Genomic DNA, 57,671 nt, shown 5'->3' with positions numbered 1-57,671 from the left:
GCCAAAATCCGTCACCACGCCAATTGCCATGGCGGTCAGCGGCAGTATTGGCGGTATTCCAGCGATTAGCGCCGTGTGCGTCATTTTCGTTGGGATCCTCGGCGCGGTGTTCGGCCATACGCTGCTTAACGCCATGCGTATTCATACTAAAGCATCCCGCGGCCTGTCGATGGGTACCGCCTCGCACGCCCTCGGCACCGCGCGTTGCGCCGAACTGGACTACCAGGAAGGGGCGTTTAGCTCTCTGGCGCTGGTACTGTGCGGAATTATTACCTCGCTGGTCGCGCCTTTTCTGTTCCCGGTGATTGTCGCTGTTGTCGGATAAATGTGATTTAGATCACATTTATAAATGCAACAAGTTATCGTTGCATAAACAATGAGACCCATGTCACATATTGGTCCCGTGCGGGCCCGTACACTAGCTTCCCATTACATTGTTATGAGGCAACGCTATGCACTCTCGTTTTCAAGCTGCTTTGACTAATCTGGCGGCAGACCTGCAGGCGGCCATCGCCCCGATGCTCGCAGACCCGCACTTCCCGGCGCTGCTCGAAGCCGATCAGGTGGCGACGCTACAACAAGCAACTGGTTTGGATGAAGACGCGCTGGCCTTTGCGCTGCTGCCGCTTGCCGCCGCCTGTGCCCGCGCCGATCTTTCTCACTTTAACGTTGGCGCTATCGCCCGCGGCGTGAGCGGTCGCTGGTACTTCGGCGGCAACATGGAATTCCTCGGCGCCACCATGCAACAGACCGTCCACGCGGAACAGAGCGCCATCAGCCACGCCTGGCTACGGGGCGAAAAATCCCTGCGCGCCATTACCGTCAACTACACGCCTTGCGGCCACTGCCGCCAGTTTATGAATGAACTGAACAGCGGTCTGGCGCTGCGCATTCATCTGCCGGGTCGCGAAGCGCACTCCCTGCAGCACTATCTGCCGGACGCCTTTGGCCCGAAAGATCTGGAAATCAAAACTCTGTTGATGGATGAGCAGGATCACGGCTTCCCTCTCAGCGGCGATGCGCTCACGCAGGCGGCTATTCAGGCGGCGAACCGCTGCCACGCGCCGTACAGCGACTCCCCTTCCGGCGTGGCGCTGGAGCTGAAAGACGGCACCATCTTCTGCGGCAGCTACGCGGAAAACGCGGCGTTCAATCCGACGCTACCGCCGCTGCAGGGCGCGCTGAACCTGCTGAGCCTTAACGGTTACGACTATCCGGATATCCAGCGCGCGCTGCTGGCCGAGAAAGCCGATGCATCGCTTATCCAATGGGATGCGACCGTCGCAACCCTGAAAGCGTTGGGCTGTCAGAATATCGACCGCGTGCTGTTAGGTTAACTAGCCCGATAGTCTGAGCAGATTGCCGGATGCGCCTTTGGCTTCTCCGGCCTGGATTCGGTAATCTGCCATATTGCTGAAAATCCCCGCAATTAAACGATGGTTTCTTGCGCTTACCCGGCGGGTAAAGTAGCCTGAAGCTTCCCTCGTCCACCATTGAGTCAAGTTCATGTTAAAGCGTGTGTTATACAGCCTGTTAGTCCTGCTCGGCCTGCTGCTGTTGACCGTGCTGGGTCTTGACCGCTGGATGAGCTGGAAAACCGCGCCCTATATTTACGATGAGCTGCAGGATCTCCCCTACCGCCAGGTTGGCGTGGTGTTGGGTACTGCCAAATATTATCGCACCGGCGTGATCAATCAGTATTATCGTTACCGGATCCAGGGCGCGCTCAACGCCTACAATAGCGGTAAGGTTAATTATCTGCTGTTAAGTGGTGACAACGCCCTGCAAAGCTATAACGAACCGATGACCATGCGCCGCGATCTGATCAAAGCCGGCGTCGATCCGGCGGATATCGTGCTGGACTACGCCGGTTTCCGCACCCTCGATTCGATCGTGCGCACCCGCAAAGTGTTCGATACCAATGATTTTATTATTATCACCCAGCGCTTCCACTGCGAGCGTGCATTGTTTATCGCCCTGCATATGGGGATTCAGGCGCAGTGCTATGCGGTGCCTTCGCCGAAGGATATGTGGACCGTGCGTCTGCGCGAGTTTGGCGCCCGGTTTGGCGCGCTGGCGGATCTCTATATCTTCAAACGCGAACCACGTTTCCTCGGGCCGTTGATCCCCATCCCGGCGCAGCAGCATGAAGTTCCGGAGGATGCGCAATCCTACCCGGCGGTCACGCCCGAGCAGTTACTGGAGCTACAGAAAGAAAAATAGCCGCCGTCGTTTTATCGAATTTCAGGCATAAAAAACCCGCGCCAGGCGCGGGTTTTTTATACGTTCAATCTTATTTCTTACGCGCGTATTTCAGTGAATCCAGCGCCACGGCGAAGATGATAATCGCCCCTTTAATAATGTACTGCCAGTATGGATTGACGCCGATGTAGGTCAGACCATAGTTGATGACGGTAAAGATAATAACCCCGGTCACCACGCCGAAAACCGTACCCACGCCGCCGCTGAAGGAAACGCCCCCCACCACGCAGGCGGCAATCGCATCCAGTTCGTACATAAAGCCGAGGTTGTTGGTCGCCGAACCGATACGTCCGGCTTCCAGCAGCCCGCCGAAGGCGTAAAACACCCCGGACAGGGCATAAATCATCAGCAGGTTCAGCGCCACGTTAACACCGGAGACACGCGCCGCTTCCGGGTTGCCGCCGATTGCGAAGATGTTTTTACCGAAACGGGTTTTATTCCACAGGATCCACACGAAGAAGATAGCGATCAGCGCGTAGAAAGTAATGTACGACAGGCGGAATGAACCTAAAGCGACAAAGCCCTGGGCAAACTGCGAGAAGTGGCTGTCGAAACCGGAAATAGGCGACGCGCCGACAAAGTCGTAGTACAGGGAGTTGATACCGTAAACGATGATCATCGTACCCAGGGTAGTGATAAACGGCGTCACGTTGAGATAGGCAATGACGATACCGTTAATCAAGCCAATCACCGCGCCAATCGCGCAGACCAGCAGAATAACCAACGGGATCGGCATGGTCGCCATCTCCGGGAACACCTTGTTGGCGTTATCCACCGCCTGCAGCATGGTAGCCGCTACCACCGCCGCCAGACCCACCTGACGTCCGGCGGAAAGGTCGGTCCCCTGGGTGACAATCAGCCCGGCGACGCCGAGCGCGATGATAATACGTACCGAGGATTGCGTCAGGATGTTACTTAAGTTCAACAGACTTAAGAAGGTCGGGTCCTGGAAAATAATAATGGCCAGTAAGACCAAAAGGACAACGTAAATCCCACCCTCTTTCAGGTAAGTGAGGAAACTCTTTTTATTTAACGCACTCATGGAAAGCCCCTGATCTCAAAGGTGCAATGATGCAAGACGCAGAATTTCATTTTGCGTCGTGGTTTTGGTCTCAACAATTCCGGCAACCAGCCCGTTGCTCATAACCAGTATACGGTCGGTAATTCCCAGCAGCTCCGGCATTTCAGAAGAGATAATAATGATGCCTTTATCTTTTTTGGCCAGTTCGGCAATCAGCTGGTAAATTTCAAATTTCGCGCCGACGTCAATTCCGCGGGTCGGTTCATCAAGCATTAATATTTCCGGCTGGGTTAATAACCAACGGCCGATAATAACCTTCTGCTGATTCCCGCCGGAAAGTGAACCGATCTGCGTTTGATGGCCTGGGGTTTTAACCCGCATGGAATCGATAACCCATTGGGTATCGCTTTTCATCCGTGAATTGTCCAACAGGCCGACCTTGTTTTTATACTTCTTGATATTTGATATCAGCGAGTTAAAACCAATATCGAGATAAGCATAAATCCCCGTCGAACGACGCTCTTCGGTTACCAGCGCAAAGCCGTGGTTAATCGCTTCGTTAGCGCTATGGTTATTAATTTTTTTACCATGCAGGGTAATGGTGCCGCTGGCCTTTTCGCGGATGCCAAACAGCGTTTCAACGATATCGGTACGCTTCGCGCCTACCAGTCCGGCAATGCCGAGGATTTCGCCCTTATGCAGATCGAATGAGACATCGCGAATCGACGGCTGGCGCAGCGAGGTCAGGTTACGAACTTCAAGGATTACTTCGCCCGGTTTGTTTTGTTTATCCGGAAAACGCTGGTTCAGCGAACGGCCAACCATCATCGCAATGATCTTATCCATATCCAGCCCTTCCAGCGGCTGGGTGGCAATCCACTGACCATCGCGCAGGATAGTAATCTCATCGCAGAGCTGAAATATCTCCTCCATTTTATGGGAGATATAAACAATACCGCAGCCACGCTCTTTCAGCTTGCGGATTATTTTAAACAGGTGATTGACCTCTTTCTCGGTCAGCGATGAGGTAGGCTCATCCATAATGACGATTTTGGCGTCATAAGAGAATGCCTTCGCTATTTCAATCATCTGCATCTGAGATACCGATAAAGTTCCCACGCGAGCCCGCGGATCAATATCAATATCGAGCTCATCAAATATCGCTTTGGTATCGCGATACATTTTATCCTGATCGACAAACATGCCTTTGGTGGGGTAGCGTCCCAGCCACATGTTGTCCATGACCGAACGTTGAAGTACCAGGTTTAATTCCTGGTGCACCATAGAAATACCGTTTTCCAACGCTTCTTTCGCCGAATGGAAATCGATCTCTTTTCCCTGAAAAAGAATACTGCCGGAATCTTTTTGATAGATCCCAAATAAGCATTTTAATAATGTCGATTTACCCGCGCCATTCTCCCCCATTAATGCATGGATAGAGTGCGGACGAACCTTCAGGTTGACATTATCAAGAGCTTTAACGCCGGGGAAGGATTTGTTGATGTCGCTCATTTCCAACAAATATTCGCCCGACTGTACGCTATTATTGCTGACCATAGTTATACCTGGCTGCGTTCGTGACGATCTGCGACGATAAGTTATATCGCAGCAAAATCGGCTTCGGTATCAGGAATAATCGGGCGCGCTGAACGCGCCCGCAATGCATGTAAAACTTATTTACCGATAAACTGGCTGAGGTTGTCTTTATCGACGCCTACGTACGGTACGCGGACAATCTTATTCTCAATTTTCCAGTTGGTGCCAGCAGCGGGCTCTTTGCCGTCAGCCAGGTTCTTCGCCAGATCGAAAGTCGCTTTCGCCTGGTTATTGGCATCGTTCAGCACGGTACCGGCCATCGCGCCGGATTTCACCAGCGCCAGCGCTTCAGGCAGGGCATCGACGCCGAACACCGGAATGCTGCTCTTGTTATGCGCTTTCAGCGCTTCTACCGCGCCCATCGCCATCGCATCGTTGTTAGCGATGACCACTTCGATTTTGTTAGCGTTCGGGCCGGAGAGCCAGGCGTCCATTTTATCTTTCGCTTGCGCGGTATCCCACATGGCGGTATCTAACGCCAGTTGCTGAGTTTTAAGCCCTTTTTCATTCAGCTCTTTGATGACGTAGGAAGTACGCGCTTCGGCGTCCGGGTGGCCCGGCTCGCCTTTCAACAGGACAAACTGAATCTGACCATCTTTGTTCAGATCCCAGTTTGGGTTCGCTTTCCAGTGTTTGGCGATGAGATCGCCCTGGATAATCCCGGATTCTTTGGAGTCGGTACCTACATAGTAGGCTTTATCGTAGCTATCCAGCGCCTTGCGCGATGGCTCTTTGTTAAAGAACACCACCGGCACATTTTGCCCGCGCGCTTTGTCGATAACCGTACCCGCCGCCGCCGGGTCAACCAGGTTGATGGCCAGCGCCTTCACCCCCTTCGCCAGCAGCACGTCGATCTGATCGTTCTGTTTGGACTGATCGTTCTGCGAGTCATTCATCAGCAGTTTCACATCCGGCGCAGATTTGCCGTCTTTTTCGATAGCTTTACGCACGACGGACATGAAGTTGTCGTCATACTTGTAGATCGTAACGCCGATACGGGTATCCGCGGCATGCGCTGCGGCGCCGAAAAGCATGCCAGCCATGACGGCGGACAGAGCTAAGACCTTCTTATTCATGGAATCTCCGGTTTTATTATTTTGCATCGTTTTTTTTGGCGTGAAGATAGCTGGCGGGAGTTGTTACATTAGGGTTACCGCACAACGATATTCACAACGTTAATTCTGTCTTCCGTGTAGGGTAACGCTCCAGAAAAACGGCTTCATCAAGTGCCTAACCTATTGTTTAAGATGATGTTTAAACGCATCATCAGCACAGCCTGGTTCGGACTGGTCAACGCTGCCATCATAAACAGCGGAATGTTAATATACTGTGAATTTACTCACAGATTGAAAGCGGTTACATCGATTGATAGATTCAGTTAGTGATCGGCCCCACACTTTGCTTCTGCGTCACCGAATGGCGCCGCACCAGCGTAGGCATAAAACAGTGGCTGGCCTCACTATCGAGTTTTCCTGCCGCCCCTTGTAGCGCCAGTTCGGTAGCCAGTTTAGCCATCGACATAATGGGATAGCGCACCGTGGTCAGCTGCGGGTCGGTGTAACGGGAAATGGGAATGTCATCAAAACCAATCAGCGAGAGATGCTGCGGCACGGCAATGCCGTTATCCTTGAGGGTGGTGAGCGCGCCGGCAGCCATACTGTCGTTATAGGCAAACACCGCCGTCAGGCCTAAATTACGCCCCAGCAGTTCAACCATCGCCGCTTCGCCGCCCTGCATATCCGGCGAACCTGAGCCCACCCAGCTATCCGGCGCGATAATGCCCTGCTCCTGCAGCGCTTTACTCCACCCTTCACGGCGCAGTTCATCATCCTCAATGCCGTGATTGGAAGAGAGATAGCCAATCCGCTGATGGCCGTGATTGAGCAGCATTCGCGTAGCCATTAGCGCGCCGCTGACGTTATCGAGACCCACGCAGCGGTGCGCGAAACCCGGCACAATGCGGTTTATCAGCACCATGCCCGGAATATGCTGCATAAAGTCGCCAAGTTCGGCATCGCTTAACGCTTTCGAATGCACGATAAGCGCCGAACAGCGCTGGCGAATCAGCACCTCAATGGCGTTACGCTCTTTTTCAGCTTCATGGTAGCTGTTGCCGATTAGCACATATTTCTGATGCTGCTGCGCGACGGTATCCACCGCTTTCACCAGCGCGCCGAAAAAGGCGTCTGACACATCCATCACCACCACGCCAATGGTATCGCTAACCTGGGTCGCCAGCGCCTGGGCATTGGCATTCGGCCGATAGCCCAGTTGCGCGACCGCCTTCATCACTGCCTCCCGGGTATCCGGGCTCACCAGCGCGCTGTTATTCAGCACCCGCGAAACCGTTGCTACCGAAACCCCCGCCTGACGGGCGACATCACGAATGGTGATCATACATACCCGCCTTTATCGCATTGCAATACGTCACACCCACCTCCTGTGTTCAGCAAGGTGGCTATTCTGGCAGCGACGCGCGCCGCGCTACGTGAGTGAGGTCACACCGCTGGAAACGGTTACATCCATTTTGTTAATGATTGTGATCGAGATCGTTATACAGATGTATCTCTGGATGATGTCCCTGAGGCTCTCAGGGTTAACTGTCGCCATAGCCACTCAACGGGCCCCTGGCGGAAATGACGCAGCCAAAACTGCGAGAAGAGGAGATTAACGGCCCACACCGCCGGCACAAAGGCCAACAGCTGAAAACGGTCAAATTTCATAAACAGGCCGAGATGATAGAACAGCGTGGTGCAGATCAGGGTTTGCAGTAAATAGTTACTGAGCGCCATCCGCCCAACGCAGGCAATCGCCCCGACCAGACGAAAGCGGCATAATTGCGGCCAGAATCCCCACGCCAGCGCGGCATAGCCAATGGTTTGTAACGGCGCGCCAAGTTCACGCGGCGCCTGCAGCAGAAAACCACACCAGCGGTAGTCCCATTGCAAGTACCACTGCGCGGCGATGGCCGGCACATTTACCATCATTCCGGTAATAATCAGCACAGCCCCGACGCGGCGGTAGTGACTAAGGCTAAACTGCCCTTTCAACCAGCCGCAGCGCATCAGCGCCGCGCCCATTAGCATCATCCCCGCCAGCTGCCAGCCGTACTGCACGCCAAGCGCCACCAGGTTATCGGACAGCATATCCGCGCGATTGCTCACCGCCTCCATACCGCCTTTGAGCTTCCAGAACTGCTCATACTGCACATTCGCGGCATCGGGCACCCATGACCGACTGGCGCCGTTGCCGGAAATTAATCCCAACAATACCAGCACCGCAATACCGATGAGATAAAGCACTACGCCGGTATTAAATAGCGATTTAACGTGATGGGCATCGCGTACCATGCGCCAGGCAATTAGCCCCACCAACGCATAGGCCAGCAGAATATCGCCGTCCCAGAAAAAAAGACCGTGAATAAAACCAAGTAGGGCAAGCAGCGTTAGCCGCGACTGGATCCAGCGTTTACCGCGTACCAGCAGCATTTGCAATCCGGCGCCGAACAGCAGAGCAAACAGGGTGAGGAATTTTACCTGCGCAAACAGATCGAGGATTGCCCAGCTCCAGGCGTCGCTCGGCGAAATACTCCCGGCCCAGGCCGGATTAAGATAGGCCGCCTTCGGCAAGCCGAAGGCGGTGATATTCAGTAGCAGAATGCCGAGGATGGCGACGCCGCGAACGAAGTCCAGCGTGACGTTTCTCTCCATGCACCCTGCTCCGAATTAATTGTGGTGACGTACGGCGCGCAGGAACTCCTGGCGGGTATTCTGGCTGGATTTAAACAGACCGCCAAGCGAAGTGGTGGTCGTGGCGCTGGTCGCATCGCGGATGCCGCGCGCTTTCACGCAGTAATGCACCGCATCAATGGATACCGCGACGTTACTGGTACCGAGCAGAGTCTGCAGCGCGGTAAGGATCTGCTGCGTCAGGCGCTCCTGCACCTGTGGACGCTGGGCAAAGAACTGCACGATGCGGTTAATTTTCGACAGGCCGATTACCGAATCTTTCGGGATATAAGCAACGGTCGCTTTGCCGTCAATCGTCACAAAGTGATGTTCACAGGTACTGGTCAGCGTGATATCGCGAACCGTCACCATCTCGTCAACTTTCATTTTGTTTTCAATAACGGTGATTTTCGGGAATCTGGCGTAATCCAGACCGGAGAAAATCTCATCAACGTACATTTTTGCGATGCGATGCGGAGTCTCCATCAGGCTGTCGTCACTGAGATCAAGATTCAGCAGTTGCATAATCTCAGTCATGTGCCCGGCGATCAGACGCTTGCGCGTTTCATTATCAATTTCTTGTACTGGCGGACGCAGCGGCGTCTCCAGCCCACGAGCGACCAGCGCTTCATGAACGAGTATGGCTTCTTTACTCAATGATGACATTTAGGTTCTCCTGCAGGTGTGGCGCTCTTTGCTCTTCTGAGGGCAAAGTTTGCACTCATTGTGCGTGAGGTGGCGCACATAATCCAGTAGCCGTCACGATAATTATTGAAATTGGCGCAACCTTTCATTTTTACCGCTGCGGTTGGACGTTGTCGATGCGCCACGCCAGCGAGCCCCGCCGCTACCGCGCGCAATCATAAGTACTGTAGATGTTCAGAGATGTTCTTTATAACTCGTATTAATGATGCAATAGCTTTGCGCGACGGGAAAGTGAAAGTTACTCACCGGTTAATGAAATATCTGTATTATTAAGCATTACACATAGATACCCGAGGAGCCCTGGATGGAACTGCTTGAAGAACATCGCTGTTACGAGGGTCGGCAGCAGCGCTGGCGTCATCACTCCAGTACCCTGAACTGTGCGATGACGTTTAGCATTTTTTTACCGCCGACGACGGAAACCGCCCCACCGCCGGTGCTGTACTGGCTATCCGGTTTGACCTGCAATGACGAAAACTTCACCACTAAGGCCGGCGCTCAGCGGATAGCCGCCGAACTTGGTATCGCGCTGGTGATGCCCGACACCAGCCCGCGCGGCGATGACGTCGCCGATGATGCCGGTTACGATCTCGGTAAAGGCGCAGGTTTTTACCTCAACGCCACTCAGGCGCCGTGGGCGGCCCATTTTCGCATGTATGACTACCTGCGCGATGAGCTGCCGCAGTTGATTAACCGCCAGTTTCAGGTCGCCGACCGTTGCGCCATCAGCGGCCACTCGATGGGCGGCCACGGCGCGCTCATCATGGCGCTGAAAAACCCAGGGCGCTTTACCAGCGTCTCGGCCTTCGCGCCGATCGTCAACCCATGCAAAGTTCCGTGGGGACAAAAAGCGTTCAGCGCTTATCTGGGCGATGATGAAGCGACCTGGCCGGAGTGGGACAGCTGCGCGCTGATGCAGGCAAGCCAGGCCGGGGATGCCATTCCGACCTTAATTGACCAGGGTGACGCCGACCAGTTTCTCGGTACCCAGCTGCAGCCCGCGGTCCTTGCAGAGGTGGCGCGACAGAAACAGTGGCCGCTGAGCCTGCGTATCCAGCCCGGCTACGACCACAGCTACTATTTCATTGCCACCTTTATAGAAGATCATCTGCGCTTCCATGCGCAGTTCCTGCTGAAGTAGTTTCAGCCGCGACTCTCTGCGGGCGATTTACATCGCCCGGTTCATCGCTATCAGAAGCGGTAATCGACGGCCATAAAGTAGCGACGGCCATCTTCGGTATAGCTGTAATCGTCGCGGTTCAGATCTTTGTCGCCGACGTTGAGCACGCCGGAGCGCAGTTTCACGTTTTTACTGACCTGCCACGCGGCGCCGATATCGAACATGGTATAACCGCCTGGGGTTTTACCCGTCGCGCTTACCGCTCGCTGCTCGCCGGTATAGTTGGCCGTGACATAGAAAGACCAATCCTCCAGCGGTTTCCAGTCGAGTGTACCGTTAGCGGTATGGAACGGCAGCGTCTGTAGCGGTTTATTGCCGCCGTTGCTCAGATCGCGACCATCGTTATAGGTATAGTTGACCGTCAGTTTCCACTCTTCGCCAAACGGAACCTTCACTTCGGTCTCCACGCCTTTAATCCGCGCTTTGTTGACGTTGAAGTAGCGGAATACCGGCACGCGCTTACCGTTCACGGTCTTCCAGCCGACGAAGTTCGGGTAACCCGGCGCCTCGCTGGCGCTGGAGGTGCGCAGGATGTCGATCATATCGTCAACGTTGTTCTGGAAGGCGGTCACGCTGCCTTCAACACCTTCCAGCCAGCCCTCTTCACCGCTGTAATACAGACCAAGCTCAAAGCTTTCGCTGGTTTCCGGCTTCAGATTCGGGTTACCGATAATGCTGCAGCTACCGCGACAGGAGTTGGTGGTCCAGTCCGGGTTCAATTGCAGCAGCGACGGCGCTTTAAAGGCCGTAGCCCAACCGCCTTTCACGGTCACGGTATCGGTGGCGTTATAGACCAGGTACGCACGCGGGCTCCAGTGATCGCCGTAGGTTTGGTGATCGTCCATACGGATGCCGGTGGTCAGCGCCAGCGGTTCAAAGATCCGCCACTCATCTTCGAGGAACAGCGCGTACTGGCTGGCGGAAGTCGATTTGCCGCCGCTGCTCAGGTTTACCGGATCTTTGAGTTTATCGTGGCGCCATTCACCGCCGAGGGTGACGATCTGGTTGATCATACCCAGCGGCATCACATATTTACCATCGACCGCATTACTCTCAGAAGTAATAGTGCCCGCCTGCCCTGGATTTTTGTTATCCACTTTCTCGCCGTAGAATTTCACTTCGCTATTGCCGACATCCCAGCGCCCGTTATGGGTCAAAGAGTAGTTCTGACGTTCGAGGCGGTTTTTGTCGAGCGAGTCTGAATCGCGATCCTGGCGATCGAAACCGTAGCCGGCGGTAATGTCCTGGTTCTCCGTTGGCGTCCAGGCGAACTCAACGTTGCCGTCGCGGCTGGTAAAACCTTCAATGCGCGGCGTTTCGCCCGCGGCGTTACTGGAAGATTGTTGATCGTCTTTACTGCGTTTCGCCAGGCTGCCGTAGGCTTTCATGCCCAACACGCCGTCAATCAGCGGACCGCTGGTGAAGAACTGGCCGTTGTAAGTGTCACCGCGATCGCGGTGTTCCTGAATGGTGGCATCGCTGCTGAGGGTACCGGTCCATTTCTGGCCGATTTTTTTGGTAATGATGTTGACCACGCCGCCGAGCGCGTCGGAACCGTACAGGGAAGACATCGGGCCGCGCACTACTTCAATCCGCTCGATGGAGTCCACCGGGATCCAGTTAAGATCGAAATCGTTATGGCGGAAGACAGCATTACGCGAGTTCACCCGTTTGCCATCGATGAGAATCAGCGTATAGCTGCTACTCAGGCCGCGAATACTCACGCCCTTACGGTTATCCCCTTCGTTGGTGAGCTGAACGCCAGGCACATCGCGCAGCACGTCCTTCAGGTTCTGCACCGGCTTACGCTGCAAGTCCTGTTGGGTGATAACGCTGATACTGGCGGGGGCATCTTTGACGCTCTGTTCAGTCGCCGCGGCGGTGACAACCAGCGTTTCGTCATCATTTGCGGCCAGCGCCGGAAATGCCAATGCTACGACGGACGCGCACAGTCCCGCCCGGGCAAAAGGGTTTAACCTGAACATACCAAATCTCCATGAGGTCAACTACAAATCAAACAAAGGGTGCAGCTTGCACATCTTGTCGACACGCGGCTCTGGCGGCCGCGTGCAAATTTTTTACAGTCGATGTGGCTGGTCACCCCTTGCCTTTCGTTGTTGAGCGGCAAGATAGGGAGATTGGCTTCATCCTGAATTTTCCGAAATGATAAGGATAATGATTACAATTATCAATAAAATTATGAAGAAGTGTGTCCGTTTGTAAGCCTTGCAGGCATAAAAAAAGCCCTCTTTAAAAGAGGGCTTTATCGAAAGCGGTAAAGAGTGGAATTAGCCTTTAAAGCGTTCCGGGAACTTCATTTCGCTGTAGCGCACGAAGCGGGTACCTTTCACCAGCTTGTAACCAAACCAGATAACCAGGAATAGCGGAATGCCGATGTAGGTCGCCGCCACGCCGCCCCAATCAATGGTGTCCTTGAGGAAGGCTTCGTAGTTCTGGCCAAGGGTGATGATAAGGCACAGTACGAAAGCGAAGATCGGCTCCAGCGGGAAGAAGCCGGAACGGTACGGCAGGTTATTGATATCATTACCCTGCAACACGTAGCCACGACGGAAACGGTAGTGGCTGATCGCAATACCCAACCAGGCGATAAAGCCGGTCATCCCGGAGGTATTCAGCAGCCACAGATAAACCGTCTGGTTGCCGAACATCGAGGTCAGGAAGCACAGCGCCGCAATCACGGTAGTCGCATACAGCGCATTGCGCGGTACGCCGCCTCTCGACAGCTTCGAGAAAATGCGCGGCGCTTTGCCGTCGCACGCCAGGGTATACAACATACGCGTAGAGGCGTACATCCCGGAGTTACCCGCCGACAGCACCGCCGTCAGGATAACCGCGTTCATGATCGCCGCCGCAGAGAGCAGACCGGCGTGCTCGAATACCAGAGTGAACGGGCTAACGGAAATATCTTTAACGTCGTTACGCAGCAGGCTCGGATCGGTATACGGGATGATCAGGCTGATAATCAAAATCGCGAAGACATAGAACAGCAGGATACGCCAGAACACCTGACGCACCGCGCGCGGAATGTTCTTCTCCGGGTTTTCCGATTCGCCTGCGGCAATACCGATGAGCTCGGTGCCCTGGAAGGAGAAACCGACAATCATCGCCACGCCGATCATCGCCGCAAAGCCGCCGGCAAACGGCGCGTCATCAATGCCCCAGTTGCTCCAGCCCGCCGGCGTCGTGCCTTCGAAGATGCCAAAAATCATCATGATGCCGACGATGATAAAGATAATCACGGTGGCAACTTTAATCAGCGAGAACCAGTACTCCGCTTCGCCGAAGCCGCGTACCGAGATCCAGTTCAACAGGAACATGATACCAAGGAACAGCGCGCTCCAGATCCAGCCGGGGGTATCCGGGAACCAGTAGCTCATCACCAGCTGCGAGGCAACGAGGTCAACGGCGATAGTCACCGCCCAGTTGTACCAGTAGTTCCAGCCCAGCGCGAAGCCAAAGCCTTCTTCTACGTAGTTCTGACCGTAGGTGGCAAAGGAGCCTGAAACCGGCATAAACGCCGCCAGCTCGCCGAGACTCGTCATCAGGAAATATACCATCAGACCGATCAGAATGTAGGAAAGCAGCGCGCCGCCGGGGCCTGCCTGTGAAATTGTTGCGCCAGAGGCAACGAAAAGACCTGTACCGATGGAACCGCCAATAGCGATCATGGTCAAGTGGCGCGCTTTTAGCTCGCGGCGGAGCGTGGGCGCTTCTGTGGTTTTAGTTTCCGAAACCATGTGAAAATGCTATCCATCCAAAAAATGAGGCGCGATTGTAGCAGACGATCGTCCGTCCATCCGGTACAAATGCAAAGTTATAAGAGAGCTTCATGATCTGACACAAATTATTAGTAAAGCAGTAATCCTGCATTGGCGCATAAAAAAACAGACAAAAAATCGTAGCTTACGGCAAAATAACGCGAGGATTGTCACAATGCTGAAGGAGTCAGCTTATGGTTTCCCCCACTCGTCGCAGTCTGGCCCCCGATGCCTTTCTGCTGCTGGCGATTTTCTGCCTGTATCTATTCGTTATTGGCCTGTACACCAGTATCACGGTGCTGGAACACTGGTTGCGGCTGCCGAATTACCTGACCGATAACAGGGAGACTTTTCTTGTCGGCGCGCTTCCTCTTGCGATTGCGGGCCTGCTGGGGCTACTGGCGGGCGTCGGAGTGAAAAAGCGGCTGATGGTTCGGCTGTGCAAAGTTTTCTGCGCCTTTTCTCTTATCTATGTTGCGGCTTTCGCATGGCTGGACTGGCGCACGATGGACCACTACCGGGATAACCCGCAATACGGCGTGTGCAAGCAATACAGCAAACACACCATTTATATGTACGTATGGAACAGCGACTGGTGCGACTATTTCGGCAGAAGGGTGCAACACCCCTCTCCCATTGCTAATCGGGAGAACTAGCCGTGAAGAAACCAACAAAAGTCACCAATGCTAAACCACAAACCACTCGCGCACAGCGAATCTGGCAACAGCTGATCGCAGGATTTATTTTGCCCGCATTAGGGATTTACGCGCTCTATTTAGCAACCGACTATCTGCCGTTACTGAAATTGCGCGGTTGGCCAGACTTCGCCTCCATTTCCTTACTGAAGGCTAATTTTACCGGCTCCGCGCTGCTCTTTTTTTCATTCGCCTGGCGGATGCGCAGAGTGCTGCATGGTAAGACGGTCGATGGAAGTTATGAAAATCGCCTGCTGACGGCTATCGCCGGATTTACGCTGGTGCTGCTGATCGTCATCAACAGCGCCATTTTTACCTTACATTTTACAGTATACAGCTCGCCGCACTACATTCGCTGCTGGGAACCCGTTCCCATGGGCAGCTGGCATTATGCCAGAACCCCAGAGATCTGCGTGCGGCACGGCTACGCGCCAATAAGGGATACAGCTACACCTCGCAGTAACGGATAAAACGCTGCAGTGCCTTGGAAACGTGCTTTTGCCGATGGCGAATACGCCACAACGTGCGCGTCAGGCGCGGCAGCGGCAGCTTGAGCTCCACCAGCGTTCCGGCTGCCAGCTGTTCAGCAATTACCCGCCGCGACAAGCAACTAATGCCTAACCCATGACGGACCGCATGTTTAATGGCCTCTGAGTTGCCAAGCTCCATGCCTAACTGGAACGCGGGCAGATGCGATAACAGCACGTAGTCGACGATTTCCCGCGTGCCGGAGCCATGCTCGCGAAGGATCCACTGTGCTTCCGCCAGCCGTTGCAGCGTCAATTCGCCTTCGAGGAATGGAGAATCAGGGGCGGCGAACACCACCAGTTCATCTTCAATCCACGGCTCGGCGATAATATCCGCCGCGTGGCACGGGCCTTCAATCAGGCCAATATCGACGCGCAGATCGCTGACCGCATTAATCACGTCCTGGCTGTTGCCGACGCTCAGTTCCAGCGGCAGTTCGGGGAAATCGCGGCGGTAGCGGGCGATGATTTCCGGCAGAATATAGTTGCCAATGGTGCTACTGGCATAAACGCGGATAGCGCCATTATCGCCACGGAACAGCTGTTCTATCTCCCCGGCGCGCTCCAGCAGCGCAAGCGCGCGCGGATAGAGCAAACGCCCGTGCTCGTTGACCACCAGCCGTTTGCCGACGCGGTCAAACAGCTGGACGCCAAGTTGCCCCTCTAGTTCGGTCAGAGCCGCGCTCACCGCCGACTGCGACAGCGCCAGCATCTGTGACGCCTGAGTCGTTGACCCGCTTTTCAAAACCTCAGCAAAAACTTCCAGTTGCCGTAGCGTGATATGCATAACTCACCTGTTTATTAGCCCAATCTGGATAACCGTCAACGCTATGGTGACATAAATCATCAGGGCTGTGGCCTGAAGGATGAAGGGTTTAACCCAAAATCATTCGTGCTGCAGGAAGGCGGCAAGTGAGCGAATCCCCAGGAGCTTACATCAGTAAGTGACTGGGGTGAGTAAACGTAGCCAACACACCTGCAGCGCGAAGGATGAAGGGTTTATCACTTATTCCGATAGATTATAAATATATAATCAATTTTATTTTTAAACCAGTCAGTCGTATTCTTTGCCCAGACAAAGGAGAAGGTTATGACAGCACTCACTTTACCCACTAAACATCGCACCCTGTGGCATTTCGTCCCAGGCCTGGCGCTGACCGCCGCGTTGACCGGCGCCGCCCTGTGGGCAGGCAGTTTCCCTGCAATCGCCGGCGCGGGCTTCAGCGCGCTAACGCTGGCTATCTTGTTCGGCATGGTGGTCGGTAACACCGTTTATCCCAAAATTTGGCAGTCCTGCGACGGCGGGGTGATTTTCGCCAAGCAGTATCTGCTGCGCCTGGGGATCATTCTTTATGGTTTTCGTCTGACGTTTGCCCAGATTGCTGACGTCGGCGTCAGCGGGATCCTGATTGACGTGCTGACGCTGTCCAGCACCTTCTTTATCGCCTGTTTCCTCGGGCAGAAGGTTTTCGGGCTCGATAAACACACCAGCTGGCTTATCGGCGCCGGTAGCAGCATCTGCGGCGCCGCGGCGGTTCTGGCCACCGAGCCGGTCGTCAAAGCCGAAGCCAGTAAAGTGACGGTCGCCGTGGCGACAGTGGTTATCTTCGGTACTATCGCCATCTTCCTCTACCCGGCGATGTATCCGCTGCTGGCGCACTGGTTCACTCCGGAAACTTACGGCATCTATATGGGCTCCACCATGCATGAAGTCGCCCAGGTCGTTGCCGCCGGTCACGCGGTTAGCCCGGATGCCGAAAATGCCGCGGTTATCGCCAAAATGCTGCGCGTGATGATGCTGGCTCCGTTCCTGCTGTTCATCGCCGCTCGTGTAAAACAGCTGGCGCCAGCCGGTAACGGCGAAAAGAGCAAAATCACCATTCCGTGGTTTGCCATCCTGTTTATTCTGGTGGCGGTGTTTAACTCCTTCCATCTGCTGCCAAAAGCCGTAGTCGATATGCTGGTCACCCTCGATACCGTACTGCTGGCGATGGCAATGGCCGCGCTGGGCTTAACCACCCACGTCAGCGCGCTGAAAAAAGCCGGTGCGAAGCCGCTGCTGATGGCGCTGGTACTGTTCGTCTGGCTAATTGTTGGCGGCGCCGCGATTAACTTCGCTATCCACCACCTGATTGGTTAAACAGTAAGTTTCCTCATCGATATTCATTCATTGCTGTAACTCTCCGGTTAAGCCGCTATCATTACCCTCCCCCCAGCGGCTTAACTGGAGTTTTTTATGAAATACATTGGAGCGCACGTTAGCGCCTCCGGCGGGTTGGCCAATGCCGCCATCCGCGCCGCCGAAATCGAAGCGACCGCATTCGCCCTGTTCACCAAAAATCAGCGTCAATGGCGCGCCGCGCCGCTCACCGACGAAGCGATTGCCGAATTCAAAGCCGCCTGCGAAAAATATCACTTCGGCCCGGGGCAGATCCTGCCGCACGACAGCTACCTCATTAACCTCGGTCATCCGGTCGAAGAAGCGCTGGAGAAATCTCGCGAGGCGTTTATCGATGAATTAACCCGCTGCCAGCGGTTGGGATTAACGCTGCTCAACTTCCATCCGGGCAGCCACCTGCAGCAGATCCCGGAAGATGAATGCCTGGCGCGTATCGCTGAATCCATCAACATCGCGCTGGCGAAAACCGAAGGCGTGACCGCGGTTATCGAAAATACCGCCGGCCAGGGCAGCAATCTCGGGTTTAAATTTGAACATCTGGCCGCCATCATTGACGGCGTTGAGGACAAATCCCGCGTTGGCGTCTGCATTGATACCTGCCACGCTTTCGCCGCCGGTTATGACCTACGCAGCGCGGAGGAGTGTGAAAAGACCTTTGCCGAATTCGAACGAATCGTCGGCTTCCAGTATCTGCGCGGCATGCATCTGAATGATGCCAAAAGCGCTTTTGGCAGCCGCGTCGACCGTCACCATAGCCTGGGTGAAGGCAATATCGGCCATGATGCTTTTCGTTGGATCATGCAGGATAACCGTTTCGATGGTATCCCGCTGATTCTGGAAACCATTAACCCGGATATCTGGGCGGAAGAAATTGCCTGGCTGCGGGCGCAGCAGACCGCCGAAGTGGCCTGAATTCAGGAACAAAAAAAGGGCCGATGAATCGGCCCTTTTCTATTGCGCTGATATTACGCCGCTTTTTCAACTTCCGCTGCCGGCGCTTCCGGGCGCTTCAGCACCGCGTAAGAGAGACCCGCGACCAGCGTACCGGCAATAATCGCCAGCAGATAACCCAGCACCGGAGTGATGGCGCCAGGGATCAGCAGGACGAACAGACCGCCGTGCGGCGCCATCAGTTTCGCGCCTACCGCCATCGAGATAGCGCCGGTCACCGCGCCGCCAACGATACAGCAAGGCAGTACGCGCATCGGGTCACGTGCGGCGAATGGAATCGCCCCTTCGGTGATAAAGCACAGCCCCAGAACCAGCGCCGCTTTACCGCCTTCACGCTGCGATTTATCGAACTTGTTACGAGCAATCAGCGTTGCCAGGCCAAGCGCCAGCGGTGGCACCATACCGGCCGCCATGATCGCCGCCATCGGCGCATAGGTTTGGGTACTCAACAGACCCACACCGAAAGCATAAGCCGCTTTGTTCACCGGCCCGCCCATATCGGTACACATCATACCGCCGAGGATCGCGCCCAGCAGCACCGCGTTCGCCGTCCCCATGGTTTGCAGCCAGTGGGTCAGCCAGGCCAGGATACCCGCCACCGGTTTGCCAATCAGGTAGATCATTGCCAGGCCGACAATCAGGCTGGAAATCAGCGGAATGATCAGAATCGGCTTCAACGCTTCCATACTCTGCGGCAGCTTCAGCTTGGTGCTGATTAACTTCGCCACATAACCGGCAAGGAAACCGGCGATAATACCGCCGATAAAGCCGGAGCCGCCGCTGACGGCCAGCATACCGCCGATAAGACCAGGCGTCAGACCCGGACGGTCAGCGATGGAGAAAGCGATAAAGCCCGCCAGTACCGGCACCATCAGCGCAAAGGCTGAACCGCCGCCGATTTGCATCAGCGCCGCCGCCATGGTGTCTTTCACTTCAAACGCTTTAATACCAAACGCGAACGACAGCGCGATACACAGCCCGCCCGCGACCACCATCGGCAGCATGTAGGATACGCCGGTCAGCAGGTGACGATAGGCGCCAGCCGACTCTTTTTTACCTTCACCGGACGCCTGCGGTTTGCCGGATGGCTGGTACGGCTTCGCTTCCGCAACGGCTTTATCCAGCTCCTGCGCGGTTTTCTTCAGCGCCAGGCCGGTGGTGGTGCGATACATCGGTTTACCGGCGAACTTCGCCAGATCGACTTCAATGTCGGCGGCGACGATGACCAGATCCGCCTGCTCCACCTCTTCCGGAGTAATGGCATTACCCGCCCCCACGGAGCCACGGGTTTCCACTTTCACCCACCAGCCGCGTTTTTTGGCTTCGGTTTCGATGGCTTCCGCCGCCATAAAGGTATGAGCAACGCCGGTCGGACAAGCGGTAACGGCGACAATACGTTTCTGCCCCTGAGCGGCGGCCGGAACGGCTACCGCCGCTGGCGCAACGTACGGCTTAGCGTGGTCTTTCCCTTCGCCGAGGAACAATTCCGGATGAGCGACTGCACGGTTAATATCGCCCAGATAGACGTTTTTACCGTTCAGCGCGCTGTCAGCCGGCAGCGCGGTTCCCAGCACGATGGCCAGTTCAGCATCGTTCGGGTTATCAATCAGCTCAAGGTGCGCTTTCTGCGCCGCGGCGCTGAGCAGGGTCTTCGCCATGTAGGCGCGAGCCTGTCCAAGCCCGGCATCAATAATCAGCAGCGTTTTCATTATGCCTCTCCTGCTGTCAATTAAAGGGTTGTAAGTCGACGCGCGCCATCATTGCGGCCAACTGGGTACGATCGGTAATGCCAACGTTGCTCTGGCTAACGGCCAGGGCGGCGACGGCGGTAGCCAGGCGCAGGGTATGCTCGCTGGATTCACGCATCAGCAGGCCGTAAATCAGGCCGCCGACCATCGAATCACCGGCGCCTACGGTGCTGACAACCTCGACTGAAGGCGGTTTGGCAATCCATTCGCCGGAGGCGTTAACCCACAGCGCGCCCTCTTCGCCCAGCGAAATCACCACGTGGGCAATACCTTGCTCGCGCAGCGCATGGGCGGCGTCGATGACATCTTTCATCTCCGGCAGCTTGCGGCCAGCCCAGATTTCCAGCTCGCGGCGGTTTGGTTTTACCAGCCACGGCGCGGCTTTCAGTCCGGCGACCAGCGCTTCTCGGCTACTATCGAAAATAATGCACGGGCACTGGCTGCGCAGGCGCGTCATCCAATCGGTAAAAGCTTCCGGACTCACGCCGGACGGCAGGCTGCCGCTGACGCAAACCATATCGAACTGCCCCAGCCAGCTCAGAGAATCATTAACGAAACGCTCCCAATCCGCCGGAGTCACTTCAAAACCGGAGAAGTTGAAATCGGTCACTTCGCCGTCTTTTTCCGTCAGCTTGACGTTGATACGGGTACGCCCCTGCACCACCTGGAAGCGGTTGGCGATGCCCAGCTCGCTGAACAGCTGCTGGAAGCCATCCTGGTTATCTTTACCGAGGAAGCCGCCGACGGTGACGTCGATGCCGAGATCTTTCAGCACCTTCGCCACGTTGATACCTTTACCTGCCGCATGCAGGCCGGTGGTACGTACCAGGTTCACTTCGCCACGTTCGATTTCCGGGGTGAAGCCCACCAGGTCGTACGCCGGATTTAAAGTAATTGTTGCTACACGTCTGCTCATTTATGCGCCCTCCCCAAGGCCTGCGGCGATCGCTTCGCCAATCGCATCCAGCGCTTGTTGCGCATCTTCACCCTGCGCGGTAAAACGCAGACGGTGACCTTTTTTCACGCCCAGCGCCACGACCTTCATCAGGCTGCGGCCATTGGCCGGCTTGCCGGAACCGTCGAGGTTGGTGACGGTAATGTCGCTGGAGAATTGTTTAATCGTATTAACCAGCATCGTGCCCGGACGCGCGTGCAGCCCGTGCTCGTTGCGTACTACAAATTCAGCATTCAGCACGTCTTCAGCAATGGCGTCGTCGCTGGTCAGCAACGCCAGCAGCGTGGCGGCGTCGGCTTTCAGCAGATGCTCCGCTTTTTTATCAATGAGCAGATTGCTCAGGCGATTAAGCACCGCGGTCGGCTGCTCATCGGCCATCGCGACGGTGATCAGCAGCGCTACCGGCTGCCCATCAGCGGTAAAGGCATTGGCAGCGCGACTCACGGCAACGGCGCTGCGCAGGTTGCCTTGCGCACAATCGTTCAACCAGATCCCCTGGCCCAGATTGAGCGGCGCATCGTTAATGGTACGGCTGACGAAGTCGGCGTTTACCGCCCCCGCCTCTTTCAGCCGCGCGGCGTTCAGCGCCTGCAGCGTCAGCAGATCGTTGGCGACCACGTCCAGGCTCAACGTTTCGTTGTCGAGCTTCAGCGCTTCGCTTTGCTTTTCACCCATCAGCAGAGCCCGCAGATCTTCTGCGGTGGTGACGGTTCTCAGCTGTTCAGCCACCGAGTCGTCGCTCAGGACGTGCGTCAACTGACGCAGCAGACCGAGATGCTCGTCGGAGCTGGCGGCAATACCGATCGCCACATAAGCGGTTTGCCCTTCTCCCCAGGTCACGCCCTGCGGGAACTGATACACCTGGACACCGGTTTTCAGAACCTGGTCGCGGGTATCGGTGGTGCCGTGCGGGATGGCGATGCCGTTGCCGAGGAAAGTGGAGGTCTGCTGCTCGCGGGCAAGCATACCGTTAACGTAGCCGTCAGCCACATTACCCGCGCTAACCAGCGCGCCAGCAATCTGACGTATTGCCTCTTCTTTATTCGCGGCCTGCTGGCCGGGATGGATATCCTGTACAGATAACTGGAACATAGTTCTCCTCTCCGCTGAATTGAATCGTTTCAGCTAACATGAGAAAAAATACGCCACCCGATGACTGGATAATACTCTGATGACGCTGAAACGTTTCAATGAGTCTGTACCTTTCTTGCACACTGCGCAAGTAAACTCCGAAGACTGATAACAGAATTTAGAGATACCGCACATTTTTGCTGAAGTTAATGGTGAAGTACTCCGCGAGCTTCAGCTTTTTGCTGAACGACATAATTTGAAACGCCTTTTTAATTTTTCGTGCCATACCACTATTTATTTTATGGGTGTCGGCGTAAACTTCGCCTCTCCTGAAACCAACGATATTCCAGCATGCAAAACAGTAGCGCCGCCCTTCCCCGCCGCGGGTTTGACCTGACATCCTCAGCCTTTTTAATTGTCGCCTTCCTGACCGGGATCGCTGGCGCTTTACAAACCCCGACCCTGAGCCTGTTTCTGACCAACGAGGTGCACGTGCGCCCGGCAATGGTCGGCTTCTTTTTTACCGGCAGCGCGGTCATCGGCATTCTGGTAAGCCAGTTTCTTGCCGGGCGTTCGGATCGTAAAGGCGATCGCAAGCAGCTGATTGTCGCCTGCTGCCTGCTGGGGGTGCTGGCCTGCGTGCTGTTCGCCTGGAACCGCAACTACTTTATTCTGCTGTTCGTCGGCGTCTTTCTCAGTAGTTTTGGCTCTACCGCCAACCCGCAAATGTTCGCCCTCGCCCGCGAACACGCGGACAAAACCGGGCGCGAGGCGGTGATGTTCAGCTCCATTCTGCGCGCGCAGGTATCGCTGGCGTGGGTGATCGGCCCGCCGCTGGCCTACGCGCTGGCAATGGGTTTTGGTTTTACCGTGATGTATCTCAGCGCCGCCGTGGCGTTCATCGTCTGTGCGCTGATGGTCTGGTTCTTCCTGCCCAGCATGCGTAAAGAGAGCAAAACCGCCGGTGCTCATCTTGAAGCGCCGCGCACCAACCGCCGCGACGCGCTGCTGCTGTTCAGCATCTGTACGTTAATGTGGGGCACCAACAGCCTCTATATCATTAATATGCCGCTGTTTATCATTAATGAATTGCATCTGCCGGAGAAACTGGCCGGGCTGATGATGGGGACCGCCGCCGGGCTGGAAATCCCCACCATGCTGATTGCCGGTTATTACGCGAAACGCTTTGGTAAGCGCTTGCTGATGCGCATTGCCGCGCTTGCCGGGCTGTTGTTTTATGTCGGTATGCTGACTGTCCATACTCCAGCCCTGCTGCTGGGGATGCAGGCGCTGAACGCGATTTACATCGGGATCCTGGCCGGCATCGGTATGCTCTATTTTCAGGATCTGATGCCGGGTCAGGCGGGCGCGGCGACCACGCTGTATACCAATACCACGCGCGTCGGCTGGATCATCGCCGGCTCGCTGGCGGGCGTCGTCGCGGAAATCTGGAGCTATCACGCGGTGTTCTGGATTGCGCTAATGATGGGAATTATCGCCCAGGTCTGCCTGTGGCGTATTAAAGACGTTTAGGGCGCGGTCAGCGCTTCGAGATGAATGAGATAAGCCATCGCCTGCTGACGCGTGCTGCCGCACATTTCCGCGGCCGGCTGTAAACCTGCACAGACTTTAGGGCGCAGCGGCGAGGCAAAAATCTTGCAGCGCAGATGTTCATCCAGCTGCACGCATGGGGTGTTGGCCGGCTTGCCGTCAGGCATTCCGGGAATGGGGCTTGAGATGGACGGCGCGGTGCAACAGGCTCCGCAGTCCGGGCGACATTCCATACCTGACTCCTTAATGAGTGGGAGGCGGACAGTAGCAAAATATCGGCTATCAGGAAAGCTGAAGCTGGCGATACGGCTTTTTCAGCAGCGCCGCTCGAAGATTTGCCGGGAGATAGCAAAAGTCGCGAATTCCGCTTGCCTGAAAGGCCCGGCGCGAGTAGTTTTACGCGATATTTTTGACCCTTTAAGTGACAGGATTACTGCAATGCCAAGAGCGAATGAAATTAAAAAAGGTATGGTGCTGAATTACAACGGCAAACTGCTGATTGTTAAAAATATTGATATTCAGTCGCCAAGCGCCCGTGGCGCAGCAACGCTGTACAAAATGCGTTTTTCCGACGTGCGTACCGGCCTGAAAGTAGAAGAGCGTTTTAAGGGCGACGACATCGTCGATACCGTGACCCTGACCCGTCGTTTCGTTGACTTCTCCTACGTCGATGGCAACGAATACGTGTTCATGGATAAAGAAGACTATACCCCGTATACCTTCACCAAAGAGCAGATCGAAGAAGAGCTGCAGTTTATCCCTGAAGGCGGCATGCCGGATATGCAGGTTCTGACCTGGGATGGCCAGCTGTTGGCGCTGGAACTGCCGCAGACCGTTGACCTGGAAATCGTAGAAACCGCGCCGGGCATTAAAGGCGCCTCCGCCAGCTCGCGCACCAAACCGGCCACCATGAGCACCGGGCTGGTGATTCAGGTTCCGGAATACCTGACCAGCGGCGAGAAAATCCGCATTCATATCGAAGAGTGCCGCTATATGGGCCGCGCGGACTAACCTACCGCCTCTGACGGTTGCCCTGCCCAGCGTCGCGCAGGCCGGACTCTTCCCGGATAGCGACGCTGCGCGCCTTATCCGGGCTACACAACCCGCGACGTTCGGTAGTTCGGTAGCCCGGCTAAGCGTAGCGCAGGCCGGGGAATGTCCCGGATGGCGGCGCTGCGCTCCTTATCCAGGCTACTCGCTGCCAGTATCTGGCACAAAAAAGGACAACCACCGGTTGTCCTTTTTCTTTACCCTACACCCCGATTACAGCAGCTCAGGGTATTTGGTCATCTTCAGCGCCAGCTCAACGCCTCGCACTTCCGCCATGCCTTTCAGGCGGCCAATCGCCGAATAACCGGGATTAGTTTTCTTACGCAGATCGTCAAGCATCTGATGGCCGTGATCCGGACGGAACGGAATCGGGCGCAGATCGCCGGCTTTCTTACGACGCAGCTCTTCGCTGAGGATCGCATTGACCACCGCCACCATATTGACGTCGCCATTCAGATGCGCCGCCTCGTGGAAGGTTTTAGGATTCTCTTCACGGCAGGTAGAACGCAAATGGGTAAAGTGGATACGATCGCCGAAGGTTTCCACCATCTTCACCAGATCGTTATCGGCGCGCACGCCGTAGGATCCAGTACACATGGTAAAGCCGTTATAAATGCTGTCTACCGTCTCTTTCAACCACTGCATATCGTCGATCGTCGACACGATACGCGGCAGGCCGAGGATCGGACGCGGCGGATCGTCCGGGTGAACCGCCAGACGCACGCCGACTTCTTCGCACACCGGCACAATCGCCCGCAGGAAGTAAGCCATGTTCTCACGCAGCTGCGCTTTATCGATGTGGTCATACTCCGCCAGACGAGCGCGGAACTGATCGAGGGTATAGCCCTCTTCCGCTCCCGGCAGGCCAGCGATGATATTGCGGGTCAGCTTGTCGATATCCGCCTCGCTCATCGCCTTAAAGTAAACTTCAGCCTGCTGCTGTTCTTCAGCGCTGTAGTCAGCTTCGGCGCCCGGACGTTTAAGGATGTGCAGTTCAAAAGCGGCGAAAGCAATCTGGTCAAAACGCAGCGCTTTGGAGCCATCGGCCAGCTGATATTCCAGATCGGTACGCGTCCAGTCCAGAATCGGCATGAAGTTATAGCACACGGTATCAATACCGCAGGCCGCCAGATTGCGGATGCTCTGCTGGTAGTTGGCAATCCACGTCTCATATTGCCCGCTGTGGGTTTTGATATCTTCATGAACCGGGATACTTTCAACCACCGACCAGCTCAGGCCTTTTTCCGCCAGCAGCGCTAAACGCTGCTGAATCTCTTCAACCGGCCAGACCTGACCATTAGGAATGTGATGCAACGCGGTCACGACGCCCGTGGCGCCCGCCTGGCGCACATCATCAAGCGATACCGGATCGTTCGGTCCATACCAACGCCAGGTTTGCTCCATCGCAATGCCCTCTTTAAGTTGTTATACCAATAATGTGAAACCTTATGGCGACTACCATACATGCTTCTGCTGAATGGTCAATTTCGCCCGTATCATTGATTGATCCAGCTCACACTAAGCGGATAAATTCGGCTTACCAATTTAAATTGCTGTCATATAACTTTACACTACCTCATGTTAATCATTGGTTAATCAGGTGTATAAAAATGACAATTATCGCTACCGCCGCGCTACCCGCAAGCGTACAACTTCCGCAGTACGATCGCCGCCAATTGCGCTCGCGTATCGTACATTTGGGTTTTGGCGCGTTTCACCGCGCGCATCAGGCGCTGCTGACCGACCGGGTACTTAACGCCAGCGGCGGCGACTGGGGAATTTGTGAAATCAGCCTGTTCAGCGGCGATAAGCTGATGAGCCAACTGCGTGCGCAGGACCACCTGTTTACGGTGCTGGAAAAAGGCGCTGAGGGGAACCAGCCGATCGTGGTTGGCGCAGTACATGAATGCCTGAATGCCAGACTTGATTCTCTGGCAGCGATTATCGAAAAATTTTGCGAACCGCAGGTGGCTATCGTTTCGCTGACGATCACCGAGAAAGGTTATTGCATCGATCCGGCGACCGGTAAACTGGATCCAACCCAGCCGCGCATCGTTAACGATCTGGAAAACCCGACGCTTCCGCAGTCGGCTCCCGGTATTTTAGTTGAAGCGCTCAATCGCCGCCGCGAACGCGGACTCGCCCCTTTTACCGTTCTCTCCTGCGACAATATTCCCGACAATGGTCACGTCGTGAAAAACGCCGTCCTCGGTATGGCGGAGAAACGAAGCCAGGAGTTGGCAAGCTGGATTGCTGAACATGTCAGCTTCCCCGGCACCATGGTTGACCGCATCGTCCCGGCCGCCACCGAAGAATCTTTGGCGGAGATTGCCTCCGTGCTGGGCGTTGAAGATCCCTGCGCCATCAGCTGCGAACCGTTTATTCAATGGGTGGTGGAAGACAATTTTGTCGCCGGACGCCCGGTCTGGGAAACGGCGGGGGTACAGATGACCCGCGACGTCCTGCCGTGGGAACAAATGAAACTACGGATGCTCAACGGTAGCCACTCCTTCCTCGCCTGGCTGGGCTACCTGGCGGGGCACGCGCACGTTAGCGACTGCATGCAGGATGATGTTTTCCGCCATGCCGCCCGCCGCCTGATGCTGGATGAACAAGCGCCAACGCTATCGATTACCGGCGTGGATTTAGTCGCCTATGCCGACAGCCTGATAACGCGCTTCGCCAATCCGGCGTTAAAGCATCGTACCTGGCAAATCGCCATGGACGGCAGCCAAAAGCTGCCGCAGAGGATGCTCGATAGTATTCGCGTTCATCTGGCAAACGGCAGCCGCTGGCCGCTGCTGGCGCTGGGCGTGGCTGGCTGGATGCGTTATGTAAGCGGCGTCGACGACGCCGGGCAGGCCATTGACGTGCGCGACCCGCTGGTCGACAAAATCAAACAGTTGGTTGGCGCCAGCCAGCAAGAAGAGCGCGTCAGCGCCCTGCTCAGTCTGGAAGAGATATTTGGCAAGGATCTGCCGGGCAATCCGCAGTTTGTTGCCGACGTCACTGCAGCCTGGCATCAGTTGGTTAAATCAGGCGCCCGCGAAGCCGTGGCTAAGGCGCTGCGTAATTAACAATTTCTGCTGTTTAGCGGACAGAATGCTTTTCTGTCCGCAGTATCCCTTCTCTTTTTCCCCTTTTTTCGTCAGGATAGTCGCAACTGTTACAACATTACATTTCTGTGCTGGAGAAATTGTGACCAAAACTAACCTGATCACGGGCTTTCTCGGCAGCGGCAAGACGACCTCAATTCTTCATCTACTGGCCAATAAACCTGCGGATGAAAAATGGGCCGTGCTGGTCAACGAGTTTGGCGAAGTCGGCATCGACGGCGCCCTGCTGGCGGAAAGCGGCGCGTTGCTAAAAGAGATCCCCGGCGGCTGCATGTGCTGCGTCAACGGTCTGCCGATGCAGGTTGGGCTCAATACGCTGTTGCGCCAGGGAAAACCTGACCGTCTGTTGATTGAGCCTACCGGGCTGGGCCATCCGAAGCAAATTCTCGATATCCTCACCGCCGCCGTCTATGAACCGTGGATCGATCTGCGCGCGACGCTGTGCATTCTCGATCCGCGCCAGCTGTTGGAGGAAAAGAGCGTGGCCAATGATAATTTCCGCGATCAACTGGCCGCAGCCGATGTCATCGTCGCCAATAAAAGCGATCGGGCGACGCCGGAAAGCGATGCCGCTTTTGCCAACTGGTGGCGGCAGTACGCCGGGGAGCGCCTGCAGGTAAACGCCACCCAGGGGAATATCGAGCTCGCGCTGCTGGATCTCCCACGCCGTAACACCGCCCCGCTGCCGGCAAGCCCGGACCACGTGCACAGTCACGGACAAAAGCAGGGTTTGGCGGCGTTAAATCTACCGGCGCATCAACGCTGGCGTCGCAGTGTTAACAGCGGCCAGGGATACCATGCCTGCGGCTGGATTTTTGATGCTGATACCCAATTTGACACCGTTGGGTTGCTGGAATGGGCGCGCCTGGCGCCGGTTGGCCGGGTGAAAGGCGTGATGCGTATCGCTGAAGGATTGGTGCGAATCAACCGCCAGGGACTCGATCTGCACATCGAAACCCAAAACGCGCCGCCGCCGGATAGCCGCATCGAACTGATTTCCGAGTCAGAAGTTGACTGGAATACCCTGCAGTCCTCGCTGTTGAAGCTTCGTTTAAGTTAATGCGGCTATTTTTGGCCGCTGTTTAAAAAAATCGCATTCGTTATGACTAAAAACCGTATACCCCTAATCTTGCTGCTGAACGCCGCGGGCGTGGCCTTATTTTGTTCCTGGTATCTACCGGCAAACCACGGTTTCTGGTTCCCGCTTGACTCGGCTATTTTTCACTTCTTTAACCAGGGCGTGAGCACCAACCACGCGTATGCCTGGCTGTTAGCCATCATCAACAATCGCGCTTTCGACGCCTGCTCGCTGCTGGCGATGGGCTGTCTGATGCTCAATTTTTGGATCAAAGCGCAGAGCGCTGAACGCCGCCGCATTATCCTTATGGGGCTGGTGATGTTGCTCGCGGCGGTGATTATCAATCAACTTGCCCAGCATTTGATGCCGGTACAGCGCGCCAGCCCTTCGTTGTTCTTTACGGATATTACGAAAGTCAGCGACGTGGTCTCACTGCCAACCAAAGACGCTTCAAAAGATAGCTTTCCGGGCGACCACGGCATGATGTTGCTCATTTTCGCCTCGTTTATGTGGCGATATTTCGGCCGCCGGGCATTTATCATTGCACTGGTTATTTTTGTGGTTTTTGCTTTCCCGCGAGTGATGATCGGCGCCCATTGGTTCACCGATATTGCCGTAGGTTCGCTCAGCGCGGTGCTGATAGGCGCGCCGTGGGTATTAATGACCTCGCTTTCCGATAAGTTGATCGCCTGGTTTGACCGTTCGCTTCCGGGTGGAATAGCAAAAAAATAAGATCATTTTTACATTTTATTAATATTATCCATAAGGGGTCGTTCTGACCCCTTTTTTTATATTTGCTGATGATTTATTCGCGACATCATCTTCCTGTCACATTAATCATCATTGAAATGAAGATATTGCATATTTTTCAGCCAAAAAAGGCGCTATTTTCCCCTTTGCCGATGATTCACTTTTTGTCGCAAAAATACTTATAAGAAATCGCGCAAAACCGCTCGCCATCCCACGTTTGATAGGGTAATCTCTTTCTCGTTTTGCCTTCCCAAGCAACACAATTCATCATCTGAATAAAAATGTGCGGTACTCCACATTTTTAGGCTTAAGGAATTGTCTCATTGCTTTCTGGAATCTAGGCTCTACCACGTTTGGCATTTTTTATAACGACATTGTCGTTAAGGACAACAAGGGAAAATAAACATAATGGTCAAATCTCAGCCGATTTTGAGATATATCTTGCGGGTCGTCCCCGCGATTGCAGTTGCGGTTCTGCTTTCCGCGTGTAGTTCAACAAGTACCGCCAAGAATATGCATTCTGAGACGCATGCTGTGGGTAGTGGAGATTTATCATCACTGCAAGCCTCTCAGGATGAATTTGAAAAAATGGTCAGCAACCTGGACGTGAAGTCCCGCTTGATGGACCAGTATGCTAGCTGGAAAGGCGTGCGTTACCGCCTTGGCGGCAGCACCCGGAAAGGGATCGATTGCTCGGCGTTCGTGCAGCGTACTTTCCGTGAACAATTTGGTCTGGAACTGCCACGCTCAACTTCCGAGCAGCAGGATTCCGGCAAATCGATTTCGCGCACTCAGCTGCGTACCGGTGATTTAGTGCTGTTCCGTGCGGGCTCTACGGGCCGTCATGTTGGTATCTACATCGGCAACAACCAGTTTGTACATGCCTCTACCAGCAGCGGCGTCACCATCTCAAGCCTGGATGAGCCATACTGGAAAAAGCGCTATAACGAAGCGCGTCGCGTTCTGAGTCGTTCCTGATCCTTCTTCTTACCGTCGGTTATCCCTTGGCTGACGGTGAGAAATGAAAAAACACTGCCCCGGCGGTGTTTTTTTTGCTTTTCCGCCGATGAACTCCGCAAAATAAGCTATGTCTTTACAAGCTATGCCTTTTAAAGGAAATGGAACCATACTCTTCTGGCACCCCATTGGCATGATTCAATAATACGGACAGATTCTGGCCTATGCTAACCCGCTACTTTTCACCCCGACGTAAAATCTGGCTTACCAGTATTTGCATTGGCGTTGCCGTCGCGCTACTGGCCGGCAGCATCCAGTTTATGGTTATCTACCACAACCGCTCTGAACGTTTCGATCAGATAATCAATAACGTCAGTCACTACCTTAATAGTTATTTCGCCGATTTAAGCGAAACCATCGATGGCCTGCAGCCTCTGCTCGATCAGCCCTGCGAGCATGTTGACTCCGGACTGGCCGCCAGCGCCGCCTTTAGTCCGAACGTACGCGCCTTCCTGCTGGTGAAAAACGGTAAAGCGTTCTGTTCATCCGCCACCGGCGCAATGAACACACCGTTTAAACAATTGATACCGCAGCTTGATACAAATAAAGCCCTGGATATGGCCATCCTCCAGGGCACACCGATGATGCCGGACACCGCCGCGTTGGCAATGTGGGTGCAACGTCCCGGCGATCGAGACAGCGGCATTTTTGTATCCATCAATGCTAATCTGACGCCTTATATCCTCTATACCGCACGGCAGAATGACTTCAACGGTATTGCGCTGGCCATCGGCCATACTGCAATTTCTACCTTCAGCAGCAAAATTATCGACCCGCTATCATTGCCCAATGAGCCGATACGCCAGATTCAGGTTCCGGGGCTACCGCTAAAAGTGTATCTCTTTTCCAACAGCTGGCTTGGCGAGAATACCCAGTTCGCCCTGCTGCTTGGCGTGGTATGCGGTATGCTCGCAGGCTTACTCAGCTACTACATTTTGACGATCAAATCCGATCCGCGGAAATCAATCCAGCTGGGGATCAAAAACAACCAGTTCTACGTGGTCTACCAGCCGGTTGTAAGAGCCGACACCCTGCAGATTAGCGGCGTTGAAGTGCTGATGCGCTGGCGGCATCCGGTGGTTGGCGAGATCCCGCCAGACGTCTTTATTAATCTGGCGGAAACGCAGCAAATGATCGTGCCGCTTACCCATCACCTGTTAATGTTGATCGCCCGCGACGCGCCGACTCTGCAGCGTATTTTGCCGCGCGGTACCAAGCTTGGCCTGAATATCTCGCCCACCCACCTGCATGCCGCCGATTTTCAGCAAGATATGCAACGTTTTGCCGCCGCGTTACCCGCAAACTACTTCGACGTCGTGCTGGAAATAACCGAACGCTCGATGATCGATAAAAACCAGTCGATGGCCATTTTTGAGTGGCTGCATCAGCAGGGCTTCGAAATTGCTATTGATGATTTTGGTACCGGCCACAGCGCGCTGATTTATCTGGAGCGCTATAACTTTGATTATCTGAAGATCGATCGTGGTTTTGTACAGGCGATCGGTACCGAAACCGTCACCTCTCCCGTCCTGGATGCGGTCTTAACGCTAAGCCGCCGTCTGCAGCTGAAAACCGTGGCTGAAGGCGTAGAAACGCCGGAGCAGGCGGAATGGCTGCGCGCTCACGGCGTGAAATATCTACAAGGTTACTGCTTCAGCCGCCCGCTGCCGCTGGAGAAACTGGTTGCCGCCCATGATGAGCCGGCAAATTATTTCACAAGCCGCTGAGGGTCGCTTATGATGCGAAACTACCGGGGTTAATGGTCAGAGGATGATATTCCAACTATGTTTGCGCGCATCGGCCTGCTGCTGCTGGCTTTATTTAGCCTTAGTAGCCAGGCGCAAACCATTAAAGAGAGCGAGGCGTTCGCTATTATCGGCGAGCCAAAGTATGCCGTTGACTTTCATCACTTCGATTACGTCAACCCGGACGCGCCCAAAGGCGGCAGTATCACGCTTGCCGCCATTGGCACCTTTGACAATTTCAACCGCTACGCCCTTCGCGGTAATCCCGGCGTACGTACCGATGCGCTGTATGACACTCTGTATACCACCTCGGACGATGAACCGGGCAGCTACTACCCGCTGATTGCCGATCGCGCGCGCTTTACTGATGATTTCTCGTGGATGGAAATTACCCTCAACCCGCGAGCCCGCTTTCATGACGGTAGCCCGATTACCGCCAGCGACGTTGCTTTCACCTTCCACAAATTTATGACCGAAGGGGTGCCGCAGTTTCGTCTTATCTATAAAGGAACGACCGTCAAAGCCATCGCCCCGCTGACGGTGCGCATTGAACTGGCCAAGCCGGGCAAAGAAAATATGCTCAGCCTGCTGTCCTTGCCGGTAATGCCCGCGTCATTCTGGCGCCATCATAAACTGAGCGATCCCCTTTCAACACCGCCGCTCGCCAGTGGCCCCTATCGCATCAGCAGTTGGCGGATGGGGCAATATATTGTCTATTCGCGAGTCGAGAACTACTGGGCCGCCGACCTGCCGGTGAACCGCGGACGCTGGAACTTCGACACGATTCGCTATGACTACTATCTCGACGATAACGTCGCTTTCGAAGCCTTCAAAGCCGGAGCGGTAGATATGCGCGAGGAGAGTTCGACAAAAAACTGGGCGACGCGCTATATCGGGCGCAACTTTAGCAACGGTTATATAGTGAAAGACGATCGCACGACTACCTCGGCAAAGGATACCCGCTGGCTGGCTTTTAATACTCAGCGCCCGGTCTTTGCCGACCGCCAGGTGCGTGAAGCCATCACCCTTGCATTTGATTTCGAATGGATGAATAAGGCGCTGTTTTACGGCGCCTACAGTCGGCCAAACAGTTACTTTCAGAATACAGAATATGCCGCTCGTGATTACCCGAAGGCCGATGAACTCACTTTGCTGGCGCCGTTGAAAAAAGATTTGCCGCCAGAGGTCTTTACCCGGATTTATCAGCCGCCCGTTTCCAACGGCAATGGTTTCGATCGCGCCAATTTACTTAAAGCAGATGCCCTGTTGAACCAGGCGGGATGGGTGCTAAAAAATCGTCAGCGCGTTAATGCCAAAACCGGCAAACCGCTGCGTTTTGAGCTGCTGCTCGCCTCCGGCGGCAACGTCAGTTGGGTACTACCGTTCCAGCATAATTTGCAGCGTTTAGGCGTGACGATGGATATCCGTCAGGTGGATAACTCCCAGGCCAACAGCCGACTGCGGAGCCGCGATTACGACATGATGCCCTCACTGTGGCGCGCCACCGCCTGGCCAGATACGGGTTTACAGGTTTCGTGGGCCTCGGACTATATTAACTCCAGCTATAACGCGCCGGGAGTGCAGAACCCGGCGGTCGACGCGTTGATTGCGCAGATCGTGCGCTGGCAGGGCAACAAACAGAAGCTTCTGCCGCTGGGCCGCGCGCTCGACCGGGTGCTGACCTGGAACTATTACATGCTGCCGATGTGGTATATGGCGCAGGACAGGACGGCCTACTGGAATAAGTTCTCCTTCCCGCAAACTCGCCCAACCTACTCCTCCGGTTTTGATGGCTGGTGGTACGATGTTAACAAAGCCGCCAGGCTTCCCGCGGACCGACGTTAAGGATTTAAGATGGGCGCCTACCTGCTCCGCCGACTATTACTGGTGATCCCGACACTCTGGGCCATCATCACCATCAATTTTTTTATCGTGCAGATTGCGCCAGGCGGTCCGGTCGATCAGGCGATCGCCGCCGTGGAGTTCGGCGACCGCAGCGGGTTGCCCGGCGCAGGAGATAGCGGTATGAGCGCCAGCCATGCGCGTACCGGCGTCGGCAATATCAGTGAAGGCCATTATCGCGGCGGACGTGGGCTCGATCCGGAAGTGATTGCCGAAATCACCCACCGCTACGGCTTCGATAAACCGATTCACGAACGCTACTTTAAGATGCTCGGCGACTATCTGCGTTTTGATTTTGGCGATAGCCTGTTTCGCAGCGCCTCGGTGCTGCAGTTAATTAAAGACAGCCTGCCGGTGTCTATTACCCTCGGCCTGTGGAGCACGCTGATTATCTACCTGGTGTCGATACCGCTGGGGATCCGTAAAGCCGTCAGTAACGGCAGCCATTTCGACGTCTGGAGCAGCACATTTATCATCATCGGTTACGCCATCCCGGCATTTCTGTTCGCGATATTACTGATCGTGATCTTCGCCGGCGGCAGCTATTTCGATCTTTTTCCGCTGCGCGGCCTGGTCTCCGCTAATTTTGATAGCCTGCCGTGGTATCAGAAGATCGCCGACTATCTCTGGCATATCACCTTACCGGTGCTGGCGACGGTGATTGGCGGTTTCGCCGCCCTGACGATGCTGACTAAAAACAGTTTCCTTGATGAAATCCGCAAGCAGTATGTGGTGACGGCCCGCGCTAAAGGCGTCGGGGAAAAACAGATCCTGTGGAAACACGTTTTCCGCAACGCCATGCTGCTGGTGATTGCCGGTTTTCCCGCCACTTTTATCAGCATGTTCTTTACCGGTTCGCTGCTGATTGAGGTGATGTTCTCGCTCAATGGTCTTGGGCTGCTCGGCTACGAAGCCACCGTGTCGCGTGATTACCCGGTGATGTTCGGCACTCTGTATATCTTCACGTTAATCGGCCTGTTATTAAACATTGTCAGCGACATCAGCTATACGCTGGTCGATCCGCGTATCGATTTCGAGGGCCGCTAATGTCATTTCTCTCCCCCGTTAATCAGGCTCGCTGGGCGCGTTTTCGCCACAATCGCCGCGGCTACTGGTCGCTATGGATCTTCCTGGCGCTGTTTATTTGTAGCCTGTGCGCCGAGCTTATCGCCAACGATAAGCCACTGCTGGTGCAGTATCGCGGCAGTTTGTACGTACCGGCGCTGAAAACCTATAGCGAAACAACCTTCGGCGGTGATTTTGCCACCGCCGCCGACTATCAGGATCCCTGGCTGCAAAAACGGCTAGCGGAAAACGGCTGGGTGCTGTGGGCTCCGGTACGTTTCGGCGCCACCAGCATCAATTTCGCCACCGACAGCCCCTTCCCTTCGCCGCCGTCCCGGCACAACTGGCTGGGTACCGACGCTAACGGCGGCGATGTATTCGCGCGGATCCTCTATGGCGCGCGGATCTCATTATTATTCGGCCTGCTGCTGACGCTCTTTTCCAGCGTGCTTGGCGTACTTGCCGGAGCGCTACAGGGCTATTACGGCGGGAAGCTCGACCTGTGGGGGCAGCGTTTTATCGAAGTATGGTCCGGAATGCCGACGCTATTTTTAATTATTCTGCTCTCAAGCGTGGTGCAACCTGATTTCTGGTGGCTGCTGGCGATCACCGTTTTATTTGGCTGGATGACGCTGGTCGGGGTGGTTCGCGCCGAATTCCTGCGCACTCGTAACTACGATTATATTCGCGCCGCACAGGCGCTGGGGGTCAGCGATCGCCATATTATCCTGCGCCATATGCTGCCGAATGCGATGGTCGCCACCCTCACCTTCCTGCCGTTTATTTTGTGCAGTTCGATAACCACTCTGACCTCACTCGACTTTCTCGGCTTTGGCCTGCCGCTAGGCTCGCCGTCGCTGGGCGAACTGCTACTGCAGGGGAAAAATAACCTGCAGGCGCCGTGGCTGGGGATGGCGGCATTTTTGTCGGTGGCGGTGCTGCTGACGTTGCTGATTTTTATCGGCGAAGCGGTCCGCGACGCCTTCGATCCGAGTAAGGCGGTATAACATGAGCCAGCCGTTATTAGACATTGACGACCTCTCTATCGCCTTCCGCCAGCAGGGAGCAAGCCAGACGGTCGTCAGCAACCTGACGCTGCGGATTGCCGCGGGTGAAACGCTGGCGTTGGTCGGTGAATCCGGCTCCGGCAAGAGCGTCTCCGCGCTGTCGGTGCTGCGCCTCCTGCCCTCGCCGCCGGTCAGCTATCCCAGCGGCGATATTCGCTTTCACGGTCAATCATTGCTGCACGCCGATGAACGAACCCTGCGCGGGATCCGCGGCAACCGCATCGCGATGATTTTCCAGGAGCCGATGGTGTCGCTCAATCCGCTGCATAATCTGGAGAAACAGCTGTACGAGGTGCTCTCGCTGCACCGCGGCATGCGCAAAGAGGTGGCGCGCGGCGAAATCCTCGACTGTCTGGACCGGGTTGGGATCCGTAATGCTTCACGGCGGCTTGCCGACTATCCGCACCAGCTTTCCGGCGGTGAACGCCAACGGGTAATGATCGCCATGGCGCTGCTGACGCGCCCGGAGCTGCTCATTGCCGATGAACCGACCACCGCGCTGGACGTCTCGGTGCAGGCGCAAATTCTGCAACTGCTGCGCGAACTGAAGCATGAGCTCAACATGGGGATGTTGTTCATCACCCACAATCTGAGTATTGTCCGCCAGCTTGCCGACCGGGTGGCGGTGATGCAAAACGGACGCTGCGTCGAACAAAACGGCTGCCGGGAGCTGTTTCAGGCGCCCGCGCATCCGTATACCCGCCGCCTGCTGGATAGCGAACCGACCGGCAAACCGGTGCCGCTGCCCGCCGACGCGCCCATCCTACTACAGGCCCGCGATCTCAATGTCGCCTTCCCTATCCGCAAAGGGATCCTGCGCCGGGTGGTCGATCACAATCGGGTGGTCAACCATCTGACTTTTACCCTGCGGGCCGGAGAAACGCTGGGGCTGGTGGGAGAGTCGGGTTCCGGAAAAAGCACCACCGGCCTGGCGCTGCTGCGGCTGATTAACTCCAGCGGAGAAATGCAGTTTGCCGGCGAGTCGATCCAGGGGCGAAATCGCCGCCAAATGCTGCCGCTGCGCCGACGCATTCAGGTCGTCTTTCAGGATCCGAATTCCTCGCTCAACCCGCGCCTGAGCGCCCTGCAGATTATCGAGGAAGGATTACGCGTTCACCAGCCGACGCTGACGCCCGCGGAACGTGAACACGCGGTAATTCAGGTAATGCAGGAAGTGGGACTCGACCCCGCGACGCGACAGCGCTATCCGGCGGAATTCTCCGGCGGCCAGCGCCAGCGTATCGCCATTGCCCGGGCGCTGATCGTCAAACCGCAGCTGATTGTGTTAGATGAACCGACTTCATCACTGGATAAAACCGTGCAGGCGCAGATCCTGGCGCTGCTGAAGACGCTACAGCAAAAGCATCAGCTGGCCTATCTGTTTATCAGCCACGATTTACGTGTTGTACGGACGCTCTGTCATCAGGTGATAGTGCTGCGGCAGGGAGAAGTCGTCGAGCAGGGTGAATGCGAGCGCGTATTTACGGCACCGCTTCAGGAGTACACCCGCCAGCTGCTGGCGTTAAGCTGACGGTCAGAAGGGGTTGTTGCCAGAAAAAGGCTCGGCAATGGCCACGCCGAAATTTTTCAGTCGGCAGGTAGCGGCAAACTCATCCTGCATATTAACGAACAGGCACGGCTCGCCTTCACACTCGAGAATGGAACAATCCACTTCGATGTCGCTCAGCGCCTGGCTCAGCGTACGCATCACCGGCCACGCTTTCTCGCCGTCCGGGCTGAGCAGTTTTAATGCCACCAGGCTATTTTCGCCCTGCGCGCCGTTTTGCGGAATCGGTTCAACTCTTGAACCCGCAAAACCGGCCAGCCAGCGATAGCTCTGCGGCAGTCGGTGTACGATAGAGAGTTGCTGTGTATTCACTTGGTTTCCCCGGAAGCAAAAGGCTTCACAATAAATTTACATCAATATTAACACATTGTTGACAAATAGTCCTGCAACAGCTTAGAAAACGCTTACACCCGCATCGGGCCAGGGCTAACAGCTTATTATCCAGAACTTTATAGTTGCCTTGCGGAAACAGTTCGCGGCTATATGTACCCGTTTCTGTGATCCAAAACAACTTTTTTATCGCAACATTGCGACTTTTTACACTAATTGATTTTACATAAAAGAAACAAATAGCTAAACAGGGAAGCCGATTTCGGTTGATATGTATCAAAAAAGGGGCAGAAATCGCCCCTGAAAATGTGACTTAATGTGCGACTTTTCGTCGCCGGCTGGCGTACAGATAGAAGAGAATGGAGCTCGCGGCGCAAAAAGCGATAGAAATCAGCATCGGCCAGGCGGTGGTAAAAGTGGCCATCGACAGCAACGCGCCGATAATCGCGCCAATCCCAAAACGAAATGTTCCGGCCAACGACGATGCGGTTCCCGCCATATGCGGAAACTCGTCGAGGATCACCGCCATGGCGTTAGAGGAGACCATTGATACGCAGCCGACGAACGCCGCCACGCCCACCACCAGCGACCAGAAACCAACATCAAGTAGCGCGCACACCACCATCCACACCGCCATCGCCAGCTGGATCCACAGCCCGGCGCGGAACATGTTCAATGCGCCGACCCGGCGAACAAAGCGGCTGTTAATGATGGTCATGATGAACAGGAACACGATATTCAGCGCAAAATAGTAGCCAAAGTGCTGCGGCGACACGTGATTAATGTTGATGTAGACGAATGGACCCGCGCTGAGGAATGAAAACATGCCGGCGAAACTAAAGCCGCTGGCCAGCATATAGCTGAGCACCCGCTTGTGGCGAAACAAGGTGGCGAAGTTGCCAAGCGTGGTGCGAATATGAAATTTCTGCCGCCTTTCTACCGGCAGCGTCTCGCTAATAAAGAAAGCGATCATCGCCGACGCCAGCAGCGCCGCCAGCGCCAGGATCCAGAAAATCGCGTGCCAGCTGAACCACACCAGCACCGCGCCGCCGACCATCGGCGCCACCAGCGGCGCAATGGTGGTGACCAGCATGACAAACGACATCATGCGCGAGAACTCTTCTTTCGGGTAAATATCGCGCATCAGGGCGTTGATCACCACGCTGGCCGCCGCGGCCGCCAGGCCGTGGAAGAAACGCATAGTAATCAGCATCTCGATGGTCTGCGATAACGCGCAGGCCACCGCCGCCGCGGCGAAAATCAGCGTCCCGCCGAGGATCACCGGTTTACGGCCAACGCTGTCGGCCATCGGCCCGTACAGCAACTGCCCCAGCGCAAAGCCCAGAATATAGGTGCTGAGCGTCATTTGCGCGCTGCCGTCCGGCACGTTGAACTGCGACGAGATGACCGGCAGCGCCGGCAGATACATATCAATCGACAGCGGCATTAACATGGCCAACAGACCAAGAATAAACACAATCCCCAATGAAGAATTCTGCTTTGTCGTCACGTTTTACTCCGTGCTTGTGGGGCGCCAACGCTGGCGATTTCGTCCGCCGTCAGCGGACGGTATTCGCCGGGCTCCAGCGACGCATCGAGGGTAATGTCGCCGATACGCTCGCGATGTAATCCCACGACGTGGTTACCCACCGCCGCGAACATGCGTTTTACCTGGTGGTAGCGGCCTTCGCTGATGGTCAGGCGCACTTCTGTCGGAGTGATGACTTCGAGGACAGCAGGTTTGGTGAGATCTTTTTCATTATGCAGCTGCACGCCTTTGGCAAACTGCTCGGCGACGCCCTCTTCCAGCGGGTTTTCCAGCTCCACCAGATAGGTTTTTTCGCAGTGATGGCGCGGCGAAGTAATGCGATGTGACCACTGCCCATCATCGGTCATCAGTACCAGACCGGTGGTGTCGATATCCAGACGCCCGGCGGCGTGCAGCTTATGGGCAACCGGCTCATCGAGGAAATAGAGGACCGTTGGATGATCGGGATCGTCTGTTGAACAGACATAACCCTGCGGCTTGTTGAGCATAAAGTAACGAGGGCCGTGCTGCTGGGTCAGCGTATTGCCGTCATATTCCACCTCGTGCTCCGGCTGGAGCTTAAAAGAGGCATCTTTCACAATGTCGCCGTCCACGGTAACGCGGCTACCGCGGATTTCACGCCCGGCAATAGCACGGCTGACGCCAAGCTGCTGAGCGATAAACTTATCAAGTCGCATGAGATTTTTTTAGCCTGTAATAATGCTGGAGCGGGCAATTCGCCCGAAAAAGAAGAATTCCATTGGTTAGTATAACGGGCTCTTAACACCACTCAAGGGAAAAGATTCATGGCATACTATTTGCGAGTTAATTAACCCCCGAGAATTGATGACTTTTACACTACGCCCCTATCAAAAAGAGGCGGTCGATGCCACGCTTGCCTGGTTCCGCCGCCATCACGAACCTGCCGCCATCGTGCTGCCGACCGGTGCCGGTAAAAGTCTGGTGATCGCCGAACTGGCGCGGCTGGCGCGCGGACGCGTATTGGTTCTGGCCCATGTTAAAGAACTGGTGGCGCAGAATCACAGTAAATACTGTGCGCTTGGGCTGGAAGCGGATATTTTCGCCGCCGGTCTGCAGCGTAAAGAGAGCCAGGGCAAGGTGGTCTTCGGCAGCGTGCAGTCGGTGGCGCGTAATCTTGAGCAGTTTCAGAGCGAATTCTCCTTACTGATCGTCGATGAGTGCCACCGTATCAGCGACGATGACGACAGCCAGTATCAGCAAATCATCAGCCACCTACGACAGGTGAACCCACAGCTCAGGCTGCTCGGCCTGACCGCGACCCCCTTTCGCCTGGGCAAGGGTTGGATCTATCAGTTCCACTATCACGGTATGGTACGCGGCGACGAGAAAGCGCTGTTCCGCGATTGCATCTACGAGCTGCCGCTGCGTTATATGATTAAGCACGGCTACCTGACGCCGCCTGAGCGCCTCGATATGCCGGTGGTCCAGTACGATTTCAGCCGCCTGCAGGCGCAGAGCAATGGCCTGTTCAGCGAAGCTGACCTTAACCACGAGCTGAAAAAACAGCAGCGCATCACGCCACATATCGTTAGCCAAATCGTTGAGTTTGCCGAAAGCCGTAAAGGCGTGATGATCTTCGCCGCGACCGTCGAGCATGCGCGGGAAATTACCGGCCTGCTGCCGCCCACGCAGGCGGCGCTGATTACCGGCGAAACGCCGGGGGCGGAGCGCGATCGCATCATCGAAGCTTTTAAAGCGCAGCAGTATCGCTATCTGGTGAATGTCGCGGTACTGACCACCGGCTTTGACGCGCCGCACGTCGATCTTATCGCGATTCTTCGGCCAACCGAGTCGGTAAGCCTTTACCAACAAATTGTTGGCCGCGGCCTGCGTCTGGCGCCGGGCAAAACCGACTGTCTGATCCTCGACTATGCCGGTAATCCTCACGACCTGTACGCGCCGGAAGTCGGCACGCCAAAAGGCAAAAGCGATAATGTCCCGGTGCAGGTCTTCTGCCCGGCCTGCGGTTTCGCCAATACTTTTTGGGGGAAAACCACCGCCGACGGCACGTTGATTGAGCATTTTGGCCGCCGCTGCCAGGGCTGGTTCGAAGACGATGACGGCCACCGCGAACAGTGCGACTTCCGCTTTCGTTTTAAAAACTGCCCGCAGTGCAACGCCGAGAATGACATTGCCGCCCGCCGCTGTCGCGAGTGCGACACTGTACTGGTCGACCCGGACGACATGCTGAAGGCGGCGCTGAAGCTTAAAGACGCGCTGGTGTTGCGCTGCAGCGGCATGGCGCTTCAACATGGCAGCGACGAAAAAGGCCCGTGGCTAAAAATCACCTATTACGATGAGGACGGCGCCGATGTCAGTGAGCGCTTCCGTTTACAAACGCCCGCGCAGCGTACCGCTTTTGAGCAGTTGTTTATCCGCCCGCATACCCGTACGCCGGGGGTGCCGCTGCGCTGGATAACCCCGGCGGATATCATTGCCCAGCAGGCGCTACTGCGAAATCCAGACTTTGTCGTCGCCCGTATGAAGGGGCAATACTGGCAGGTGCGGGAAAAAGTGTTCGATTATCAGGGCCGTTTCCGTCGCGCCAATGAGCTACGTTAATCCGCCAAAAACTGAGGTTTTGATTGCCGCTGTGCCGATAGGCGGCTATAATGCCGCCCGCTTTTGCATTCGCAAAGCAGATAATCTGCCTGCTGCTGGGTCGCCTGTTGCAGGCTTTATATATAGAGAGACATCAATGTTTACTATCAACGCAGAAGTACGTAAAGAGCAGGGTAAGGGTGCGAGCCGCCGCCTGCGCGCAGCTAACAAGTTCCCGGCAATCATCTACGGTGGCGAAGCTGCTCCGGTTGCTATCGAACTGGACCACGACAAACTGTGGAACATGCAGGACAAAGCTGAGTTCTACGGCGAAGTTCTGACCCTGGTTGTCGATGGCAAAGAAGAAAAAGTTAAAGTTCAGGCTGTTCAGCGTCACGCGTTCAAGCCGAAACTGACCCACATCGACTTCGTTCGCGCTTAATCGCCGATAGCAAGTTGTATGGCAAACGCCCTGGTGTCTTCTGACCCGGGGCGTTTTGTTATCTGCGCCGCCATAGCCCTGGCGCGTCATCAACTATCTCTCCCAGCGCGCGGTGTTTATTCATTCCCGGCAACCACAGCATCACCATGGTAACGTTAAGCCCCTGATTACCAACCTCGGTGGCAATTTCAGCAACCCCCTGCCACTCGTCGGGCTGTAAATGATCGGGTAAAAACCCCCAGCCCTGCCCCTGCTCCATTGCGTGGCGCAACATGGTGATTTCATTCATATACAGCGTATGGCCGGATATCTGCAGCCGGCGGGCGATTTGATCGTCGCTGCGCCGGTGCATCACTAACTGCGGGGTGAGCGATAAATTCAGCAACGTCAGCGGCCTTGCGGCCTCAGCGAACAATCGCTGCGCGGCGTAAAAGCGTAAATCAACGGTACCCAGCGCCCGCCACTCCATTTCGCTACCCAGCGTACGATTATTCGCCTGGCAAATGGCCATATCCGCGACGCCATCGCCCAACGCCTGTTCGGCTTCGCGACGCGAGGCGCTCCAGCAGCTTAAACGGATCTGCCGCCGGGCAAGCGTATCGGCCAGCAAACAGAGGAATTCACGCGGCACGAAGGGATCGTACACCAGGCGTAACTCCTGCCAGGCCGTTTGCGGCAGCGTTTGCGCAAAAGACTCGAAAGCCTGCGCCTGACGCAACAACAAATGCGCCTGGCGAAAAAGCTGCTCGCCCTCGGCGGTTAAAGTCAGGCTACGCCCTTCACGGCTGAATAGCCGGTAGCCCAAGGCATCTTCCAGGTAATCCAGCAGATCGCGAAGCGTCGTACGGTCTTTCCCTAAACGGATCGCCGCCCGCGACAGGCTGCCGGTCTCAGCAATTGTCGCGAAGGCTTCAATCTGTGCAAAAGAATACTGCAGGGTTTTCATCCTTCTCTCCCTTTCGGGGGAAAATCCCCCACATGGTGATTTTAGCCACCGCGCGCCGATTTATATACTGCGATGCGAATCTATGGCAAATGAGGAAATGAAAATGATAAGAAAACCACTGGTCCTGGCGTTAATTTTGGCGGCGCTGCCGGCGGCGGCAATGGCGCAAAACTGCGGCGGCCTGACGCTGGATGTCTGCCCCACGCCTTACGATCAAACGCTACCCGCGGCCAAAGACATGCTCACCTGGGATCAGGCGTCACGCGTCGTTGGCTTTCGTAATGACTATCGCAACTATGCTGGCGACGTTTTCCGTCACGGCGCATCGGTCCCGCTAGAGCGCGCTAAAAAGCAGCTGACCGATGCCCGCTACACGCTCAACGGCCATACCTGGAATTTGCAGGATTACCTGAAGCGCGAAAACGTCAGCGGTATGCTGGTGCTGAAAGATGGCAAAGTCGCCTGGAAATATCTCGCCGAAGGTAATACCGACACCACGCTGTGGACCTCGCGCTCGGTGGGCAAATCGGTCGTCTCGACGCTGGTCGGTATCGCCATTCAACAGGGTAAAATCCACTCCCTCGATGACCTGATTACCGTTTATGAACCCGAACTGAAAGGCACCGCCTGGGACGGCGTGACGCTCAAGCAGCTCATTCAACATACCAGCGGCGTGGAATGGAATGAAGATTACACCAATCCACAGTCGCACTTCGCCCGCCTGACCCAGTGTGAAGCGCAGCCCGGCGCCTATGATTGCGTGCGTAAAATTGTGTCGACGCTATCGCGCAAACACCCGGCAGGCGAGCAGTGGTCCTACTCTTCCGGCGGCGCCTGGCTGCTGGGCGATGTGCTGGAGCGCGCGACCGGTATGTCGCTGGCCGCCTGGCTTGAACAATCATTGTGGCAGCCTGCGGGCATGGCCCACGATGGCGTATGGCATGCTTACAAAAAAGGTCAACATGATGTCGGCGCCCACGGCTTTAACGCCACCCTCGAAGACTGGGGTCGCTTTGGCGAGTTTGTCGCCCGCGATGGCCGCCTGAGCAACGGTAAACAGCTGGTGCCCGCAGGCTGGTTCGATCAAACCGCAAGCTGGACAAAAGCGCTGAACTCGGTTTCAGCCGCGCATCCGGAAGGTATCTACGGCTATCAATGGTGGAATAACGCTATTCCGGCCAATGCGCAAAACGTACAGCCAACGCCGCAGGAAGGGCTGAAAGGCTCGCTGTGGGCGCTGGGGATCTACGGCCAGGTGATTATGGTGAACCGTGCGGAACATCTGGTGATCGTGCAGTGGTCAACCTGGCCACAGGCGGAACCGTCCTTTAACGCACAGCCGCTGGAAGCGGCGCTGATGTACAGCGCCATTGCCCGCGAATTGCGCTAATCTTGCCGGCTCCTTGCCGCTTAACCGGCAAGGAGCGTATCGGCATTTAACGCCAGATGCTGCAGCAGCATAATGGTTTTCGCATCCACGATTTCACCCTCGCGAATGGCCTGTAACGCCCGCGCCAGCGGCCACTCCAGCACTTCAATATCCTCTCCTTCCGCCGCCAGCCCGCCGCCATCGCCACGGCGATCGTCCGCGGAGTATTCGGCAATAAAGAAGTACAGCTTCTCGGTAACCGACCCCGGGCTCATAAACGCGGTGAATACCGGCTCGATGCGGGTAACGCGAAATCCGGTCTCCTCTTCCGCTTCGGCGATAATGCGCTCTTCCGGCGAGGCGTTATCCAGTAATCCTGCGGCAGCTTCGATCAGAAAGCCGTTGTGACCGTTGATCCACACCGGAAAACGAAACTGGCGGATGAGCACCACGCTCTGCTTATGGCGGTTATAGAGCAGAATAACCGCGCCGTTGCCGCGGTCGTAGGCTTCCCGGCTCTGCTCCTGCCAGCGCCCGTCCCGCCGCAACAGCTCGAAGGTATATTTTTTCAGCGTGTACCAGTTATCTGACAAGAGCGTTTCGCGAACGTGGCGAACGCGCGGTGCGTCTGCGTGCATGTTTCTTCCCCTTCTAAGGTGACAGCAGGCAACATAACATGCATAATCGTGCACAAACAAGATCAATCGTGAAGTGAACAACATGCTCGCCAGCCAGAGAAAACAGCATATCCTGCAGATCCTTGCCGCAGAAAAACAGGTGATGTCGGGGGAGTTAAGCCAGCGCTTTCAGGTCTCAGAAGACTCCATTCGTCGCGATCTGCGCGAACTGGCGGCGGAAGGTAAGCTGCAACGAGTCCACGGCGGCGCGCTGCCGGTATCGGCCGCTATTGCGCCAATAGAAAGCAGAAAAAGCGTGCAGATGGCTTCCAAACAGGCGATAGCCCGCCGGGCGGCGGCGCTTATCCAGCCAGGACAGGTGGTTATCGTCGATGGCGGCACCACCACCACGGCGATGATCGCCGCGCTCCCCGCCGACCTTGCTTGTACCGTGGTGACGCACAGTCCAGGGATCGCCGTGGCGCTGGTCGAGCATCCGCGGATCGAGGTGATCCTGCTCGGCGGTACAATGTTTAAACATTCGGTAGTCACGGTCGGCGCCGAGACGCTAGCGGCGATGGCGCGGATTAATGCCGATCTGTTCTTTATGGGGGTGACCGGCGTGCACCCGCATGCGGGCTTTACCACCGGTGATTATGAAGAGGCGGGCATTAAGCGCGCGCTGGCGGCCAGAGCCGCAGAAACCGTGGTGATGGCCTCTGCCGAAAAAATTAATTCCGCCTCCGCGTTTGCCATCGGCGAGCTTAATCTTGCCAGCACAGTGGTTATCGACAGCGAACTGGATGACAAGTTACGTCAGAAGCTTAAGCAAAGCGGCGTCGGGATTATTCAGGTAGCAGGTTAACCCGGCGGCATCATGTTCCGCCGGGATAATCAGCAGGGATTAATTACCGCCTGAGGTACGGCGCTGCAGCTGATCGCGCAGATTCGGCGGCGTGCCTTTAATGGTCAACGTATCCGTTGCCGGATCCCAGAATACGCGCTCGCCTAACAGCATCGCGTCAAAATTGATGGTCAAGCCGCCGCCGCTACCGGCAAATTTGGTCAGCTGGCGCAGCGTACTGCGGTCCGCCGGGAAGCTCTCCTCCAGCTCATAGCCCTGCTCAGCGGTAAACTCCTGGAAACTCTTTTCGCTGACGCCGGAGAGCTCTTTAGACAGCGACTCCAGCTCGATCTCTTCGCCCGCCTGCAGCTGTTCGTTACAGTAGGCATACACCTGCTGGCGCACGTTCTGGCGCTCGGATTTATCCAGCTGCGCGTCAGCGGCGAAATCATCCACCGCCTGCAGCAGACCGCGGTTCTGCGCTTTGGCATTGAGCCCTTCGCTGGCGCCGAGGAAGTCCATGAAGAAATCGGCGACTTTACGCCCCACCCGCCCTTTCAGGAAGGTCAGATAACGGGTCGATTCGGGATTGGTTTCCCACTCGGTCAGATCAATACGCGCCACGATGTCGGCATGGTTGATGTCCAGGTAATGGGTGGAACTGATATCCAGCTCTTCGTTAACGCGCATGCTGCTCAGATTATTGAGCACCGCCACCAGCAGATACTCGACCGCCAGGTAACGATACTGACAGAACAGCACAATGCCGCCTTCAGCAAATGGATACTTCGCCAGCTCATCGCGCAGGCGGCCGGTTGCCGCACGGCTGAAAGGAAGAAACTCTTCTTCACCCTGACGCTGTAAACGCAACGCTTGCGCCAGCTCGCTCTCTTCATTAAAGAGGCCGTAGGCTTTGCTTTTTGCGCTGTAGACACGATGCAGTTCAGCCATCATTTCCACGACAGTGGCATTTGGTTCCAGCAGCGACTCGCGCAGCACCAGTTCCAGATTCTGTTCATCACGTTTGATCAACTGATGCAGGGCAATCTGGTCGATATCCAGACTCATGTTAAACTCTCCTTTTAGACCGGGCGGTATTCAACCACCACCGGGACGACGACGCAACCGGCAGATGCCTCTTTTACGCTTGAGTCTCGCGTTGCTGGGCGCTTTTGCGCCGTGGCGAAAAAATGCGGAAAAAAAGCTGCTGCTACGGTAATATGTTGCCCTTTCACGAACAAACAGATTTTGAGTTTATGCCACAAATATCCCGCTATAGCGATGAACAGGTCGAGCAGCTGCTCAGCGAGCTAACGAACGTCCTGGAAACACACAAAGCGCCGGTTGACCTGTCACTGATGGTGCTGGGCAATATGGTGACCAACCTGATCAACAGTAGCGTCGCGCCGGCGCAGCGTCAGGCAATCGCCCGTTCTTTCGCCCAGGCGCTGCAATCGTCCATTAACGACGATCCCGCGCACTAAGGATAACGAACAACAGTATATGGTGACTCTTCGTCAGCCCTACCGAGAAAAAGTCTCCCAGATGGTCAGCTGGGGACACTGGTTCGCCCTGTTCAACATGTTGTTGGCAATGGCGCTCGGCAGCCGCTATCTTTTTGTCGCCGACTGGCCAACGACGCTTGCCGGGCGGGTATTCTCGTATGTCAGCCTCGTTGGTCATTTCAGTTTTCTGGTTTTCACCAGCTATGTACTGATTCTCTTCCCGCTGACCTTTATCGTCGGCTCGCAGCGACTTATGCGCTTCCTGTCGGTCATCTTCGCCACCGCCGGGATGACGCTGCTGCTGATCGATAGCGAAGTCTTCACTCGCTTCCACCTGCACTTAAACCCTGTCGTCTGGGAACTGGTGATTAACCCCGACCAGAACGAGATGGCTCGCGACTGGCAGCTGATGTTTATCAGCGTACCGATCATCTTCCTGCTTGAGATGCTCTTCGCCACCTGGAGCTGGCAAAAGCTGCGCAGCCTGACGCGCCGCCGCCACTACGCGCGCCCCGTCGCCTGGTTTTTCTTTATTTCGTTTATCAGCAGCCACCTGATTTATATCTGGGCGGATGCCAATTTCTATCGCCCGATCACCATGCAGCGGGCCAACTTACCGCTCTCTTATCCGATGACCGCTCGCCGCTTCCTTGAGAAGCACGGCCTGCTCGATGCGCAAGACTATCAGCGCCGTCTGGTTGAGCAAGGCGCGCCGGAAGCGGTCTCGGTGCAGTATCCGCTGAGCGATCTGCGCTATCGCGACCTCGGCACGGGCTACAACGTGCTGCTCATTACGGTGGATAACCTCAACTATTCACGCTTCGAAAAGAACATGCCGCAGCTGGCTGCTTTTGCGAAAGAAAGCGTCAACTTTAGCCAGCATATGAGCTCCGGTAATAGCACCGATAGCGGAATGTTCGGCCTGTTCTACGGCATATCGCCGGGTTATATGGATGGCGTGCTCTCGGCGCGGATCCCGGCGGCGCTGATTACCGCCCTCAACCAACAGGGCTACCAGTTGGGCCTGTTCTCATCGGACGGTTTCAGCAGCCCGCTTTATCGCCAGGCGCTGCTGTCGGACTTCTCGCTGCCGGCGGCTAAAACGCAGAGCGATGAACAAACGGCCGACCAATGGATCGGCTGGCTGGATCGCTACGCCCAGGATGAGAACCGCTGGTTCTCGTGGGTATCGCTGAACGGCACTAATATTGATAACAGCCAGCAGCAGAATTTTGCCCGCACCTACGGGCGCGCCGCGGGCGACGTCGATACGCAAATTGGCCGCGTGCTCGACGCGCTGCGTAAAGCGGGCAAACTGGATAATACGGTGGTGATTGTTACCGCCGGGCACGGTATGCCGCTGGATAGCAAGCAGGGTAAATTCGACTGGTCACGCGGCAATCTGCAGGTACCGCTGGTTATCCACTGGCCGGGAACCCCAGCGCAGGAGATCTCAGCGCTCACGGATAACAAAGACGTGATGACGACGCTGATGCAGCGTCTGCTACACGTCTCAACGCCAGCGAATGAATATTCGCAGGGCGAAGACCTGTTTAGCCCGGCGCGCCGCCGCAGCTGGGTCACCGCCGCTAATAGCGATACACTGGCGATTACCACGCCAACGATGACCGTAGTGCTCGACCACAACGGCACCTATCACACCTGGAACAGCGATGGCGAGAAGGTGAAAGACCAAAAACCGCAGCTTAGCCTGCTGCTGCAGGTGCTGACGGATGAAAAACGCTTTATCGCTAACTGATTGATTAATTTTAAATCAATCAGTTGTCGGTCGCTTGCATTCGATGGGGGAACGGGTAATATTATCCTCCACGCGTCGGCACGTAGCGCAGCCTGGTAGCGCACCGTCATGGGGTGTCGGGGGTCGGAGGTTCAAATCCTCTCGTGCCGACCAAAAAATTTAACCGATAGGTTGCTACAACCATCGGTCCCCTTTAGAACCCGCACTCTCTCTGAGAGCGCGGGTTTTTTAATGCTTGTACTCCCCTTCCCGCTAAGACTGCGATTATCCTGATGGCAAATTGTTAAATTCCATCTATTATTCGACTGTATTCGTTATCATCTGGAGCGGACCCAATGAGAGTTAAAGGACTTCCCAAAGGATTTTTTATCCTTATTTTACTGATCGTTACCCTGGCCTTTTTTGACGTACTCTCCCCTTACTATTCCGCTATCCTGTGGGCCGCTATCCTGGCGGTGATATTTAATCCGATAAAAAACAACATCCGTACGCGCATCGGTGAACGCAACGGTATCGCGGCGCTACTAACCGTCGTCATTATCTGTCTTATTGTTTTCACCCCGTTGGCGATTATCATTTCGTCGCTAGCCTTCGAGCTAAACGTGGTCTACACCAAGCTACAGCATAATGACACCCAGTTTCCGACGGTGGTCGCCAACCTGTTTGCCCATCTCCCGAGCTGGGTCAGAAGTTTCCTCTCAGAGCACAATCTCGATAGCGCGGAACAAATTCAGCAGCAACTATCCGATGCCGCCCTGAAAGGCGGACAATATCTGGCCGGTAGCGCCTTCCTGATCGGTAAAGGGACGTTTGGCTTTACCGTCAGCTTCGGCATTATGTTATATCTGCTGTTCTTCTTGCTGAAAGATGGCCCTTATCTGGTGCTGTTAATCCTCGAATCTTTGCCGCTATCCAATTATGTCAAACAGCACCTGTTTGCCAAATTCGCCGCCGTCGCGCGGGCGACGGTTAAAGGTACCGTCGCCGTCGCGCTGGCACAGGGGGCGCTCGGCGGCTTTGCATTCTGGATCGTCGGTCTTGATGGCAGCATTCTGTGGGGCGCTTTAATGGCCTTTCTGTCACTCATCCCGGCGGTGGGCTCCGCCATTATCTGGGTGCCGGCGGCGATTTACCTGTTCGCCACCGGGCAATTGTGGCAAGGGGCGTTTATTGTCGGTTTCTTCGTCATTGTCATCGGCCTGGTGGATAACATTCTGCGTCCGCTACTGGTGGGGAAAGATACCAAAATGCCGGATTATCTGATCCTGATTGCCACCCTTGGCGGCATGGAAATCTATGGCATCAACGGCTTTGTCATCGGCCCGCTGATTGCCGCCTTGTTTATTGCCTGCTGGAACCTGTTATCGGGCCGTGAACACGCCGGGAACGCCGACTTACTGGACGAAGAGTTTATTGAAGAAGCCAAAAACAGCCGCGATGAATAGCTGACGCACGTTTCACTTTACTAGTGCATTTCACTATTCATATTGAAAATAATGGTAAATAACTCTTACCATTCAGGGCAATGATGTTAGTCTGTATTGGTTAGTAACGATAATAAAGGATGATCAACCGTGAAAAAAATCGCTACGCTTGCTGTTTCTCTGCTGGCCGTTGCCTGTGTTTCCACCAGCGCGTTAGCCGCTGAACAGCCGCTGGAGAAAATCGCCCCCTATCCGAAAGCGGAAAAAGGGATGAAGCGTCAGGTGATTCAGCTGCCGCAGCAGCAGGATGAATCCGCGTTAAAAGTTGAACTGATGATTGGCCAGACGCTGGAAGTCGACTGCAACCATCATCGCTTGGGCGGTCAACTGGAAAGTAAAACGCTGGAAGGCTGGGGCTATGACTACTATGTCTTTGATAAGCTGACGTCCCCGGTTTCCACCATGATGGCCTGCCCGGACGGTAAGAAAGAGAAGAAATTTATTACCGCGGGTCTCGGCGATGAAGGCCTGCTGCGTTACAACAGCAAGCTGCCGATCGTGGTTTATACTCCAGCCAACGTTGAAGTGAAATACCGCATCTGGAAAGCTGAAGAAACTATCGGTAATGCCGTGGAGCGTTAATCGCCAGCGGTAATACAAAACGGCAGCCCGAGGGCTGCCGTTTTTGTTATAGCGCGATATCCGCCATCGGTTTTCCGCCGGTTAGCGGCTTGAGTTCGGCCTGCGGCACGTCGTCTGCCGCGGTCGTCGGCTCGTAGTGTAGCCCCAGCACTTCACTGGTCCATGCCAGCGCCTGCTCAATAGCGGCCGGATTACCATCCAGACGCATGCCGTAGCTTGGCACGATCTCTTTCATCTTCGCCTGCCAGGCCGGCGTCTGTACTTTGTCTTTGAAGACTTTCTCCAACAGCTGCACCATGATCGGCGCCGCCGTCGACGCGCCAGGAGAAGCGCCCAGTAGCGCGGCTACGGTGCCTTCATCATCGCACACTACTTCGGTGCCAAGACGCAACACGCCGCCCATTTTCTTATCACGCTTGATAATCTGTACACGCTGGCCGGCCTGCCACAGGCGCCAGTCTTCTTTACGCGCTTCCGGGTAGTACTCGCACAGCGCGGCATGACGATCTTTATCTTTCTGCAATACCTGGCTAATCAGATATTTCACCAGGTCGAAGTTATCCATCCCGACGTTAAGCATTGGCAGAATATTCGAGGTATTCGTCGAGGCCAGCAGATCCCAAAGCGAACCGTTTTTCAGGAAGCGGGTCGAGAAAGTCGCGAACGGCCCGAACAGCACCACGCGTTTACCGTCGATAATACGGGTGTCGATATGCGGCACCGACATCGGCGGTGCGCCAACTTCCGCCTGGCCGTAGACTTTCGCCAGGTGATGATTAACCACTTCCGGGTTCTCACATACCAGGAACTGTCCGCCAACCGGGAAGCCCGCGTACTCTTTCGCCTGCGGAATACCGGTTTCCTGCAGCAGCGTCAGGGCAGCGCCGCCCGCGCCAATAAAGATGAATTTGGTTTTGATCGTCCGCTTCTGGTGACGATTGTTGGCATCCGCCAGCGTCACCGTCCAGCTGTTGTCCGCATTGCGCTTAAAGCGGCGAACGACGGTACCTAACTGGAGAGAGAAATTATCATGCGTCTGTAGCCCGGCGATCAGCTGGCGAGTGATCTCGCCGTAGTTAACGTCGGTGCCCATTTCGGTACGCGTTGCCGCCACTTTTTGCTGCGGATCGCGACCTTCCATCACCAGCGGCGCCCACTCCTTAATCTGCTGATGATCTTCAGAATAACGAATACCGCGGAACAGCTCGCTCTGCTGCAGCGCCGCGTAGCGCGCGCGCAGGAAGTTAACGTTGTCTTCACCCCACACAAAGCTCATGTGCGGCACGCTGTTAATAAAGGATTTCGGCTTAGTCAGGATACCGCGGGTCACCTGATGGGCCCAAAACTGACGAGAAATATGGAAGGACTCATTGATATCGACCGCTTTGTCGATATTGATCCCATTGGCGGTTTGCGGCGTGTAGTTGAGCTCCATCAGCGCCGCATGGCCGGTACCCGCATTGTTCCAGCCGTTCGAGCTTTCCTCGGCAACGCTGGTCATCTGCTCGACCATGGTAATAGACCAATCCGGCTCCAGTTCCTGCAGCCAGGTTCCCAACGTGGCGCTCATGATACCGCCGCCAATCAACAATACATCCGTCTCTTGCTCATGGCGGGTGTTGGTCCGATTTGTATTGGAACCAACCGCCTGTGAGCTGGGTACGGCCATCTTTTTCTTCATCGGATTTGAGCCTTACTTTTACTCGCTTTTTTTATTTAGCGCAGGTGAAACGATTCTCGGGATCAAAGGTACCACCTGTACTCAAAAATTTAAATATTGTTTAAATTTTAAGTTGAGTTTTGAGATCTGTTATAAAAATGTTTAATAAATGTGTACACAAAATCACTTTTTGTACTGGTATGATGGCCCTTTCCGCGCTATCATCTCCCGTTCTGTGATGGAGCGCACGTCAACTGCGGCTTGTCTCAATTCAAATTTTTTATCATCCGCGAACTTTTATGCCCTCAACTTCCCGCACACTCTCTCCGGCGTTGATAACACGTGAGACCCTTGCTGGCGTGCTGACTGCCCTGGCGTTAATTCCTGAAGTCATTTCATTTTCGGTCATTGCCGGCGTTGACCCGCAGGTCAGCCTGATTGCTTCGGTGGTGCTCTGTCTGGCGATGTCGGTTCTTGGCGGGCGCCCGGCGATGGTGACGGCGGCGGCAGGTTCTGTCGCCCTGGTGATTGGCCCGATGGTACATCAGCATGGCGTAGGGTATATTCTGCCTGCTGTCATTCTGGCTGGTATTATTCAAATTTTGTTTGGGGTCTGCGGTATGGCGCGGTTGATGCGCTTTATCCCGCCAGCGGTGATGACCGGTTTTGTTAATGCGCTCGGCATTCTTATTTTTTTCGCCCAGGTACCTCATTTCTGGAGCAGGCAGCCGCTCATCGTCGGCCTGTTCGTTCTGACGCTACTCATCGTGCTGTGGGCGCCGCGTTTTATCAAAGCCGTGCCGGCGCCGCTTATCGCTATCGTCCTCCTTACCGCTTATACCGTCACCAGCGGACAGTTCCTGCCAACCGTGGGTGATGAAGGCGCTATGGGCGGCGGTCTGCCGGGCTTCAACGCGCTGGCGGTGCCGCTGGATTTAAGCACCTTGAAAATTATCTGGCCCTGCGCCCTGAGTATCGCCTTTGTCGGCCTGATGGAATCGCTGTTGACGGCAAAGCTGGTTGACGATCTCACCCATACGCCGTCAAATAAGTCGCGTGAGAGCGCAGGACTGGGGATCGCCAATATCCTCGCGGGCTGCTATGGCGGCATCGCCGGGTGCGCGATGATCGGCCAGACTATCGTTAACGTGGAAATGGGCAAGGCGCGTAGCCGCCTATCGACAATAGTGGCCGGTCTGGTACTGCTGCTTCTGGTGACGGTGCTAAGCCAGGTGATGGCCAAAATTCCAATGGCGGTGCTGGCCGGGGTCATGGTGATCGTGGCGGTGAAAACCTTCAGCTGGCAGAGCATTCGCCCAACCGCGCTGGCGGGCAATCCGTGGCCGGAAACGGTGGTCATGGCGGTAACCGTCATCGTGACGGTCGCCACCGCTAATCTGGCGATCGGCGTACTGGCAGGACTTATCGCGATGGCGCTCATCCCTCGCCGCCTGCGCGTAAAAGCGCAGCTTACATCAGAAACAGCGTCGCCAGACCAAGGAAAATAAAGAAGCCGCCGGTATCGGTAATCGCGGTGATCATCACGCTGGAGCCGACCGCCGGATCGCGCCCCAGCTTGACCATCACCATCGGGATGATAACCCCCATCATCGCCGCCATCAGCAGGTTGAGCATCATCGCCAACGTCATCACCCCGCCAAGCTGCGGGTCATCATACAGCCACCAGGTGATAGCGCCCATTATCCCGCCCCATACCAGGCCATTAATCAGCGCGACGCCCATCTCGCGCAGGATGAGGAAGGTAAAACTTCCCGGCTGGATCTGCTGCAGCGCCATCGCGCGGACGATCATGGTGATCGTCTGATTGCCGGTATTCCCGCCTATCCCGGCGACGATCGGCATCAGCGAGGCCAGAGCCACCAGCTGCGAAATCGTATGTTCAAAGCCATCGATCACCCGGGAAGCGATAAACGCCGTACAGAGGTTCACCGCCAGCCACGCCCAGCGGGTTTTCACCGCTTTGCTCACCGGCGCAAAAACATCATCATCTTCGCTCAGACCGCCCATCCGGCGCAGGTCATTATCGGTCTCTTCGTACACCACATCGACGATTTCATCGATGGTCAAACGTCCCATCAGCTTGCCGTCGGCATCAATCACCGCAGCACTCAGTAAGTCATCACGTTCGAAGGTACGCGCCACTTTTTCCGCCTCTTCCTGCGGCTGGAAAGTCACCGGATCGCCTTCCATCACTTCGCCAACGCGCTTTTGCGCATCATTGAGCAGAATAGTCTGCAGCTCCAGCTCGCCGAGCAGCAGTTTATTGCGCGTGGTGACGAACAGTTTGTCGGTGTTTTCCGGCATTTTGCCCAGACGGCGCAGATAGCGCTGTACCGCCGCCAGAGTGGCTTCCGGGCGAACGGTAATCACCTCAAACTCCATGATCGCGCCGACGGTGTTATCGGCGTAGCGCATCATCTGACGAATGCGCGCGCGTTTATCCGGCGGCAGCGTCGCCAGCAGGCGGCCGGTTAAGTCGCGCGGCAGGTGCTGCAACAGGTAAACCTGTTCATCAATATCCAGCGATTGCAGGGCAAATATCAGGTCGTGGTCGCTCATCTTATCGATGAGATCGCCCCATACGCTCTCTGACGCCTCCAGCAGCACTTCGCCGCGCTTGTCATCGGCAACCAACCCCCACAGCGCGGTACGCGCGTCATAAGGCAGCGCTTCCAGGGCATCGGCGAGATCCGGCGGCGGCAGATGCGACACCAGTACTTCCACTTCCGCCAGGTCATCGGCCAGCGTCCCTTCATCATAGCGCTCCGCGAGGGTGAGTTTCCCCAGCAGCGCGGAGGTGACGGCTTTATCAGTACTTAATAGCCAAATCAGGCGGGCGCGTTCTTCATCGCGTAATCGGGCGCTTTTTTTATGCAAAACGGACATCGCTCAGGCAATCCTTGTGAGAATAGAAGTCGACCTGCATGGCCGCAGCCATAAGCATAGCGCGAGGAGGGAGAAATAATAACCGCCAGCAATTTATCTGCCGCAAAAACCAGCAATATGGCCCGATCGGGCGAGAAAGCCCGGATCGGGTAATCAGCAAAAGCGTTAGGCGGTACGCGCGACCGCGTCGCGGGTCGCCAGTTCGCGCTCAACGCCGGTGAGCTCGCTAAGCTTGCCGCTGCGCATCTCCAGCAGGCGATCGGCATGCTGGAAATAGTGGTCATCGTGGCTGATGGCAAACACGGTTTTTCCCATTTGCTGCATCAGCGGCAGTAACACCTGATAAAACTCGCGGCGGAAATGCGGATCCTGATCCGCTGCCCATTCATCGAGCAAAATGATATCGCGCTCTTCGGCCAGCGCCAGCAGCAGCGCCACGCGCTTTTTCTGCCCTTTAGACAGCTTCAGATCGAGGATTTTCCCCTCTTCCAGCTGCAGCTTGTGGTCCATCTTCAGATACGCCAGCCACTTCGCGACCAGCGCCGGATCGGCGCGTTCGCCTTTTGGCCCCAAAAGACGATCAAATAGCCAGACATCGGTAAATACCGCCGAGAATAGCTTGCGGTAATCTTCTGGTTTTTCCGCCGCCAGCGGTTGACCATCGAGCAGAATCTGCCCGGAGAACGGTTGATACAGCCCGGTCAGCAACATCGCCAGCGTCGACTTGCCGCTGCCATTGCCGCCAATCAGAAACACCAGTTCGCCGCGTTTGAGAGTCAGATTAATCGGCCCGACGGCAAAACTGTTATC

51 protein-coding genes and 1 tRNA gene (2 of these 52 cut by a window edge) are annotated in these 57,671 nt (G+C 55.6%); 29 read left to right on the top strand and 23 right to left on the bottom strand.

Annotation, left to right across the window (positions count from 1 at the left end; genetic code table 11):
• From ACSEMK_RS08525 to sanA, 3 genes are all read left to right on the top strand, one after another.
• A protein-coding gene (locus ACSEMK_RS08525) for a CidB/LrgB family autolysis modulator (RefSeq protein WP_015365717.1) crosses the window boundary here: on the top strand, nucleotides 1-325 show its 3' portion. It extends 371 nt beyond the left edge of the window; only the last 325 of its 696 coding nucleotides appear in the window; its start codon lies off the left edge, out of view; it ends in the stop codon at nucleotides 323-325.
• Nucleotides 326-452: 127 nt separating this feature from the next.
• Complete coding sequence (gene cdd / locus ACSEMK_RS08520) at nucleotides 453-1,337, top strand: cytidine deaminase (RefSeq protein ID WP_087860163.1); 885 nt, start codon at nucleotides 453-455, stop codon at nucleotides 1,335-1,337.
• A 169-nt stretch (nucleotides 1,338-1,506) separates the two neighbouring features.
• On the top strand, nucleotides 1,507-2,223 hold the full coding sequence (gene sanA / locus ACSEMK_RS08515) for an outer membrane permeability protein SanA (RefSeq protein ID WP_015365714.1): 717 nt from the start codon (nucleotides 1,507-1,509) through the stop codon (nucleotides 2,221-2,223).
• 70 nt (nucleotides 2,224-2,293) lie between these two features.
• Here sanA and mglC read toward each other — a convergent pair whose 3' ends face one another.
• From mglC to folE, 6 genes are all read right to left on the bottom strand, one after another.
• Complete coding sequence (gene mglC / locus ACSEMK_RS08510; protein ID WP_015365713.1) at nucleotides 2,294-3,304, bottom strand: galactose/methyl galactoside ABC transporter permease MglC; 1,011 nt, start codon at nucleotides 3,302-3,304, stop codon at nucleotides 2,294-2,296.
• Nucleotides 3,305-3,319: 15 nt separating this feature from the next.
• Nucleotides 3,320-4,840 (bottom strand): galactose/methyl galactoside ABC transporter ATP-binding protein MglA, encoded by a 1,521-nt coding sequence (gene mglA, locus ACSEMK_RS08505; RefSeq protein ID WP_015365712.1) that lies wholly within the window; start codon nucleotides 4,838-4,840, stop codon nucleotides 3,320-3,322.
• Between the two features lie 116 nt (nucleotides 4,841-4,956).
• A complete protein-coding gene (gene mglB, locus ACSEMK_RS08500) occupies nucleotides 4,957-5,955 on the bottom strand; it encodes a galactose/glucose ABC transporter substrate-binding protein MglB (protein ID WP_045391288.1) in 999 nt (332 codons plus the stop codon).
• A gap of 298 nt (nucleotides 5,956-6,253) precedes the next feature.
• Nucleotides 6,254-7,276, bottom strand: coding sequence for an HTH-type transcriptional regulator GalS (gene galS, locus ACSEMK_RS08495; protein WP_015365710.1), 1,023 nt, complete (start codon nucleotides 7,274-7,276; stop codon nucleotides 6,254-6,256).
• Between the two features lie 155 nt (nucleotides 7,277-7,431).
• Nucleotides 7,432-8,589 (bottom strand): DUF418 domain-containing protein YeiB, encoded by a 1,158-nt coding sequence (gene yeiB / locus ACSEMK_RS08490; protein ID WP_087860162.1) that lies wholly within the window; start codon nucleotides 8,587-8,589, stop codon nucleotides 7,432-7,434.
• A gap of 15 nt (nucleotides 8,590-8,604) precedes the next feature.
• The gene (folE, locus tag ACSEMK_RS08485; protein WP_015365708.1) at nucleotides 8,605-9,273 is read right to left on the bottom strand and encodes a GTP cyclohydrolase I FolE; all 669 of its coding nucleotides are present in this window, start codon (nucleotides 9,271-9,273) and stop codon (nucleotides 8,605-8,607) included.
• 343 nt (nucleotides 9,274-9,616) lie between these two features.
• Between folE and fghA the strand changes: the two genes are divergently transcribed.
• Nucleotides 9,617-10,453, top strand: a complete 837-nt coding sequence (fghA, locus tag ACSEMK_RS08480; RefSeq protein ID WP_430914769.1) for an S-formylglutathione hydrolase — start codon at nucleotides 9,617-9,619, stop codon at nucleotides 10,451-10,453.
• A 50-nt stretch (nucleotides 10,454-10,503) separates the two neighbouring features.
• On the opposite strand, the gene cirA is transcribed toward fghA, so the two are convergent.
• Nucleotides 10,504-12,477: a catecholate siderophore receptor CirA gene (gene cirA / locus ACSEMK_RS08475; RefSeq protein ID WP_045391307.1), complete on the bottom strand. Its 1,974-nt coding sequence runs from the start codon at nucleotides 12,475-12,477 to the stop codon at nucleotides 10,504-10,506.
• A 303-nt stretch (nucleotides 12,478-12,780) separates the two neighbouring features.
• Nucleotides 12,781-14,250, bottom strand: coding sequence for an amino acid permease (locus ACSEMK_RS08470; RefSeq protein WP_435336354.1), 1,470 nt, complete (start codon nucleotides 14,248-14,250; stop codon nucleotides 12,781-12,783).
• A gap of 215 nt (nucleotides 14,251-14,465) precedes the next feature.
• On the opposite strand from ACSEMK_RS08470, the gene ACSEMK_RS08465 reads away from it, so the two are divergent.
• Complete coding sequence (locus ACSEMK_RS08465) at nucleotides 14,466-14,927, top strand: hypothetical protein (RefSeq protein WP_430914768.1); 462 nt, start codon at nucleotides 14,466-14,468, stop codon at nucleotides 14,925-14,927.
• Nucleotides 14,928-14,929: 2 nt separating this feature from the next.
• A complete protein-coding gene (locus tag ACSEMK_RS08460; protein ID WP_271031707.1) occupies nucleotides 14,930-15,436 on the top strand; it encodes a hypothetical protein in 507 nt (168 codons plus the stop codon).
• Here ACSEMK_RS08460 and yieE read toward each other — a convergent pair.
• Nucleotides 15,414-16,280, bottom strand: coding sequence for a DNA-binding transcriptional regulator YeiE (gene yieE / locus ACSEMK_RS08455; RefSeq protein WP_087860155.1), 867 nt, complete (start codon nucleotides 16,278-16,280; stop codon nucleotides 15,414-15,416). The two genes, ACSEMK_RS08460 and yieE, sit on opposite strands and share 23 nt — an antisense overlap.
• 303 nt (nucleotides 16,281-16,583) lie before the next feature.
• On the opposite strand from yieE, the gene ACSEMK_RS08450 reads away from it, so the two are divergent.
• Nucleotides 16,584-17,633 (top strand): YeiH family protein, encoded by a 1,050-nt coding sequence (locus tag ACSEMK_RS08450; protein ID WP_113374360.1) that lies wholly within the window; start codon nucleotides 16,584-16,586, stop codon nucleotides 17,631-17,633.
• Between the two features lie 96 nt (nucleotides 17,634-17,729).
• Entirely contained in the window at nucleotides 17,730-18,584 is an 855-nt protein-coding gene (gene nfo / locus ACSEMK_RS08445) for a deoxyribonuclease IV (RefSeq protein ID WP_113374359.1), read from the top strand.
• A 53-nt stretch (nucleotides 18,585-18,637) separates the two neighbouring features.
• Here nfo and fruA read toward each other — a convergent pair whose 3' ends face one another.
• The 3 genes from fruA to fruB are packed head-to-tail and all read right to left on the bottom strand — an operon-like array spanning nucleotide 18,638 to nucleotide 22,418.
• Nucleotides 18,638-20,332, bottom strand: coding sequence for a PTS fructose transporter subunit IIBC (gene fruA / locus ACSEMK_RS08440; protein WP_435336351.1), 1,695 nt, complete (start codon nucleotides 20,330-20,332; stop codon nucleotides 18,638-18,640).
• Nucleotides 20,333-20,348: 16 nt separating this feature from the next.
• Entirely contained in the window at nucleotides 20,349-21,287 is a 939-nt protein-coding gene (gene fruK, locus ACSEMK_RS08435; RefSeq protein ID WP_015365695.1) for a 1-phosphofructokinase, read from the bottom strand.
• The gene (fruB, locus tag ACSEMK_RS08430; RefSeq protein ID WP_087860153.1) at nucleotides 21,288-22,418 is read right to left on the bottom strand and encodes a fused PTS fructose transporter subunit IIA/HPr protein; all 1,131 of its coding nucleotides are present in this window, start codon (nucleotides 22,416-22,418) and stop codon (nucleotides 21,288-21,290) included.
• Nucleotides 22,419-22,748: 330 nt separating this feature from the next.
• On the opposite strand from fruB, the gene setB reads away from it, so the two are divergent.
• Entirely contained in the window at nucleotides 22,749-23,930 is a 1,182-nt protein-coding gene (gene setB / locus ACSEMK_RS08425; RefSeq protein ID WP_087860152.1) for a sugar efflux transporter SetB, read from the top strand.
• On the opposite strand, the gene ACSEMK_RS08420 is transcribed toward setB, so the two are convergent.
• The gene (locus tag ACSEMK_RS08420) at nucleotides 23,927-24,181 is read right to left on the bottom strand and encodes a YkgJ family cysteine cluster protein (protein ID WP_015365691.1); all 255 of its coding nucleotides are present in this window, start codon (nucleotides 24,179-24,181) and stop codon (nucleotides 23,927-23,929) included. The two genes, setB and ACSEMK_RS08420, sit on opposite strands and share 4 nt — an antisense overlap.
• 205 nt (nucleotides 24,182-24,386) lie before the next feature.
• Between ACSEMK_RS08420 and yeiP the strand changes: the two genes are divergently transcribed.
• Nucleotides 24,387-24,959 (top strand): elongation factor P-like protein YeiP, encoded by a 573-nt coding sequence (yeiP, locus tag ACSEMK_RS08415; RefSeq protein WP_015365690.1) that lies wholly within the window; start codon nucleotides 24,387-24,389, stop codon nucleotides 24,957-24,959.
• A 252-nt stretch (nucleotides 24,960-25,211) separates the two neighbouring features.
• On the opposite strand, the gene uxuA is transcribed toward yeiP, so the two are convergent.
• Nucleotides 25,212-26,402 (bottom strand): mannonate dehydratase, encoded by a 1,191-nt coding sequence (gene uxuA, locus ACSEMK_RS08410; protein ID WP_213794373.1) that lies wholly within the window; start codon nucleotides 26,400-26,402, stop codon nucleotides 25,212-25,214.
• 206 nt (nucleotides 26,403-26,608) lie between these two features.
• On the opposite strand from uxuA, the gene ACSEMK_RS08405 reads away from it, so the two are divergent.
• The 9 genes from ACSEMK_RS08405 (at nucleotide 26,609) to yejF (ending at nucleotide 38,269) form a co-directional block, all read left to right on the top strand.
• On the top strand, nucleotides 26,609-28,075 hold the full coding sequence (locus tag ACSEMK_RS08405) for a mannitol dehydrogenase family protein (protein ID WP_430914767.1): 1,467 nt from the start codon (nucleotides 26,609-26,611) through the stop codon (nucleotides 28,073-28,075).
• A gap of 121 nt (nucleotides 28,076-28,196) precedes the next feature.
• Entirely contained in the window at nucleotides 28,197-29,174 is a 978-nt protein-coding gene (locus ACSEMK_RS08400) for a CobW family GTP-binding protein (protein ID WP_430914766.1), read from the top strand.
• 42 nt (nucleotides 29,175-29,216) lie between these two features.
• Nucleotides 29,217-29,924, top strand: coding sequence for a phosphatase PAP2 family protein (locus ACSEMK_RS08395; protein ID WP_087860148.1), 708 nt, complete (start codon nucleotides 29,217-29,219; stop codon nucleotides 29,922-29,924).
• Between the two features lie 426 nt (nucleotides 29,925-30,350).
• The gene (mepS, locus tag ACSEMK_RS08390) at nucleotides 30,351-30,920 is read left to right on the top strand and encodes a bifunctional murein DD-endopeptidase/murein LD-carboxypeptidase (protein WP_047043201.1); all 570 of its coding nucleotides are present in this window, start codon (nucleotides 30,351-30,353) and stop codon (nucleotides 30,918-30,920) included.
• A gap of 203 nt (nucleotides 30,921-31,123) precedes the next feature.
• A complete protein-coding gene (locus tag ACSEMK_RS08385) occupies nucleotides 31,124-32,686 on the top strand; it encodes a cyclic di-GMP phosphodiesterase (protein ID WP_087860147.1) in 1,563 nt (520 codons plus the stop codon).
• Nucleotides 32,687-32,743: 57 nt separating this feature from the next.
• Nucleotides 32,744-34,549, top strand: coding sequence for an extracellular solute-binding protein (locus ACSEMK_RS08380; protein WP_113374352.1), 1,806 nt, complete (start codon nucleotides 32,744-32,746; stop codon nucleotides 34,547-34,549).
• Between the two features lie 9 nt (nucleotides 34,550-34,558).
• A complete protein-coding gene (locus tag ACSEMK_RS08375; RefSeq protein WP_316424256.1) occupies nucleotides 34,559-35,653 on the top strand; it encodes a microcin C ABC transporter permease YejB in 1,095 nt (364 codons plus the stop codon).
• The gene (locus ACSEMK_RS08370) at nucleotides 35,653-36,678 is read left to right on the top strand and encodes a microcin C ABC transporter permease (RefSeq protein ID WP_047043209.1); all 1,026 of its coding nucleotides are present in this window, start codon (nucleotides 35,653-35,655) and stop codon (nucleotides 36,676-36,678) included. The genes ACSEMK_RS08375 and ACSEMK_RS08370 overlap by 1 nt, the downstream gene beginning before the upstream one ends.
• A gap of 1 nt (nucleotide 36,679) precedes the next feature.
• On the top strand, nucleotides 36,680-38,269 hold the full coding sequence (gene yejF, locus ACSEMK_RS08365; protein ID WP_430914765.1) for a microcin C ABC transporter ATP-binding protein YejF: 1,590 nt from the start codon (nucleotides 36,680-36,682) through the stop codon (nucleotides 38,267-38,269).
• A gap of 3 nt (nucleotides 38,270-38,272) precedes the next feature.
• Here the strand turns inward: yejF and ACSEMK_RS08360 are convergent, their stop codons facing one another.
• The 3 genes from ACSEMK_RS08360 to rsuA all read right to left on the bottom strand — a co-directional run bounded on the left by ACSEMK_RS08360 (nucleotide 38,273) and on the right by rsuA (nucleotide 40,861).
• Complete coding sequence (locus ACSEMK_RS08360; protein ID WP_045391356.1) at nucleotides 38,273-38,617, bottom strand: YejG family protein; 345 nt, start codon at nucleotides 38,615-38,617, stop codon at nucleotides 38,273-38,275.
• Between the two features lie 331 nt (nucleotides 38,618-38,948).
• Complete coding sequence (locus ACSEMK_RS08355) at nucleotides 38,949-40,145, bottom strand: Bcr/CflA family multidrug efflux MFS transporter (RefSeq protein ID WP_087860143.1); 1,197 nt, start codon at nucleotides 40,143-40,145, stop codon at nucleotides 38,949-38,951.
• Nucleotides 40,142-40,861, bottom strand: a complete 720-nt coding sequence (gene rsuA / locus ACSEMK_RS08350; RefSeq protein ID WP_047043216.1) for a 16S rRNA pseudouridine(516) synthase RsuA — start codon at nucleotides 40,859-40,861, stop codon at nucleotides 40,142-40,144. The genes ACSEMK_RS08355 and rsuA overlap by 4 nt, the downstream gene beginning before the upstream one ends.
• Nucleotides 40,862-41,009: 148 nt before the next feature.
• On the opposite strand from rsuA, the gene ACSEMK_RS08345 reads away from it, so the two are divergent.
• Entirely contained in the window at nucleotides 41,010-42,767 is a 1,758-nt protein-coding gene (locus ACSEMK_RS08345; RefSeq protein ID WP_430914764.1) for a DEAD/DEAH box helicase, read from the top strand.
• A gap of 136 nt (nucleotides 42,768-42,903) precedes the next feature.
• Complete coding sequence (gene rplY / locus ACSEMK_RS08340; protein WP_015365674.1) at nucleotides 42,904-43,188, top strand: 50S ribosomal protein L25; 285 nt, start codon at nucleotides 42,904-42,906, stop codon at nucleotides 43,186-43,188.
• A gap of 58 nt (nucleotides 43,189-43,246) precedes the next feature.
• Here the strand turns inward: rplY and ACSEMK_RS08335 are convergent, their stop codons facing one another.
• On the bottom strand, nucleotides 43,247-44,134 hold the full coding sequence (locus tag ACSEMK_RS08335; RefSeq protein ID WP_087860141.1) for a LysR family transcriptional regulator: 888 nt from the start codon (nucleotides 44,132-44,134) through the stop codon (nucleotides 43,247-43,249).
• 103 nt (nucleotides 44,135-44,237) lie between these two features.
• Between ACSEMK_RS08335 and ACSEMK_RS08330 the strand changes: the two genes are divergently transcribed.
• Nucleotides 44,238-45,524: a serine hydrolase domain-containing protein gene (locus ACSEMK_RS08330; protein ID WP_430914763.1), complete on the top strand. Its 1,287-nt coding sequence runs from the start codon at nucleotides 44,238-44,240 to the stop codon at nucleotides 45,522-45,524.
• A gap of 20 nt (nucleotides 45,525-45,544) precedes the next feature.
• On the opposite strand, the gene ACSEMK_RS08325 is transcribed toward ACSEMK_RS08330, so the two are convergent.
• Nucleotides 45,545-46,141, bottom strand: coding sequence for an NUDIX domain-containing protein (locus ACSEMK_RS08325; RefSeq protein WP_087860139.1), 597 nt, complete (start codon nucleotides 46,139-46,141; stop codon nucleotides 45,545-45,547).
• A gap of 82 nt (nucleotides 46,142-46,223) precedes the next feature.
• On the opposite strand from ACSEMK_RS08325, the gene ACSEMK_RS08320 reads away from it, so the two are divergent.
• Nucleotides 46,224-46,985 (top strand): DeoR/GlpR family DNA-binding transcription regulator, encoded by a 762-nt coding sequence (locus ACSEMK_RS08320; protein ID WP_430914784.1) that lies wholly within the window; start codon nucleotides 46,224-46,226, stop codon nucleotides 46,983-46,985.
• A 39-nt stretch (nucleotides 46,986-47,024) separates the two neighbouring features.
• On the opposite strand, the gene yejK is transcribed toward ACSEMK_RS08320, so the two are convergent.
• On the bottom strand, nucleotides 47,025-48,032 hold the full coding sequence (yejK, locus tag ACSEMK_RS08315; protein ID WP_015365669.1) for a nucleoid-associated protein YejK: 1,008 nt from the start codon (nucleotides 48,030-48,032) through the stop codon (nucleotides 47,025-47,027).
• A gap of 188 nt (nucleotides 48,033-48,220) precedes the next feature.
• Between yejK and ACSEMK_RS08310 the strand changes: the two genes are divergently transcribed.
• From ACSEMK_RS08310 to eco, 5 genes are all read left to right on the top strand, one after another.
• A complete protein-coding gene (locus tag ACSEMK_RS08310; protein WP_045377048.1) occupies nucleotides 48,221-48,448 on the top strand; it encodes a YejL family protein in 228 nt (75 codons plus the stop codon).
• Nucleotides 48,449-48,467: 19 nt separating this feature from the next.
• Nucleotides 48,468-50,228, top strand: a complete 1,761-nt coding sequence (gene yejM / locus ACSEMK_RS08305; RefSeq protein WP_087860137.1) for an LPS biosynthesis-modulating metalloenzyme YejM — start codon at nucleotides 48,468-48,470, stop codon at nucleotides 50,226-50,228.
• Nucleotides 50,229-50,304: 76 nt separating this feature from the next.
• Nucleotides 50,305-50,381: transfer RNA gene (locus ACSEMK_RS08300), tRNA-Pro, on the top strand.
• A 182-nt stretch (nucleotides 50,382-50,563) separates the two neighbouring features.
• Entirely contained in the window at nucleotides 50,564-51,673 is a 1,110-nt protein-coding gene (locus ACSEMK_RS08295; RefSeq protein WP_430914762.1) for an AI-2E family transporter, read from the top strand.
• A gap of 129 nt (nucleotides 51,674-51,802) precedes the next feature.
• Nucleotides 51,803-52,294: a serine protease inhibitor ecotin gene (gene eco / locus ACSEMK_RS08290; protein ID WP_087860136.1), complete on the top strand. Its 492-nt coding sequence runs from the start codon at nucleotides 51,803-51,805 to the stop codon at nucleotides 52,292-52,294.
• A 46-nt stretch (nucleotides 52,295-52,340) separates the two neighbouring features.
• Here eco and mqo read toward each other — a convergent pair whose 3' ends face one another.
• Nucleotides 52,341-53,975: a malate dehydrogenase (quinone) gene (gene mqo / locus ACSEMK_RS08285; RefSeq protein ID WP_047043232.1), complete on the bottom strand. Its 1,635-nt coding sequence runs from the start codon at nucleotides 53,973-53,975 to the stop codon at nucleotides 52,341-52,343.
• A 278-nt stretch (nucleotides 53,976-54,253) separates the two neighbouring features.
• On the opposite strand from mqo, the gene ACSEMK_RS08280 reads away from it, so the two are divergent.
• Entirely contained in the window at nucleotides 54,254-55,462 is a 1,209-nt protein-coding gene (locus ACSEMK_RS08280; protein ID WP_213794363.1) for a SulP family inorganic anion transporter, read from the top strand.
• On the opposite strand, the gene mgtE is transcribed toward ACSEMK_RS08280, so the two are convergent.
• Both mgtE and ACSEMK_RS08270 read right to left on the bottom strand, forming a co-directional pair.
• Nucleotides 55,425-56,861, bottom strand: a complete 1,437-nt coding sequence (gene mgtE / locus ACSEMK_RS08275; RefSeq protein WP_015706137.1) for a magnesium transporter — start codon at nucleotides 56,859-56,861, stop codon at nucleotides 55,425-55,427. The two genes, ACSEMK_RS08280 and mgtE, sit on opposite strands and share 38 nt — an antisense overlap.
• A gap of 165 nt (nucleotides 56,862-57,026) precedes the next feature.
• Nucleotides 57,027-57,671, bottom strand: the 3' portion of a protein-coding gene (locus ACSEMK_RS08270) for a multidrug ABC transporter permease/ATP-binding protein (protein WP_087860134.1). It continues 999 nt past the right edge of the window; 645 of the gene's 1,644 nt are visible here — the last part of the coding sequence; the start codon falls outside the window, past its right edge — the gene reads right to left on this strand; the stop codon is at nucleotides 57,027-57,029.

Source organism: Klebsiella sp. K-3 (genome assembly GCF_051207495.1).
Taxonomy (GTDB): domain Bacteria; phylum Pseudomonadota; class Gammaproteobacteria; order Enterobacterales; family Enterobacteriaceae; genus Klebsiella; species Klebsiella aerogenes.
Note: the sequence above shows the minus strand (reverse complement) of the source record. Positions and strands in the feature narration are given on the sequence as shown.

Excerpts from the sequence above, each read along its gene's own strand:
- cdd (WP_087860163.1), top strand. The coding sequence starts at position 453 with ATGCACTCTCGTTTTCAAGCTGCTTTGACTAATCTGGCGGCAGACCTG.
- sanA (WP_015365714.1), top strand. The coding sequence starts at position 1,507 with ATGTTAAAGCGTGTGTTATACAGCCTGTTAGTCCTGCTCGGCCTGCTG.
- mglC (WP_015365713.1), bottom strand. The coding sequence starts at position 3,304 with ATGAGTGCGTTAAATAAAAAGAGTTTCCTCACTTACCTGAAAGAGGGT.
- mglA (WP_015365712.1), bottom strand. The coding sequence starts at position 4,840 with ATGGTCAGCAATAATAGCGTACAGTCGGGCGAATATTTGTTGGAAATG.
- mglB (WP_045391288.1), bottom strand. The coding sequence starts at position 5,955 with ATGAATAAGAAGGTCTTAGCTCTGTCCGCCGTCATGGCTGGCATGCTT.
- galS (WP_015365710.1), bottom strand. The coding sequence starts at position 7,276 with ATGATCACCATTCGTGATGTCGCCCGTCAGGCGGGGGTTTCGGTAGCA.
- yeiB (WP_087860162.1), bottom strand. The coding sequence starts at position 8,589 with ATGGAGAGAAACGTCACGCTGGACTTCGTTCGCGGCGTCGCCATCCTC.
- folE (WP_015365708.1), bottom strand. The coding sequence starts at position 9,273 with ATGTCATCATTGAGTAAAGAAGCCATACTCGTTCATGAAGCGCTGGTC.
- fghA (WP_430914769.1), top strand. The coding sequence starts at position 9,617 with ATGGAACTGCTTGAAGAACATCGCTGTTACGAGGGTCGGCAGCAGCGC.
- cirA (WP_045391307.1), bottom strand. The coding sequence starts at position 12,477 with ATGTTCAGGTTAAACCCTTTTGCCCGGGCGGGACTGTGCGCGTCCGTC.
- ACSEMK_RS08470 (WP_435336354.1), bottom strand. The coding sequence starts at position 14,250 with ATGGTTTCGGAAACTAAAACCACAGAAGCGCCCACGCTCCGCCGCGAG.
- ACSEMK_RS08465 (WP_430914768.1), top strand. The coding sequence starts at position 14,466 with ATGGTTTCCCCCACTCGTCGCAGTCTGGCCCCCGATGCCTTTCTGCTG.
- yieE (WP_087860155.1), bottom strand. The coding sequence starts at position 16,280 with ATGCATATCACGCTACGGCAACTGGAAGTTTTTGCTGAGGTTTTGAAA.
- ACSEMK_RS08450 (WP_113374360.1), top strand. The coding sequence starts at position 16,584 with ATGACAGCACTCACTTTACCCACTAAACATCGCACCCTGTGGCATTTC.
- nfo (WP_113374359.1), top strand. The coding sequence starts at position 17,730 with ATGAAATACATTGGAGCGCACGTTAGCGCCTCCGGCGGGTTGGCCAAT.
- fruA (WP_435336351.1), bottom strand. The coding sequence starts at position 20,332 with ATGAAAACGCTGCTGATTATTGATGCCGGGCTTGGACAGGCTCGCGCC.
- fruK (WP_015365695.1), bottom strand. The coding sequence starts at position 21,287 with ATGAGCAGACGTGTAGCAACAATTACTTTAAATCCGGCGTACGACCTG.
- fruB (WP_087860153.1), bottom strand. The coding sequence starts at position 22,418 with ATGTTCCAGTTATCTGTACAGGATATCCATCCCGGCCAGCAGGCCGCG.
- setB (WP_087860152.1), top strand. The coding sequence starts at position 22,749 with ATGCAAAACAGTAGCGCCGCCCTTCCCCGCCGCGGGTTTGACCTGACA.
- ACSEMK_RS08420 (WP_015365691.1), bottom strand. The coding sequence starts at position 24,181 with ATGGAATGTCGCCCGGACTGCGGAGCCTGTTGCACCGCGCCGTCCATC.
- yeiP (WP_015365690.1), top strand. The coding sequence starts at position 24,387 with ATGCCAAGAGCGAATGAAATTAAAAAAGGTATGGTGCTGAATTACAAC.
- uxuA (WP_213794373.1), bottom strand. The coding sequence starts at position 26,402 with ATGGAGCAAACCTGGCGTTGGTATGGACCGAACGATCCGGTATCGCTT.
- ACSEMK_RS08405 (WP_430914767.1), top strand. The coding sequence starts at position 26,609 with ATGACAATTATCGCTACCGCCGCGCTACCCGCAAGCGTACAACTTCCG.
- ACSEMK_RS08395 (WP_087860148.1), top strand. The coding sequence starts at position 29,217 with ATGACTAAAAACCGTATACCCCTAATCTTGCTGCTGAACGCCGCGGGC.
- mepS (WP_047043201.1), top strand. The coding sequence starts at position 30,351 with ATGGTCAAATCTCAGCCGATTTTGAGATATATCTTGCGGGTCGTCCCC.
- ACSEMK_RS08385 (WP_087860147.1), top strand. The coding sequence starts at position 31,124 with ATGCTAACCCGCTACTTTTCACCCCGACGTAAAATCTGGCTTACCAGT.
- ACSEMK_RS08380 (WP_113374352.1), top strand. The coding sequence starts at position 32,744 with ATGTTTGCGCGCATCGGCCTGCTGCTGCTGGCTTTATTTAGCCTTAGT.
- ACSEMK_RS08375 (WP_316424256.1), top strand. The coding sequence starts at position 34,559 with ATGGGCGCCTACCTGCTCCGCCGACTATTACTGGTGATCCCGACACTC.
- ACSEMK_RS08370 (WP_047043209.1), top strand. The coding sequence starts at position 35,653 with ATGTCATTTCTCTCCCCCGTTAATCAGGCTCGCTGGGCGCGTTTTCGC.
- yejF (WP_430914765.1), top strand. The coding sequence starts at position 36,680 with ATGAGCCAGCCGTTATTAGACATTGACGACCTCTCTATCGCCTTCCGC.
- rsuA (WP_047043216.1), bottom strand. The coding sequence starts at position 40,861 with ATGCGACTTGATAAGTTTATCGCTCAGCAGCTTGGCGTCAGCCGTGCT.
- ACSEMK_RS08345 (WP_430914764.1), top strand. The coding sequence starts at position 41,010 with ATGACTTTTACACTACGCCCCTATCAAAAAGAGGCGGTCGATGCCACG.
- rplY (WP_015365674.1), top strand. The coding sequence starts at position 42,904 with ATGTTTACTATCAACGCAGAAGTACGTAAAGAGCAGGGTAAGGGTGCG.
- ACSEMK_RS08335 (WP_087860141.1), bottom strand. The coding sequence starts at position 44,134 with ATGAAAACCCTGCAGTATTCTTTTGCACAGATTGAAGCCTTCGCGACA.
- ACSEMK_RS08330 (WP_430914763.1), top strand. The coding sequence starts at position 44,238 with ATGATAAGAAAACCACTGGTCCTGGCGTTAATTTTGGCGGCGCTGCCG.
- ACSEMK_RS08325 (WP_087860139.1), bottom strand. The coding sequence starts at position 46,141 with ATGCACGCAGACGCACCGCGCGTTCGCCACGTTCGCGAAACGCTCTTG.
- ACSEMK_RS08320 (WP_430914784.1), top strand. The coding sequence starts at position 46,224 with ATGCTCGCCAGCCAGAGAAAACAGCATATCCTGCAGATCCTTGCCGCA.
- yejK (WP_015365669.1), bottom strand. The coding sequence starts at position 48,032 with ATGAGTCTGGATATCGACCAGATTGCCCTGCATCAGTTGATCAAACGT.
- ACSEMK_RS08310 (WP_045377048.1), top strand. The coding sequence starts at position 48,221 with ATGCCACAAATATCCCGCTATAGCGATGAACAGGTCGAGCAGCTGCTC.
- yejM (WP_087860137.1), top strand. The coding sequence starts at position 48,468 with ATGGTGACTCTTCGTCAGCCCTACCGAGAAAAAGTCTCCCAGATGGTC.
- ACSEMK_RS08295 (WP_430914762.1), top strand. The coding sequence starts at position 50,564 with ATGAGAGTTAAAGGACTTCCCAAAGGATTTTTTATCCTTATTTTACTG.
- mqo (WP_047043232.1), bottom strand. The coding sequence starts at position 53,975 with ATGAAGAAAAAGATGGCCGTACCCAGCTCACAGGCGGTTGGTTCCAAT.
- ACSEMK_RS08280 (WP_213794363.1), top strand. The coding sequence starts at position 54,254 with ATGCCCTCAACTTCCCGCACACTCTCTCCGGCGTTGATAACACGTGAG.
- mgtE (WP_015706137.1), bottom strand. The coding sequence starts at position 56,861 with ATGTCCGTTTTGCATAAAAAAAGCGCCCGATTACGCGATGAAGAACGC.